The 56,022-nt window shown below is 55.7% G+C and carries 56 protein-coding genes and 1 pseudogene; 30 read left to right on the top strand and 27 right to left on the bottom strand.

Features of this window, described 5'->3' with window-relative positions:
• Window positions 1-618: 618 nt before the first annotated feature.
• From QBK88_RS02210 to QBK88_RS02190, 5 genes are all read right to left on the bottom strand, one after another.
• Window positions 619-2,058 carry an aldehyde dehydrogenase family protein gene (locus QBK88_RS02210; protein ID WP_277960742.1) on the bottom strand — a complete coding sequence of 480 codons (1,440 nt, stop codon included), beginning with the start codon at window positions 2,056-2,058 and terminating at the stop codon, window positions 619-621.
• Between the two features lie 103 nt (window positions 2,059-2,161).
• Window positions 2,162-3,292 carry a DUF3800 domain-containing protein gene (locus QBK88_RS02205; protein ID WP_277960741.1) on the bottom strand — a complete coding sequence of 377 codons (1,131 nt, stop codon included), beginning with the start codon at window positions 3,290-3,292 and terminating at the stop codon, window positions 2,162-2,164.
• A gap of 173 nt (window positions 3,293-3,465) precedes the next feature.
• Window positions 3,466-4,521: a reverse transcriptase family protein gene (locus tag QBK88_RS02200; protein WP_277960740.1), complete on the bottom strand. Its 1,056-nt coding sequence runs from the start codon at window positions 4,519-4,521 to the stop codon at window positions 3,466-3,468.
• Window positions 4,493-4,807, bottom strand: coding sequence for a helix-turn-helix domain-containing protein (locus tag QBK88_RS02195; protein WP_277960739.1), 315 nt, complete (start codon window positions 4,805-4,807; stop codon window positions 4,493-4,495). The genes QBK88_RS02200 and QBK88_RS02195 overlap by 29 nt, the downstream gene beginning before the upstream one ends.
• Window positions 4,808-4,846: 39 nt before the next feature.
• Window positions 4,847-5,011, bottom strand: coding sequence for a hypothetical protein (locus QBK88_RS02190; protein WP_277960738.1), 165 nt, complete (start codon window positions 5,009-5,011; stop codon window positions 4,847-4,849).
• Window positions 5,012-5,472: 461 nt separating this feature from the next.
• Here QBK88_RS02190 and QBK88_RS02185 point away from each other — a divergent pair, with 461 nt between their 5' ends.
• Complete coding sequence (locus QBK88_RS02185; protein WP_277960737.1) at window positions 5,473-6,321, top strand: hypothetical protein; 849 nt, start codon at window positions 5,473-5,475, stop codon at window positions 6,319-6,321.
• Window positions 6,322-6,443: 122 nt separating this feature from the next.
• Here QBK88_RS02185 and QBK88_RS02180 read toward each other — a convergent pair whose 3' ends face one another.
• Entirely contained in the window at window positions 6,444-6,749 is a 306-nt protein-coding gene (locus QBK88_RS02180) for a helix-turn-helix domain-containing protein (protein ID WP_277960736.1), read from the bottom strand.
• A 665-nt stretch (window positions 6,750-7,414) separates the two neighbouring features.
• On the opposite strand from QBK88_RS02180, the gene QBK88_RS02175 reads away from it, so the two are divergent.
• The 5 genes from QBK88_RS02175 (at window position 7,415) to QBK88_RS02155 (ending at window position 10,213) form a co-directional block, all read left to right on the top strand.
• Entirely contained in the window at window positions 7,415-8,038 is a 624-nt protein-coding gene (locus QBK88_RS02175; RefSeq protein ID WP_277960735.1) for a hypothetical protein, read from the top strand.
• A gap of 68 nt (window positions 8,039-8,106) precedes the next feature.
• Window positions 8,107-8,421, top strand: coding sequence for a hypothetical protein (locus QBK88_RS02170; protein ID WP_277960734.1), 315 nt, complete (start codon window positions 8,107-8,109; stop codon window positions 8,419-8,421).
• Between the two features lie 66 nt (window positions 8,422-8,487).
• Window positions 8,488-8,820 (top strand): hypothetical protein, encoded by a 333-nt coding sequence (locus tag QBK88_RS02165; protein ID WP_277960733.1) that lies wholly within the window; start codon window positions 8,488-8,490, stop codon window positions 8,818-8,820.
• A 174-nt stretch (window positions 8,821-8,994) separates the two neighbouring features.
• Window positions 8,995-9,192 carry an AbrB/MazE/SpoVT family DNA-binding domain-containing protein gene (locus QBK88_RS02160; RefSeq protein ID WP_277960732.1) on the top strand — a complete coding sequence of 66 codons (198 nt, stop codon included), beginning with the start codon at window positions 8,995-8,997 and terminating at the stop codon, window positions 9,190-9,192.
• Window positions 9,193-9,679: 487 nt separating this feature from the next.
• The gene (locus tag QBK88_RS02155; protein ID WP_277960731.1) at window positions 9,680-10,213 is read left to right on the top strand and encodes a hypothetical protein; all 534 of its coding nucleotides are present in this window, start codon (window positions 9,680-9,682) and stop codon (window positions 10,211-10,213) included.
• A 1,461-nt stretch (window positions 10,214-11,674) separates the two neighbouring features.
• Here QBK88_RS02155 and QBK88_RS02150 read toward each other — a convergent pair.
• Window positions 11,675-12,565, bottom strand: coding sequence for a helix-turn-helix domain-containing protein (locus QBK88_RS02150; protein WP_277960730.1), 891 nt, complete (start codon window positions 12,563-12,565; stop codon window positions 11,675-11,677).
• A 198-nt stretch (window positions 12,566-12,763) separates the two neighbouring features.
• On the opposite strand from QBK88_RS02150, the gene QBK88_RS02145 reads away from it, so the two are divergent.
• The 3 genes from QBK88_RS02145 to QBK88_RS02135 all read left to right on the top strand — a co-directional run bounded on the left by QBK88_RS02145 (window position 12,764) and on the right by QBK88_RS02135 (window position 14,949).
• Window positions 12,764-13,753: an aldo/keto reductase gene (locus tag QBK88_RS02145; protein ID WP_277960729.1), complete on the top strand. Its 990-nt coding sequence runs from the start codon at window positions 12,764-12,766 to the stop codon at window positions 13,751-13,753.
• A gap of 154 nt (window positions 13,754-13,907) precedes the next feature.
• Entirely contained in the window at window positions 13,908-14,300 is a 393-nt protein-coding gene (locus tag QBK88_RS02140; protein ID WP_277960728.1) for a nuclear transport factor 2 family protein, read from the top strand.
• Window positions 14,301-14,358: 58 nt separating this feature from the next.
• The gene (locus tag QBK88_RS02135; RefSeq protein WP_277960727.1) at window positions 14,359-14,949 is read left to right on the top strand and encodes an NAD(P)H-binding protein; all 591 of its coding nucleotides are present in this window, start codon (window positions 14,359-14,361) and stop codon (window positions 14,947-14,949) included.
• A gap of 69 nt (window positions 14,950-15,018) precedes the next feature.
• On the opposite strand, the gene QBK88_RS02130 is transcribed toward QBK88_RS02135, so the two are convergent.
• Window positions 15,019-15,924 (bottom strand): LysR family transcriptional regulator, encoded by a 906-nt coding sequence (locus QBK88_RS02130; protein WP_277960726.1) that lies wholly within the window; start codon window positions 15,922-15,924, stop codon window positions 15,019-15,021.
• A gap of 139 nt (window positions 15,925-16,063) precedes the next feature.
• Between QBK88_RS02130 and QBK88_RS02125 the strand changes: the two genes are divergently transcribed.
• The 5 genes from QBK88_RS02125 to QBK88_RS02105 all read left to right on the top strand — a co-directional run bounded on the left by QBK88_RS02125 (window position 16,064) and on the right by QBK88_RS02105 (window position 20,874).
• Window positions 16,064-16,459: a nuclear transport factor 2 family protein gene (locus tag QBK88_RS02125; RefSeq protein ID WP_277960725.1), complete on the top strand. Its 396-nt coding sequence runs from the start codon at window positions 16,064-16,066 to the stop codon at window positions 16,457-16,459.
• Window positions 16,460-16,490: 31 nt separating this feature from the next.
• Window positions 16,491-17,540 carry an NAD(P)-dependent alcohol dehydrogenase gene (locus QBK88_RS02120; protein WP_277960724.1) on the top strand — a complete coding sequence of 350 codons (1,050 nt, stop codon included), beginning with the start codon at window positions 16,491-16,493 and terminating at the stop codon, window positions 17,538-17,540.
• A 121-nt stretch (window positions 17,541-17,661) separates the two neighbouring features.
• Window positions 17,662-19,068, top strand: coding sequence for an MFS transporter (locus tag QBK88_RS02115; protein ID WP_277960723.1), 1,407 nt, complete (start codon window positions 17,662-17,664; stop codon window positions 19,066-19,068).
• A 387-nt stretch (window positions 19,069-19,455) separates the two neighbouring features.
• Window positions 19,456-19,884, top strand: a complete 429-nt coding sequence (locus tag QBK88_RS02110) for a (R)-mandelonitrile lyase (protein WP_277960722.1) — start codon at window positions 19,456-19,458, stop codon at window positions 19,882-19,884.
• A gap of 153 nt (window positions 19,885-20,037) precedes the next feature.
• Window positions 20,038-20,874 carry an SDR family oxidoreductase gene (locus tag QBK88_RS02105; RefSeq protein WP_277960905.1) on the top strand — a complete coding sequence of 279 codons (837 nt, stop codon included), beginning with the start codon at window positions 20,038-20,040 and terminating at the stop codon, window positions 20,872-20,874.
• 147 nt (window positions 20,875-21,021) lie between these two features.
• Here the strand turns inward: QBK88_RS02105 and QBK88_RS02100 are convergent, their stop codons facing one another.
• Complete coding sequence (locus QBK88_RS02100) at window positions 21,022-21,267, bottom strand: helix-turn-helix domain-containing protein (RefSeq protein WP_277960721.1); 246 nt, start codon at window positions 21,265-21,267, stop codon at window positions 21,022-21,024.
• Between the two features lie 135 nt (window positions 21,268-21,402).
• Here QBK88_RS02100 and QBK88_RS02095 point away from each other — a divergent pair, with 135 nt between their 5' ends.
• From QBK88_RS02095 to QBK88_RS02085, 3 genes are read left to right on the top strand one after another with little or no spacing between them, the layout of a single operon-like run.
• A complete protein-coding gene (locus QBK88_RS02095) occupies window positions 21,403-22,305 on the top strand; it encodes a hypothetical protein (protein WP_277960720.1) in 903 nt (300 codons plus the stop codon).
• Between the two features lie 44 nt (window positions 22,306-22,349).
• The gene (locus QBK88_RS02090; protein WP_277960719.1) at window positions 22,350-22,772 is read left to right on the top strand and encodes a hypothetical protein; all 423 of its coding nucleotides are present in this window, start codon (window positions 22,350-22,352) and stop codon (window positions 22,770-22,772) included.
• 25 nt (window positions 22,773-22,797) lie between these two features.
• Entirely contained in the window at window positions 22,798-23,415 is a 618-nt protein-coding gene (locus QBK88_RS02085) for a hypothetical protein (RefSeq protein ID WP_277960718.1), read from the top strand.
• A gap of 102 nt (window positions 23,416-23,517) precedes the next feature.
• Here QBK88_RS02085 and QBK88_RS02080 read toward each other — a convergent pair whose 3' ends face one another.
• From QBK88_RS02080 to QBK88_RS02055, 6 genes are all read right to left on the bottom strand, one after another.
• Entirely contained in the window at window positions 23,518-25,125 is a 1,608-nt protein-coding gene (locus tag QBK88_RS02080) for a hypothetical protein (RefSeq protein ID WP_277960717.1), read from the bottom strand.
• A gap of 410 nt (window positions 25,126-25,535) precedes the next feature.
• The gene (locus QBK88_RS02075; RefSeq protein ID WP_277960716.1) at window positions 25,536-25,871 is read right to left on the bottom strand and encodes a hypothetical protein; all 336 of its coding nucleotides are present in this window, start codon (window positions 25,869-25,871) and stop codon (window positions 25,536-25,538) included.
• Between the two features lie 117 nt (window positions 25,872-25,988).
• Entirely contained in the window at window positions 25,989-26,729 is a 741-nt protein-coding gene (locus QBK88_RS02070) for a DUF6602 domain-containing protein (protein WP_277960715.1), read from the bottom strand.
• A 51-nt stretch (window positions 26,730-26,780) separates the two neighbouring features.
• On the bottom strand, window positions 26,781-27,710 hold the full coding sequence (locus QBK88_RS02065; RefSeq protein ID WP_277960714.1) for an ATP-binding protein: 930 nt from the start codon (window positions 27,708-27,710) through the stop codon (window positions 26,781-26,783).
• Complete coding sequence (locus tag QBK88_RS02060) at window positions 27,710-28,225, bottom strand: HORMA-1 domain-containing protein (protein ID WP_277960713.1); 516 nt, start codon at window positions 28,223-28,225, stop codon at window positions 27,710-27,712. Before QBK88_RS02060 ends, QBK88_RS02065 begins: the two co-directional genes overlap by 1 nt.
• Window positions 28,226-28,234: 9 nt before the next feature.
• The gene (locus QBK88_RS02055; protein WP_277960712.1) at window positions 28,235-29,200 is read right to left on the bottom strand and encodes a CBASS oligonucleotide cyclase; all 966 of its coding nucleotides are present in this window, start codon (window positions 29,198-29,200) and stop codon (window positions 28,235-28,237) included.
• Between the two features lie 191 nt (window positions 29,201-29,391).
• Here QBK88_RS02055 and QBK88_RS02050 point away from each other — a divergent pair, with 191 nt between their 5' ends.
• From QBK88_RS02050 to QBK88_RS02030, 5 genes are all read left to right on the top strand, one after another.
• Window positions 29,392-29,715, top strand: a complete 324-nt coding sequence (locus tag QBK88_RS02050) for a helix-turn-helix domain-containing protein (RefSeq protein ID WP_191488564.1) — start codon at window positions 29,392-29,394, stop codon at window positions 29,713-29,715.
• Window positions 29,715-30,605 (top strand): ImmA/IrrE family metallo-endopeptidase, encoded by an 891-nt coding sequence (locus tag QBK88_RS02045; RefSeq protein WP_277960711.1) that lies wholly within the window; start codon window positions 29,715-29,717, stop codon window positions 30,603-30,605. The genes QBK88_RS02050 and QBK88_RS02045 overlap by 1 nt, the downstream gene beginning before the upstream one ends.
• Before the next feature lie 309 nt (window positions 30,606-30,914).
• Window positions 30,915-31,562 (top strand): DUF6088 family protein, encoded by a 648-nt coding sequence (locus tag QBK88_RS02040; protein ID WP_277960904.1) that lies wholly within the window; start codon window positions 30,915-30,917, stop codon window positions 31,560-31,562.
• Window positions 31,511-32,545 carry a nucleotidyl transferase AbiEii/AbiGii toxin family protein gene (locus QBK88_RS02035; protein ID WP_277960710.1) on the top strand — a complete coding sequence of 345 codons (1,035 nt, stop codon included), beginning with the start codon at window positions 31,511-31,513 and terminating at the stop codon, window positions 32,543-32,545. The genes QBK88_RS02040 and QBK88_RS02035 overlap by 52 nt, the downstream gene beginning before the upstream one ends.
• A 334-nt stretch (window positions 32,546-32,879) precedes the next feature.
• The gene (locus QBK88_RS02030; protein ID WP_277960709.1) at window positions 32,880-33,206 is read left to right on the top strand and encodes a hypothetical protein; all 327 of its coding nucleotides are present in this window, start codon (window positions 32,880-32,882) and stop codon (window positions 33,204-33,206) included.
• Between the two features lie 326 nt (window positions 33,207-33,532).
• Here QBK88_RS02030 and QBK88_RS02025 read toward each other — a convergent pair whose 3' ends face one another.
• From QBK88_RS02025 to QBK88_RS01990, 8 genes and pseudogenes are all read right to left on the bottom strand, one after another.
• Window positions 33,533-33,697, bottom strand: coding sequence for a hypothetical protein (locus tag QBK88_RS02025; RefSeq protein ID WP_277960708.1), 165 nt, complete (start codon window positions 33,695-33,697; stop codon window positions 33,533-33,535).
• Window positions 33,698-33,889: 192 nt separating this feature from the next.
• Entirely contained in the window at window positions 33,890-34,426 is a 537-nt protein-coding gene (locus QBK88_RS02020; protein ID WP_277960707.1) for a hypothetical protein, read from the bottom strand.
• A complete protein-coding gene (locus QBK88_RS02015; protein WP_277960903.1) occupies window positions 34,423-36,534 on the bottom strand; it encodes a site-specific integrase in 2,112 nt (703 codons plus the stop codon). Before QBK88_RS02015 ends, QBK88_RS02020 begins: the two co-directional genes overlap by 4 nt.
• On the bottom strand, window positions 36,534-38,990 hold the full coding sequence (locus QBK88_RS02010) for a tyrosine-type recombinase/integrase (protein WP_277960706.1): 2,457 nt from the start codon (window positions 38,988-38,990) through the stop codon (window positions 36,534-36,536). Before QBK88_RS02010 ends, QBK88_RS02015 begins: the two co-directional genes overlap by 1 nt.
• Complete coding sequence (locus tag QBK88_RS02005; RefSeq protein WP_277960705.1) at window positions 38,987-40,030, bottom strand: site-specific integrase; 1,044 nt, start codon at window positions 40,028-40,030, stop codon at window positions 38,987-38,989. The genes QBK88_RS02010 and QBK88_RS02005 overlap by 4 nt, the downstream gene beginning before the upstream one ends.
• A gap of 347 nt (window positions 40,031-40,377) precedes the next feature.
• A pseudogene (gene nadE / locus QBK88_RS02000) lies at window positions 40,378-40,902 on the bottom strand (NAD(+) synthase); the annotation flags it as partial.
• Between the two features lie 22 nt (window positions 40,903-40,924).
• Window positions 40,925-42,118 carry a nicotinate phosphoribosyltransferase gene (pncB, locus tag QBK88_RS01995; protein WP_277960704.1) on the bottom strand — a complete coding sequence of 398 codons (1,194 nt, stop codon included), beginning with the start codon at window positions 42,116-42,118 and terminating at the stop codon, window positions 40,925-40,927.
• Window positions 42,119-42,120: 2 nt separating this feature from the next.
• Window positions 42,121-42,759, bottom strand: coding sequence for an isochorismatase family protein (locus QBK88_RS01990; RefSeq protein ID WP_277960703.1), 639 nt, complete (start codon window positions 42,757-42,759; stop codon window positions 42,121-42,123).
• A gap of 94 nt (window positions 42,760-42,853) precedes the next feature.
• Between QBK88_RS01990 and QBK88_RS01985 the strand changes: the two genes are divergently transcribed.
• From QBK88_RS01985 to QBK88_RS01970, 4 genes are all read left to right on the top strand, one after another.
• The gene (locus QBK88_RS01985; RefSeq protein ID WP_277960702.1) at window positions 42,854-43,546 is read left to right on the top strand and encodes an NUDIX domain-containing protein; all 693 of its coding nucleotides are present in this window, start codon (window positions 42,854-42,856) and stop codon (window positions 43,544-43,546) included.
• Window positions 43,547-43,630: 84 nt separating this feature from the next.
• Window positions 43,631-44,776 (top strand): ABC transporter substrate-binding protein, encoded by a 1,146-nt coding sequence (locus tag QBK88_RS01980; protein ID WP_277960701.1) that lies wholly within the window; start codon window positions 43,631-43,633, stop codon window positions 44,774-44,776.
• On the top strand, window positions 44,773-45,828 hold the full coding sequence (locus tag QBK88_RS01975; RefSeq protein WP_277960700.1) for a FecCD family ABC transporter permease: 1,056 nt from the start codon (window positions 44,773-44,775) through the stop codon (window positions 45,826-45,828). The genes QBK88_RS01980 and QBK88_RS01975 overlap by 4 nt, the downstream gene beginning before the upstream one ends.
• Complete coding sequence (locus QBK88_RS01970; protein WP_277960699.1) at window positions 45,828-46,604, top strand: ABC transporter ATP-binding protein; 777 nt, start codon at window positions 45,828-45,830, stop codon at window positions 46,602-46,604. The genes QBK88_RS01975 and QBK88_RS01970 overlap by 1 nt, the downstream gene beginning before the upstream one ends.
• Before the next feature lie 30 nt (window positions 46,605-46,634).
• Here the strand turns inward: QBK88_RS01970 and cmoB are convergent, their stop codons facing one another.
• The 4 genes from cmoB to lon form a co-directional block, all read right to left on the bottom strand.
• Entirely contained in the window at window positions 46,635-47,591 is a 957-nt protein-coding gene (cmoB, locus tag QBK88_RS01965; protein ID WP_277960698.1) for a tRNA 5-methoxyuridine(34)/uridine 5-oxyacetic acid(34) synthase CmoB, read from the bottom strand.
• On the bottom strand, window positions 47,588-48,331 hold the full coding sequence (cmoA, locus tag QBK88_RS01960; RefSeq protein ID WP_277960697.1) for a carboxy-S-adenosyl-L-methionine synthase CmoA: 744 nt from the start codon (window positions 48,329-48,331) through the stop codon (window positions 47,588-47,590). Before cmoA ends, cmoB begins: the two co-directional genes overlap by 4 nt.
• A 174-nt stretch (window positions 48,332-48,505) precedes the next feature.
• Window positions 48,506-48,898 (bottom strand): protease inhibitor I42 family protein, encoded by a 393-nt coding sequence (locus QBK88_RS01955; protein ID WP_277960696.1) that lies wholly within the window; start codon window positions 48,896-48,898, stop codon window positions 48,506-48,508.
• Between the two features lie 156 nt (window positions 48,899-49,054).
• A complete protein-coding gene (gene lon / locus QBK88_RS01950) occupies window positions 49,055-51,472 on the bottom strand; it encodes an endopeptidase La (protein ID WP_277960695.1) in 2,418 nt (805 codons plus the stop codon).
• Window positions 51,473-51,778: 306 nt separating this feature from the next.
• Here lon and QBK88_RS01945 point away from each other — a divergent pair, with 306 nt between their 5' ends.
• The 4 genes from QBK88_RS01945 to QBK88_RS01930 all read left to right on the top strand — a co-directional run.
• A complete protein-coding gene (locus QBK88_RS01945) occupies window positions 51,779-52,459 on the top strand; it encodes a methylamine utilization protein (RefSeq protein ID WP_277960694.1) in 681 nt (226 codons plus the stop codon).
• Window positions 52,443-54,791, top strand: a complete 2,349-nt coding sequence (locus QBK88_RS01940) for an EAL domain-containing protein (protein WP_277960693.1) — start codon at window positions 52,443-52,445, stop codon at window positions 54,789-54,791. Before QBK88_RS01945 ends, QBK88_RS01940 begins: the two co-directional genes overlap by 17 nt.
• A gap of 2 nt (window positions 54,792-54,793) precedes the next feature.
• The gene (locus QBK88_RS01935; protein ID WP_277960692.1) at window positions 54,794-55,651 is read left to right on the top strand and encodes a DUF3034 family protein; all 858 of its coding nucleotides are present in this window, start codon (window positions 54,794-54,796) and stop codon (window positions 55,649-55,651) included.
• Window positions 55,651-56,022 (top strand): group I truncated hemoglobin (locus tag QBK88_RS01930; protein WP_445764880.1); only part of this gene is annotated, 372 nt, incomplete at its 3' end. The genes QBK88_RS01935 and QBK88_RS01930, both read left to right, overlap by 1 nt.

Genomic DNA, 56,022 nt, shown 5'->3' with positions numbered 1-56,022 from the left:
ATATTCATCAGCATTATATATTTTAAAACAACGACCTATAGAGCGGGTTTCCTAAATTAATTAATTTTGACGTATCGTAGAACCGTTGGATTTTGCCACCAAAATTGACCGGCAGAACCTCAGCTTACGGATTTTTCTAAGCCATCCTTAGGGGCGGCTTTGATCAATTTTCTGCGTGGCTTTGGCGTGTCAAAAAATCGCCGTGGCCGAGTGCCATTTGCTCAGGGTGACCGATGAATTGTGTGTGGAGGGCGTTTTCGCCTACCCTTTCCGACGTTTATCGCATTTTCACTGATCGCTCACGATCCGCCTAAGCCCTGTAATGGATTGACTGATCCCGGACTGCGTACGTTTTTTGCTCGGCTAGGCCAGCGCAGCTCGGCAGTTACTGCGCGTAGCTGAACCGTAGCCGTCGGGATGGAGGGGCGGCCCCTAGCTCAGCGTGTGTAACAGCGTGCTTGTAGGCGGCCTGACGCAGGGCGTGCAGTACTAAATTTGGCTGCTCAACTACATTGTAAGGCTGGCTTCGCCATAGCCTGTACGTCTCAACTACATTGGCGCTTCAGGATATGGTGAGGTGATATAAAAACGGCGCCATCACTGGCGCCGTCATCATTTTTACTTTTTGATCAGGATCGTTTTCGGGTTGGTGAAGAGCAACCGACCTTCATGGCCACCTTCCGTGCCCAAGCCGGATTGCTTCTGGCCACCGAATGGAATGTCGACACCCTGAGTGTGGATCTCGTTTACCCAAACCATGCCGCTCTCGATGCGATTTGCCACGGCTACAGCCGCCTGGGTATCACGTCCCCAAACAGAGCCGCCCAAGCCGTATGGACTTGCGTTGGTGCGCTCGATCACATCGTCAACGTCGTCATAAGCGAGGATCGGCACGATTGGGCCAAACTGCTCTTCCTGGACGATCATCGACTCCTCTGGCGGATTGTCGACCACGGTCACTGGGATGAAGTAACCAGGGCGGCTCTCATCGACTTCACCGCCCAGAGCGACTTTGTAGCCCTTTGCCTTGATGTCATCGAGGAAGCCGCGAAGCTTGTCGAACTGCATTTTGTTCTGAACAGGGCCGACCTTGGTTTCAGGGTCAAACCCGTCACCCAGCGTTTGAAGGCGTGCGTAATTTACAAAGGCCTCGACGAACGCAGCATGGAACGAGCTGTGTACGTAAAGGCGCTTCACGCCTACACACCATTGGCCAGAGTTGCCTACCGCACCCCAGAACAACTGAGGGATGATCGAGTCCCAATCAGCGTCTGGCAGCACGATGGCTGCGTCGTTGCCGCCCATTTCCAGGGTAAGGCGTTTCACGCTGGCTGCTGCTGAGCGAATCACATGCTTGCCGGTTTCGGTGGAGCCGGTGAAGCTGATCTTGGCGATATCCGGGTGCGCCGTCATCTGTGGGCCAAGCTCGTTGCCACCAGCCACTACCGAGACAACGCCAGCTGGGAAGATGGATTGTGCGATCTGGCCGAAGCGCAGAGACGTCAGCGGCGTGAATGGCGATGGTTTGATCACGATGGTATTGCCGGTCAGCAGGGCAGGGGCCACTTTCCACAAGGCCATCAGCACCGGGAAATTCCATGGTGTGATTGCCCCAACAACGCCGAGCGGGGTGTGGTGAAGTTCGACCACATGATTGTCGTTTTCCTCAACGATCTCTACCGGAATGCGCCGAACAGCAGTTTGGCGAATCCACTGGATTGCTAGATCGACTTCACGCTGGGCTCCAGTCTTCAGTGGCTTGCCTTGCTCCAAGGTGAGCAATCGAGCCAAGTCTTCGCGGTGCATCTCCAGCGCCGCTGCATATTCCAGCAGGTATTTCTCGCGCCCGTCATAGCCCAGAGCGGCCCAGGGCTTAAATGCAGCTTTTGCCGCAGCAATAGCCTGGTCCAGCTGGACGCCAGTCGCATTCGGCGCGTGGGCAAAAACTTCGCCGGTAGCTGGGTTAAAGACTGGTGTGAACTCCGTAGCCTCAATCAGCTCCCCGGCGATGGAGAGGTAATAGGGGCCGGTGAACAGCGGTGAAAATTGAGTCGACATAAAATAACTGGACCGCTTCGCGAAAGTTGCCAGGGGCTGGCTAGGTCGGGCCGGGGCGGCGGCGGCGGCGGGAGTTCATGCAGCTATATGAAAATTTGCCCTATTAGAAAATTCCTTCGTCGAATAGCTCAAGATGACTATCGATTAGATGATTTCGAGTATCACTGAGCTTGAACCTATGATGGCTAGCTTCCATCCCATCGCGTAAAGCAAAGCCCATGCATTTGCGTACTATTAGCCAGAATGTCTTTTCGTTTGCAGGAGTTTGGCGGGAGATCAACTCAATGTTGTCAAATAACTTTATGAAGCAGTCTGCCATCTTGGAGATGAATTCAGGGTTTTGCCTGGTGTGTCGATTCTTGAAAAGGAAATCTATGTCTGAATGGAAGTGATGTATGTGCGTCTTGTCAGGGCGAGAATGACTGGTGTTGATCACCTTTTGCACGTTGATCAATATCGAAGCAAGGGCGTTGTCTATGTCTAATAAGGAAGTTTCTCTTAGAGAATCCTCTACGTCATAGCGTTTTGAGACTTGGTCTTCTGGAGGAAGCCTGGTAATACTGTGCCCGTCCCATCCGCCATCAATGGTGGTTGTCCTGCTTTTAGCCCATCCCTCTATCCGGTCGAACCATTTTGAGTCGTTCGAGTACACTGCTCTCTGGGAAGCCCAAAGTATGAAATCCACAACTTGAGACCCAGGATTGCTTTTGTCGGAAGTTTCAAATTTTACATCGGGATAGTATTTGACGATGAATGGAGCTAAAAAGCAGTTTTGGCTCAATCCTCTCCATAGGTCCGGCCACCACTTCTCAAGAAGCTTTTGCACGTTTAACCCATTTCTGCCCTCAAAGATAAATGTCAGCTCTCGTGATTTTGAGAATAAGCCGACGACTGCAAGCTTTGATGCTAGGTCGTAAATTTCTTCAGTGTCAGAGAAGTTGTGTTTGTTTACGTGAAAAATATGCGATTTAAAATTGCCTTTTATGTGCTTGTTTATGGCGTTGCAGAGATGAGAGTGAGCGTTCTTGCTATCATCTGCGGCGTGAAAAAAACCTCTCTCCAGGGTCCTGTCGTCCATCGCTTTTTGAGGCTCCAAAAAACGATCAGGATCTTTCCTGAGGTTTTCGAGTGCCTCTTCTATAATTTCTCGGTCGATGCGCTTTTCAGTTATTAGGCTCGCATAACCGCTGAAAGCGCCTTCTCCAAACTCCGTCTCATCCAGATATACGAACATCTCGTGCTTCCTTAGCCTAAGGCAAAGAGATTGTGTCTGCTGTATTACTCAGGGGAGGCTATATTGCCGTACGTAAGCCCTCACCAGCCAACTGATGGCACCTTTCGTGCTATGCCGGTCTGGTTGGCGCAGTCCCAGGTCAGTGCTCACTGGTAGGTACCCCACGCGTAACACTACTCCCAAGGGAGGTCTACAGGGCTATCGAAAGATTGTCCGCTGCTCGTCTCCGCATGGCTAGATCTATACTCGGTAGCCGCTAGACTATTTCGTTGAATTGACTTGTTGAACTCAATGGCTGCTGGCAGGTGGCTAGGGTCGAGATAGGCCGCTTCACCAAGCAATCCTGCCAATTTGTACTCAAGTTCCTTTTTTGAAAACCCGTGAGTGCCTTTGCCGCTCGTAATCGCGGTCCTAATTAGCCTCATTTTCCTGTGTCGGGCGTTCGGTACTCGAATAACTCCATCATGGATAACGACCCCAGTGATATGAGCAGCTTTCCCATTTTCGAATACTTTAGTTTTGTTGCTGGCAACAACGTGTCCATACGCAGCGATAGTTTGTTCAATCTGCCACATAAAGCCATCGCTAATTTTGTCACCTGAGAACGTCAAGTCGTCAACGTAGCAGGTGAACGTTAAATTGTGGGCTTCTGCTATTTTGTTTATGACGTCAAAAAGGTTTCTGTTTGCGTAGAATGAAATTAATGGGCTGAGGGGACTGCCAGTAGGTAGGCAATTGTCAAACGTGATGAGGTCCGCGTATAAGTTGGCGACATCACCAGGTGCCTTCAGAGCTTCCTTGAAAAAATTGAATACCTTTGATTTTGAAGTGGAACCGAAGAAATTCCGAATGTCCAGCGTGGCTATGCTGTTTTTCCCAAGGTGCGACTCGGCGTTTACTTTATAAGACGTACCTTTCAGCGCAAATTGCATGTACTCAGGGACACGTACACACCTTAGAAGCTTCAAAATTCGCTCATGAATCACCATAAGGCGAGGCGATGGCTTCTGCACCTGTCGAGCTTTGGGTGGCTTGCCAGTCTTGAAGGGGTCTGGCTCTGGTATTAGCTGGAATTGGCGGTAATCGCCAATACACTCTCTTAACTCTGTGAGTTCAATTGAGAATAGCGAGGCTAACTTAAATTTGGTCGATGTGTTGTATAACGCGCTTTGGCAAATGTCGTAGGATTTACGTTCCCGCTTAAGTGTTTTTTTTCGTTTTTGCCTCATTTTTATTTTCCACCCATTCCAAGATGTTTATTACCTTTTTTGCAATGCTGGTTCGTAGCTTGGATGTTGGTTTAGGGGTGTCCATATTCTCAGAGAAAAAAAGTATGGAGGATAACGGTATCTCAAAGTGATCGCTGTACTTGGTGAGCAGCTCAATCGTAGGCTGCTTTTTTCCTGACTCAATCTCTGATAAATATGAGTTTGAGATGCCAAGCTCCTTACAAAGCTCGGTCTGAGACAAGTCATGGTAAGTGCGAATCAAGCGTAGCGCCTGGTTCAACATCATAGGGCTCCTTTACGGGTGACAACAGCGGGGGTAAGACAGTTAGAGCAGGTCACGTAAGCTTTCCGAGAGCTTGGGCCAGTGCTTGTCGACCAGGGATAACGCGAACCCGATCCAACGTACAGCACCGAGAATCACCTTTAGCCACTTCACCTTACGTCGTTTCTTCACTGTCGAGCGTCGCTTGGCGGGTTTATCAGTTTTCATTCTTTTATCCTCGTTGCCCTCCCAGAATTGAGAGGTCTCGCGTGCAACTGGACTGAAAACTGGAGCAAGCAATACTTTTCCCCCCTTCTGAGCACCTGCTTCCGTCTCGCGCGGAAGCAGTATCCCTTCGCTGCCCGGTGGCCAGTGGTGCTGAGGCCTCGGCGCGCGTGGGGAAGGGTTAGAGGCGAACCTCCACAGGGCCGAAGCCCCCACATCTGCGAGTAAATCTCCCTACCGCAGATGCAGGCTATGCTTGATCTTGCGAGAAGTCAAAAAATAAATTCGCTGTTAGCGAAAATATTTCGGCGGTGAGGGGCTCTAGCGCAGGTGAATAGGGCTAGCGTTCATCAGCAGTTCGGCGGATAAGGCCGCACGCCGATGAGTGGAGCGCGGTCAGATTCGATTGCGACGCGGGAAGGCCAGGCATTTTAATAGACGATCTTTGGGCAGGGAGGCTATCTATGTTCAATTTGCTGGTGATGGGGAACGGATGGAGCGGTCGGCGCGACGAACTGTCTCTCGGACGTGTCTACGTTGATGCTGCTTTGGGGGCAGAGTGGAAAACTGGAGATCTCCCCAATTTTGATCTCATGAGGCAATTGCCTGCCGTGTTTTCCCCGGAAAAATCAAGGTTTGAGCCTGATCGGGTCGCTCGTGTCGGAGAGATTACCAGCACGCGATTGCAGGGCGGCAATGTTGTTGTCGAGTATCGCTACGACCTTGATATCCCCCCGATTCCTCTGGATGATCTGATGGCACTTGCTCCCGCTTTAGGGATTCAGGTCCCGCGCCGGGGATTTGGCCCATTCGAACACAGCCATTGGGCTATCAAGGACGCTGATCTGTTCAGGATCTTGTTGACGGAGTGGCGACGACCCATTCGACAGCCTACGGTCTTCCAGCTGTCCACGCCTCAGCGCGTTCGCCCTGATTTACTCTCTGCCATGATGCCTTTCGCGGGTTTCGGGCTTGTCTGGGATGCCATTCAACGAGCGGCTACAGCGAATGGGATGGACAGTGGGCGGGCCGACAATAGATGGGACCACCCGGCGATTATCCAGGATGTCGTTGCTTTGATTGACGAAGCCGCGATAGTCGTTTGCGACTGCACTGGGAAGAATGCCAACGTCTTCTATGAGATGGGAATCGCTCATTCCTATGGCAAGGAAGTGATCATAATTACCCAAAACGCAGTTGACATCCCATTCGATATTGCACACCTACGCCACATTAGGTATCTCGGAAACGATCAAGGAATAGCGCAGCTTGAGGCGGATTTGACTGCAAGAATTCGGGCACTCAGGACGTGATTTGTAAATCCTGCCGCCGCTGAAATGGCGGCGCGTAGGCGGATGTCACTCAAGCTTGCTGTGCGAGAAATATGCAAATTGGGGGGATGGCTTTTAGGTCACGTGGCCGTCAGTGGTAATGCTCAATCCTTCTCTTTCAGCTCCAGCATCGCGGCCATGATTCGTCGCAAAGTCTGGCTGCCTTTCTCTCCGCTTGTCCCAGGCTCTTTACCCCTTGACCGGTCGAATGCCCACAAAATCAGGACCAAGGGGTCTATCTCCAAAACCTCAGCGATCTTAACGATGCGCTCCAGGGTCGGTGAATGCTCACCTCTCTCCAGGCGGCCGATGTAAGTGCGTGCTGCTGCTGCACCAAAAGCGTCCTGGTTGAGCTTGCTGTACTCGCGCATTTCACGCAGCACCAGGCCAAACGCCTCATCGATGTTCAAGCAGCTAGCTCCAGACTTCCCGAAAAGCTGGCATTTAAACGCAGACGACGCTACGATTAACGAAATGAACACTATTGTGATCATTTGTTGAAATTATGTCAGTGATGAAGCCTCTGGCTGGGCTCGCTATGCATGCCTGCTGCGCTTGGGGCTGGACAGCAGACTGGGGCAGGAAGATCAGTGATTTCACTCGCAGCATGGCTAAAGATTCGGGATCGCGTTGACCGCTATTTTCGTGCCCAGGCGCTTAAACCAGGTGGTGTACGAGTGGTCGGTAGAGGAGGGCTTCAAATCGATGTCGAAGATATCGAAGCCTCCGAGTCGGCGAAGCAAACCCGTCGAGCCGCGTATTTCGTGCTCGACCCTGCGTATCTGCCATACGTTTCTCCCACTGATGTGAGGGTGATGCGTGAGTCACTCGATGATCCACGCCCTCTGGCCACACTGGGGCATGTATGCCAGGCGATTGACGGTCGGTTTTTTCTGGACCTTGCTCCGGGCGCCTGTGAAGCGCTCGGATGGCGTGAAAGAGACCGCGTTGGCGCTCGAAGACTATTCAGCGGTGAGCTGCTGGTCTCAATCGACAGGAGGGCTCGGACGTAGAGTGCTTACGTTGCGGCCAATGCGCTGAATCCATCGAAATTATTTAGCGGGAAGTGCTTTTTATGAAAACGGGTGGGCAAATGACGCCGGGCGTTGAAAACGCAATCTCTCAATTGATCACCGACTCATGCGGTATTGAATTTACGGGGTTCATCACGATTGCCAGAGTGGCGCCGCCTCCATTGCTGGCAGGCGAGGTGTGGCGTCATGTAAGGGCAGAACCGTCTGGCCTATTTGCAGATGGCCACCGAATTCAAACGTCTCAGGTAGTTGAGGTCCACTTTGCAGGGGACAGTGTCTGGGTAGTGACTGAAACGGGTAGCCGATACGGCATCATCTCGTTCGCTGCTTCAGGATGGCAATGGTTCTTTAATTTGATGCGGGAGAGCGATAGACGTCCGACTTCGCCAGAATGTGTGATTCACCATGAAGAGGTATCTCCGGTGATCGGCAAAGGTTCTTTAAAGCCGCGATCTTTAAAGCTTCCTGCACGGCCCAAGGTTGTACCGGTCGATGTGGATTCGTCTCGGGAGGGCAAGCGCCACCCGTTCCGCCCTCCATCTGATGCAAAATATTTGCAGCAGATCGAAGCTAATTTCGACAGAACGATCGCTGAACTTCGTGAGCATGGCCTAGTTACATCGCATCGCAAGCTGTCTGGACCGTCAGAAGGGCCTGAGAATTGAGCACTTGGGGGCCAGACCTCCAGCTGCTTTTTGGCCAGCGATATCCGACTGTGTTTCGAGGCGAAGACGTGGTACTGATCGCCGCGTGCGGGCCTGGCTGGTTACCCATTCTGGAGTCGTTGTGCAGCCTGCTGCACGAACGAAATTTGCGCGGAGGTGAAGCTTCCGGCCATCTGCACGCCATTAAGGAAAAATTCGGCGGGATACGCATCCTGCTCAACGGTTCGTCCGAGGAGATGCAGGCGTGGGTCGATTTCGCGCTGACTCATTCAATGCGCACATGTGAATTATGTGGTGGCCCAGGCCGATTGGTTGTCACTGATGGATGGCAGCGCACTCGATGTGAGGTTCATCTCGATGCGCCAGCTCACCTGGCTGATTGACCATCGTATGGTTCAGCCGCTCCGGCGTGCGCATCTGGTAGAGTCGGGCACTGCTCTGGATGGCATATGGCCTTCAAGCAGCCTATTCACTATCAAGGCCTCAATCCATTCATGAACACCTTTTCTTTTAGGGCGGACACGATTCACCACGTGTTTGAACTGATGCTCTCGCCAGGCATGGGAGCTGTGTATCGACTCACAGTACTGCCAGATCAGATTTTTCCCGACGTCGAGGTTGAGCTGGTTACTGAAACGTCGGCAGATGATCTCGCACATTTGGTGGCGGCGATTGACGACGCACACGTCATCGCAGACACGCTTCGCCAGTGTGATCTGAAATCGAATTCACTCCATCGTGGTGAGGACCTCGATCCTCTGCCTGAATTGCCGGAGTTTTGAAGATTGGGAATAACCTGGTGAGCTAAGGCCGCAGCAGCTACCAGTGGCGCTTTTTATTTTCCATACGGCTCTTTACCCGAGGAAGCCGCTGCGCGGAAGTGGCCAGGGGGGGCGCTGGTCAGTTTAATTGGGCTCAGTTGCCACTGGCCAGACCACTGCTCAGGCAATTTCGTAATGCAACCAGTGGGGCAGATGATGAATGTGCAAGTGACTGTGGCGTGCATCGATCCCCGGGATGGCAGTGGCGACATTGTCATCGAACTGCCAGCTGAGGTTATGGCCGCGCTCAATCTTGAGTGCGAAGACGCGCTGAACGTCGAGCATATCGAATGCAGGCTGGTATTGACGGCGGTTCGCAGCGAATCTCTCTGATCTGGCGTAAGCGTTCCGACTCGCGTCGCGCGGTTGAGGCTGGAACCCTCTGGGGTTATCTACTTAGGTTTCCAAGGTTAGCGCGCCTGAGTGACTTCCGGATAGCGCAAGGAACTGACCTATGTAGCTGATGATCTGGTTCCAGTATTGGAAGAACCTCAAAGCAATTATTGGCCAGTCCAGGGAGCGTCCCGTGGTCCCGTTGCTGGGGCGTCAACGGCCATCCCTCTCAACATCCAGAAGCTGCTACTTGCCTATGTGAAGCAGCAACAAAAGATTGTGAATGGCAGCAAGGTGTCTGGATTGTCCGTAGCGGCGTTTTGTAAGACTGATGCTGGCGCATCCATACCTCCAGGGACGTTACGCTACTGGCCGGGCTCGTACACAGCCACAACAAGCGATTGAAAAGAAGCTCCGCCAGAGGTGGTGGGGTTTTTCTGTTTCTGGTGTTCAGGGATAATGGCTCATTGCGATTAAGGATGCGGGTATGCACAAGTCACTTAAAACACTTGGATGGTGGGCATTGGGCACTGTTGCAGCCGTACCGATAACCAAGGCTGTAGAAAGCCATTTTGACGTGTCCCTGTTCAGCCCTGCCATCTCTGGGCTGTGGGGCTGGCTTTTAAGTGTGGGCCATTGGTTTGCTAGGGACGTTACATTCCCTCTCTGGCTGATATTGCTCTTATGCCTCCTGATCCTGATTCTGCTGGTGCCTGCCAGTGCATTGATTTACGTGCGGTGGTTTGAGAAAGAGGAGACGCCGAAAGGCTCCCCCCTCACTGATGATCAACAGCGGGTGTTTGTGGTTGTGGGAAAATCCATTCAGGAGGGCCATCGCTTTAACCTTGATCACATCCGCGAACTCTCAGGATTGTCCAGAATCGCTACTCAGACAGCCCTAGACCACCTGCTGGGCGTGGGGCTAATTCGTCAGGCGTACGACAAATACGGGTTCCAATACGCTGACCTAACCCGACTTGGACGGGAGCACTACCTAGAGCTAGAAGGCCTGCTTGACTGACCATAAATAGTACTGAGAAAACTTGTGGCCTTGGCCTGATGTGCATTTAGGTAGGCGGCAAGCAAAAGCTGTTTGTGTCCGCTCACCTGGTTTGCGCGGAGTGCATAGTGCCCATGGCTGAACTGAGCCAGAGCGTTCCTGTTTTGACTGAGGGCTTTGACCTAAGATCGAGGGGGGGCTCCAAGCGGGAAATGCAGGTTGGGTGCCCCCAATGCAATGATTACACGGTCTCGATGCCGTCCTTCAAAGATGAATTCAATGACCAGCAGACCGCGCCTGTAGCTAGGCTATGTGATCAAGCGATTTGGCCATGGCGAAACAACTGTGATGGCTGATGAAGTTGCGTCCTACGTCAGGCGGGGCGAAGGCTTTCATTGTCGAATACGTCGGCTGGTTGATCGCGCTTGGAGTCCTGGTAGGGCTGGAATTTCTGGCTGCGGTAGCGCTTTATTTCAAGCGTCGCAGGGTCTAGCGACAGAGGATCCTTAGCTCAAATCGCCATCTTAGCTGCGCAGCTAAGATGGCGTTTAGGGCTAAGGATTCGGGAGCGTTAATCTGATGGCGGTCGGACCGTGCAGGTGCATCCTCCGCTGCTGCGATTTGCGGCGCTTGATGATAGAGGGCGTAACTAGAGGAGCAGCAGCTCTGGCATGCCTGGCTGGAGCCTTCGTGATGAACGAAGCCAGTGGCTCAGCATCTACTCGGATATGGTAAGGAATGCGAAGGGTTAGCAGTCATGACTGCAAACGAAGATTTGATTATGTGGAACACTCGCTGGCGACTTGCAAATGGGGTTGTGTCTTGCAGAACATGCCATTCCCAGCAGCCTGAGACGCATCGTGAAAAGGCTTTTGAACACCTTCCGGGTTGTGGCCATGCTGGTCAGCGTAGCGCGCCTTGGGATGACTTGGACGTGATCTGCGAGGCCTTCAAGCACGACAAATGAGCTGCACGCAGGATGTTGATTGTGGATGGAGTGCGGGACGGCTCACCTGTTGCTTTTCCGCTCAGGCTGGCATGGCTGATCCGATTGCTAGTCACACGAGTATCCGGATTTATCCTGGTACCAATGCAGGCGGTATCTCTACCATAGGGAAGCTAGCCCCCCTGGGAGGCTTCGGCGCAGCCGGTCGACATTCAATTTTCGCTAATACCTTCCCGCACCCAACGCATGGCAGTTTCGTTGCTCCTCTGTAGCTTTGCTGTGCTCGTCTCGCTCAATGGCAGTCACGGCCGGCCAGGTCGGTGAGTCCGCCCAACCGACTGATCTGAGCATGGACATCTTGTTTTTCGATGTCGTCAGTACCTGCCTTTTCACACGTGATCAGCTATTTCAGCTGCTCAAGCTCTTTCTTTACAACGGCGATCAACGCCTATTCCCAGTTGCTCGTCACAGTGCTGCACCTTGTGCCATTCGTGATGTGTTGTTCCGTCTGAATCGTTGCACGGACTATTTGTCACCTAACGTTGGCGCCGATATTCGCTAGGCGTGGAACCAGTTGCCTTGCGAAAGATACGCGCGAAGTGACTTGGGTTCGAATATCCCACCTCGTTTGCAACCGTAAGCACTGTCATTTCCGTCTCCCTCAGCAAACGGCTGGCTGCCTCCATCCTCAATTTGATCTGGTGCTGAGAAGGAGGAACGCCCATCGCGCGCTTGAACAACCGATTGAAATGGAATTCGCTTAGGCCTGCTTGCTCCGCGAGTACTGCCAGGCTGAACTCGTCAGCAAAATGCTTTGCCATCCACTCGGTGATGCGGCGTAGTTTAAACGCCGGAAGCGACGGTGCGGTTTTGCTGGATGCAACATTCAGGTCTGTGTAATTACGTGCAAGGTGAACGCAGATGGCTTGTGTGACGCTGCGGACGTATAGCTCGCTAGGCTCCTTGAGATCCGCTTCAGCCCGAAGGCACTGAAGAAACCCCACGAGGCGTTGATCTTCGAAGCCTGAAAGATCACGGAGCACTGCGTGCTCAGCTTGCTCACCATGCACATCCATGAGTGCCTCTTCGAAGGTAGGTAGGTCCAGCAATACCATCACGACCACGAGGGGCTCGGCGCTCAAGCGCTTCCAACTGAATTCATACGAGGCGCCTGCTGCGGTTAGAAACAACGATCCAGTGTGGATGTGATTCTTCAGCCAAGGACCATCAGGGTCTCGCTCTTGTGTTTCGGCCTCCCCAGCGGCGATCCAGGTGATAAAGGGCTCCGATACCGATGGCATGGTAAAGGTCTCAGAAATGGCAGTCAGCTCAAACACTGAAACCTTCACATTGCGCCATGCCGAACCGCTGGAACTGGCAATTTTCTTGCCTGCCGGGTACTCATCGAGGCTGTGGGCTGATGTCATCTGAGGGACCGGCCGGGTATTCATTTGTGTTGCTGCTCCGGAGAGTTCAGGGCGCCGCGATGACACGTTCTGGAGGGGCATCGTTGGCGTGAAGAGGAAAGCAAAATCACGACATGTCTCGCAAGAGTAAGGTGGAGGGGCTGGCCCCATCGGCCCAGACTAGCGCCATCGAATCAAACCGACAATTGGAGGTGATCCATGATTAAGCGCAAGTTGGGCAACAGCGGTCTGGAAGTTTCTGCCCTCGGCATGGGCGTTATGAATTTGAGCTTTGGCACTGGCAAAGCTGTGGATCAGAGCGAAGGCGTCAAGGTCATCCGCGCGGCTGTTGAGCGGGGCATCACCTTTTTTGACACGGCCCAGGCTTACGGCCCCTACGTCAACGAGATGCTGCTGGGGGAGGCCCTCATCCCTTTTCGTCATCAGGTGAAGGTGGCGACGAAATTCGGGTTCAAACTTGAGAATGGTGGGATTGTCGGGACGGATAGCCGTCCTGAAACTATTCGCGCCGTCGCTGAGGCATCACTGATCAGCCTGAAGACTGACTACATCGATTTGTTTTACCAACACCGCGTCGATCCAAACGTGCCGATTGAGGAGGTTGTGGGGACGCTAAAGGACCTGATCCAGGAAGGAAAGATTTTGCACTACGGCCTGTCTGAGGTTGGTGCCTCAACCATCCGCAAAGCACACGCAGTGCATCCTGTCACGGCGGTCCAGAACCAATACTCCATCTGGACGCGCGAGCCAGAAGCCGAAGTCATTCCCGTATGTGAAGAGTTGGGCATTGGTTTCGTACCTTGGGGCCCGCTGGGCACTGGCTTCCTGACGGGGACCATCGATGCCAATACTACGTTTGATGCTGCGACTGACCTTAGAGCGAATTTCCCTCGCTTCACCCCGCAGGCGATGAAGGCGAACATGCCAGTTGTCGACATGCTGCGCAGTATTGCAGCCAAGAAAAACGCAACCCCGGTTCAAATCGCCCTGGCATGGTTGCTGGCACAGAAACCGTGGATCGTGCCGATTCCAGGCATGGATAAAATTGAATACCTGGATGACAACATCAAGTCGATTCAAGTAAATCTGACAGCTAGCGAGCTACGAGAAATTGACGACCAGATGTCGGCTATCCAGATCCAAGGTGGGCGGTTGGACGAAGGCCTGCTGTCGATGTCCGAGCAGTAATCGATAAAGTTACGGCGCAGTTTAGGGGTAATGAATTTTAGTTTTCCTCTCTACTGCGTGCCGAAATACTGTATGAATGAGTCATTGCCTCTGTGGGCTATGGCTCTATGGAGATAAGGCAAATGAGCGCCCATAACTTACGGGTTTAATAATGATGTCTGCTGATGACCTTTCTGAAAAGCAGCTTCAAAGAGTTCTGACTGCGGTTGCTCGCTATCACGAAGCCATGGTGGCTGCTCATGTCGCTGATCTGAGTGACATGCTGGAGCCTGAGTATTTTCTGATTCATATTACCGGGTATCGGCAGCCTAAGCAGGAATGGCTCAGCGTTGTACGCTCCGGTGCTTATGACTATCACCGAATTGATGTCAACGCTAAAGAGCTTCAGGTCCATCTAGGCTCTGAGTCGGCGGTGGTGAGTGGAAGAGGCGTGTTTGACGCCACAATCCAAGGGATGCATGCTCCCTGGAGACTCAAGTTCAAGCTGGAATTAACCAAAGGGAGCAGTGGCTGGAAGCTGTCTCGTGCTCGATATGATGCATTCTGACGGTTTCTGATGAGTTCCTTTTCACTGACGATTGATCTGAATCATATGGGAATAAAATATGAAAGTGTTGATTCTGGGGGCGGCGGGGCAGATCGCTCGCCATGTGGTTGATTTATTGTCGACTATGCCCGCTGTTGAGCAAACGCTATATTTGCGCAATTCGAACCACATTCGGCTCTCCAGAACTGCGGCCTCGGCGCGTATCGTGGAGGGAGACGTAATGGATAGCAACCGGCTTGAGGCCGCGATGGTTGGGCAAGATGTCGTCTACGCGAACCTCTCTGGCGAGTTAGGGGAGCAGTCGCAGGCCATTATTGAGGCAATGCGGAAGACAAAAGTTTCGCGCCTGATCTTTGTCAGCTCAATGGGAATTTATGATGAAGTGCCAGGCGAGCGCTATGGGAAAATTCTTGATCCCTATCGAGAATCTGCAAGACATGTTGAGTCATCAGGTTTGAGTTACACGATTGTTCGGCCCGCGTGGCTTAACGATGATCAGGAAGTGAGTTATGGCACCACTACAAAAGGCGAGAACTTCAAGAATTCGTCCGACAGTGTTTCGCGGCGCAGTGTTGCAGATCTGATTGTGAAACTGATCACTGATCCCGGCGTGGGCATTCGCGAGAGCCTTGGCGTGCATAAGAAATAGCAATGTACGCCTGTGCGCTACAAATCGGCGAAGCTGAATGGGCGCGGAGTCCTCTGTGTGATATTGACCTTAAAGTAGCGCAGCCATATTGCCCTTCAGTTCGTCGAGCAAAGCCTGGAACGCTGCCGAATGTTCCCGGCGACTGGGGTAGTACAGGTGGTAACCCGTTATTTCCGGACTCCAGTCGTCCAGAACTTGGATTAGTTTTCCCTGCTCAATATACGGTCGTGCGACATCCTCAAAGACCATCCCTAAACCGTGTCCCTCCAGCGCAGCTTGTAGTACCAGGTGGGTGCTGTTGAATATCAGCGTTCCAGTGACGCGTACGCGGAGGTCTCGTCCATCCCCGTGGAACTCCCAGGCATAAAGGGCGCCGGATGTCGACAATCTAACGTTAATGCAGGTGTGCCTGGTTAATTCCTGAGGAGTGACGGGAGTGCTTCGAGTGCGCAGATATTCTGGTGTGCCTACCACGATTAGTCGCATATCAGCGCTGATCCGCATTGCGACCATGTCTCGCTCAACTTGTTGGCCCAAACGCACTCCTGCATCAAAACCTTCTTTCACGATGTCCGTCAGTGCCCCATCAGCACAAATTTCCACCTCTATATCTGGGTGACGTTTCACCAGCCGCGCGACTATGGGCCAAAGCACTTGCTGGGCGGCATGGGTGCTGGAAGTGATTCGTATGGTGCCTGCAACCGAATCGCGCATGTGATTCAGATCACCCAATGTCGCATTGATCATGCCAAAGGCCGGTCCCAAGGTATCGAGCAGACGTTGGCCTGCGGGGGTGATCGCCATGCTGCGCGTAGTGCGTGCGAGCAGGCGCACACCCAATCGTGCTTCCAGGCGCCGGATGGTTTGGCTGACTGCTGATTGGGAGGTTTCGAGCCGCGCCGCAGCGCGAGTGAAGCTCAGCTCCTTCGCAACCACGGTAAACGACAGCAAATCGCCAATTTCATTCCGATCCATTCATTAATCCAAAGTATAGGTTCGAGCTGATTCTACCCCTTAATCGGCGATATAGGTAGCGCATATACTAAGAGTAATTCCACTTGGAACTGCAATTACGCGGTCTATCTGCCGGAGGAACTGTAAGGCATGAGTTTATATGATCCGTAAGTCTTTGATGGTTCCTTCGCATGAAGCGATTCGCGCGACCTTTGATTTTTATCATCAGGCACTGATCAGTAGTGATTCCAACGCATTGTGTTCTCTTTTGCATGATGATTTTTCAATAGTGTTGGGCGGCGAGTGCACGCGGCGAAAGAAAGAGTTACTAGATCTGATCGAAAGTCATGCCGTGGAATGTCGTGAGATTGAAATTTCGGAAACTTTATCTGTCGACGTTGCTTCGGTCAAGGGAACAGTTTATGGGTATGGTGTATTTCACGCCACAGTAAATGGGCTGCATGCAGCATGGCGACTGAGGTTCAACCTAAAGTTCAGTCTTCACGGAGGTGAGTGGGGTATTTTGAAAGCCCGCTACATCGCCTCATCAGATTGAAAAATGTTTGGTTAATATTAATGGAGGATTTATGACTACTGTAATTAAAGCTATCGGCACCGCAGCAGCAGATCAGCCGTTAGGGGTAATGAAAATCCAGCGTCGGGATTTGCGTCCTGATGATGTGAAAATGGACATCTTGTATTGCGGCATTTGCCACTCGGATCTTCACCAAGCTAAAAATGACTTTGGCGGCACGACGTTCCCAGTCGTCCCTGGCCATGAAATTGTAGGCAAGGTGACATCCGTAGGCTCCGATGTAAACCGCTTCAAGGTAGGGGATATCGTAGCGGTCGGGTGCATTGTGGACTCGTGCCGTGAATGCAGCCCATGCCGCCACGACCTGGAGCAATTCTGCGAGAACGGCACCTCGCTGTCTTACAACACGCCAGATCCTCATCTCGGGGGTATGACTTACGGTGGTTTTTCCCAGACCTACGTCTGCCGTGAGCAATATGTCCTGCGGATGCCAGAATCACTGGACCCAGCTGCCGCCGCACCTTTGCTGTGCGCAGGTATTACCACCTACTCCCCGTTGAAGCACTGGAAAGCTGGTGCCGGTAAGGTCGTAGGTATTCTGGGTATCGGTGGTTTGGGCCATGTGGCAATCCGCATTGCCAAGGCCATGGGGGCACATGTGGTGGTCTTCACGACCTCTCCAGCTAAGGTCGCTGATGCAAAGCGTCTGGGTGCTCATGACGCAGTGTTGACTACTGACGCCGAACAGATGAAGGCATATACCTCCAAGGTCGACCTGATTCTCGATACGGTGTCGGCCCAGCATGATGTCAACGCGTATCTCAAGCTACTCCGCATCGACGGCACATTGGTGCTGGTTGGCCTTCCAGCCAAACCAATTGAGATTGGTGCTTTTAACGTGGTGAAGGGCCGGAGAAGCTTCGCTGGCTCCAACATCGGTGGCATTGCCGAAACGCAAGAGATGCTCGATTTCTGTGCCGAGAACGGCATCGTTGCCGACATCGAAATGGTCCGTCCTGATCAAATCAACGAAGCGTTTGAGCGCCTCGAATCAGGCGATGTGAAGTATCGCTTTGTTGTGGATATGAAAGGCTTCGACTGATTAGTGAAGCCACAATGTTTCTGCCCTACCTTTCTGCATGAAGGGTAGGGTATATCGACAAGTTTGTTTTATGTAGTTCAATATTTTTTAATCCGAGAAGAGAGTTTATACGAGCATCGATATGACGACAACGCTTCGCAAGCAACAAATGGTCGCTCTGGCGATTATTATTAGCAGTTATATGATGATTATTCTCGATACGTCGATTGTGATCACTGGGCTGCCCCACATCAAGGCCGATATCGGCCTGACTCCGTTGGAGCTTTCCTGGACCCAAAGTATTTATACCCTGTTCTTCGGTGGCTTTCTTCTATTCGGGGCTCGCAGCGGGGACATTATTGGTGGCCGAAAGGCTCTTTTTTTGGGCTTGTATATTTTCATGGTCACTTCACTAGCTATTGCCCTGGCCGAGTCACCGCTCTGGCGGTTGATCGCCCGAGCGGCTCAAGGCATCGGTGCAGCATTTGTGGCTCCGTCAGCCCTGATGCTAGTTTCAACGAATTTTGCAGAAGGCCAGGAGCGTAACAAGGCTTTATCTTGGTATGGATCTACAGCTGGGATCGGCGCGAGCCTCGGGCTGGTAGTTGGTGGTGTGCTAGCCGACACCATTTCTTGGCGTGCGGGCTTTGTCTTGAACCTGCCTGTCGGTGGTTTGATTCTTCTATTCGCCAAAAAATACCTGGAGGAAACCCCACGCACTCCGAACCGACTGGATGTTCCTGGAGCGATTTTGTCCACCTTGGGTGTGGGTACGATTATCTATGGGGTAATGGAGATGGCCTCGGTTGGTTGGGGAGCGGCGCAGGCCTTGGTGCCTATTGCGGCAGGGTTTGCAATTGTCGCCCTGTTTTTCATCCATGAAGGACGTGTTGACAATCCCCTGCTACCACTTCGCATTCTGATGCATCGCCGTAGGGCAGGCGCCTACATCATTCGTTTTCTCTTCTTGGGCGCCATGGTTGGTTTCTTCTTCTTTGGATCTCAGCTTTTGCAGGGAGTACGGGGCTTCAGTGCAGTCCAAGCCGCGTTTGGCTTTTTTCCAATGACCTTGTTTGCTTTTGTGGTCGCCCTGAAAGTACCTGGTTTGATTGGTCGTTTTGGGCCCAACGCGATAATTCTCTCGGGATTGGCCGCGTCGTCCTTGGGTTTGCTATGGCTGAGTCAAGTAACGCCAGAATCAAATTATTGGCTGTCGGTGGCTCTGCCAATGGTGCTTATCGGTTCCGGCCAAGGTCTAGCTTTTCCTCCGATGACGGCAGCTGGACTTGTCGAAACATCGCCAGATGAGCGAGGTGCGGCTTCAGGTGCTGTCAACGTTGCTCACCAATTAGGGGCATCTTCTGGTCTCGGAGTGTTGTCTTCTATCGCAGTGGTCGCGGAACAATCAGTTAACGGGCAACACGACACTCTTATTGTCGGCTGCCGTGCTGTGTTCCTTATGGGCGGCGGCACCCTAATTGCGGCGTTTCTGGTGACTTTGGCAATGTTGTGTACGTGGGGGATACAGAGTCATGTCCGCACCGTTTAAACCTAGTGCGGAAGGCTGTTCCCGTTATTGCGGACGTTATCAAACGTAGTATCTCTGGCCGGTATCCTGAGGAGTCATGAATGTTTCTGTATGACCTGACACAAGATCTCAGCCATCATGACTACCTCAAGGCAATTGAAAGATTTGATTACTTATGGGCGCAATCCCCGTCGACTCTCGTTTCTAACGAGATGGCGGTACTCATCCGCTTGATCGGGGCTCATGAGTCTAAATGCGATAACTGTGCAGAAACTTATAGCCCTCGTTCCTGAGGATTGCTTGAGGACCGCCTTTGGCGAAAGAGGCCAGGGGGCTTGAGTTGCGATGGGTTAGAAGTCCTATGCTTTTGAATAACTAGCTGGTTTTTCTACATATATAGGTACATAAATGAACAACACAGACCAAACAATCATCCGCGCGGGTAGTAAGCCATCGATCCAAGGCCCTGAAGCCTGGTTTACCGGCTCTGTGCGGATTGACAACATGTTCCAGGCGGCTGCTCCAGGAAGGGCTGTCGGTGCGATTGTCACATTTGAACCTTCTGCGCGCACCAATTGGCACGCGCATCCGATGGGGCAGACACTCGTTGTGCTGACAGGGGGCGGTTGGACTCAATGCGAGGGCGGTCCTCGCACTGAAATTCGAGCGGGTGACATGGTCTCCTGTGCCTGCGGAAAGCGGCATTGGCATGGTGCCTCCGCGACGACCGCGATGTCGCATTTTGCAGTTACAGAAACTGTTGATGGAATCAATACAGAGTGGATGGAGCCAGTCACCGACGAGCAATACCTGCAAGGTGAACTGGTCACAGAATGATGATCAGGCGTTGATCAGGAGGCGACGCTTTCTGCCTAAGCACTAGGCTCTGAGATCTCGGATACGGCTCTGCAAAGGTTAGCTCAGGGATTTCCGGCAGTAGGGCAGTGGTGTCTGTTGCAATCTATCGATTTGCTAGCTTATGAGGCGATTATGAAAAAGGTCGACGAGGTTATTGTTTTAGTAGGCACTGGCTCAATTGGCCAGGCAATTGTTCGGCGCGTTAGCGCAGGTAAGCATGTTTTGCTGGCCGATCTTCATAAAACAAACGCTGATGCCGCAGCGAAGCTTTTGTTGGATGCAGGCTTCGTTGTAACAACCGCAGAAGTTGATATTTCATCCCGTGAGTCTGTTTCGGCACTGGTCAAGCTTGCGACAGGGCTAGGGGCGGTTACAGGAGTCATTAACGCTGCTGGGGTCTCGCCCTCGCAAGCGCCAGTAGAAACGATACTCCGGGTGGATTTGTATGGCACTGCCCTCCTGTTGGAACTCTTTGGAGACGTTATCGCAGCCGGTGGCTCTGGCATCATCATTGCCTCCCAATCTGGCCATCGGTTACGGGCACTGACGCAAGAGGAAAACAAAGCCCTGGCCCTTACCCCTGCGGAGGATTTGCTAGAGTTGCCCATGCTTCAGTCCGACAAGATTACCGATCCACTGATGGCATACCAGGTATCCAAGCGCGGCAATTCTCTGCGGGTGATGGCCGAATCAGTGCGCTGGGGAAAACGAGGCGCCCGAATCAATACCATCAGCCCCGGCATCATCATTACGCCGTTGGCCCGTGATGAGTTGAGTGGCCCGAGAGGAGAGGGTTACAAGCGGATGATTGATCTAAGCCCTGCGGGGCGTGCTGGAACCCCTGATGAGGTTGGAGCGGTAGCTGCTCTACTCATGGGGCCAGAAGGAACTTTCATCACCGGGAGTGACTTTCTCATGGACGGGGGTGTTACCTCATCCTATTGGTTCGGAGAGCTTGCACCCCAGTAAACTCGTGAATTGAGGCCTTGGCCTGCTCCATTTGGATGTAGGCCAGTGGCTGCAAGGTCGCGGTCGCAGAAACAACCCAACCGGTGCAGCTCTTCATTCTTGATCAGCGCGGCTACTGAAGCACTCTAGCCGCATCTTGCCATGTTCTTACAGGTCTGCATCCAGCAATAGGTCAGACGGTTTGCATCCCAACGCAGCTGCGATTCTCATCACGTTCAACAGTGTGACATTCCGCTCGCCCCGTTCGATTTTCCCCATGTGAGACCGGTCGATTCCAGCCGCGTCAGCCATAGCTTCCTGCGATAGAACCATCGCCTTCCTGCGAGCACGCACAGCCGCACCCAATCGAGGGAGTGCGCCGTATGTGTCTGACTCTGCGGAGATTCTTGCCATCAGGCGAATGTGGCGGCATGATGGCTTTATGGCCACGGTATTTACGACCCATTAATTACCGCAGTGCATATGGCCTAACCCCCTCGGAGCAGGGAGGCCGTAGCCGTGGCCGAGCGGTGAATAAAGGAATGCAGTATGAAAACGGATGGCAAAGCCCGAAGACTCGCCATAGGGCTCACGGTCGCCTGCCTTGCCCTGGCTGGGTGTTCTGGCGGCGATGAAGCCCCGAAGAAGGCCGATAAAATTAGCCAGGCTCCTCAGGCTGACAAACAGCCGGTACTCAAAACAGACTCACCCGAAGCTCCGCAGAATCGCCCCTTGCGCGAAGACCTTCCTGCTGTCCCCATGGGAGACCTGTCGGCCTACAAAAACATCATCACTCCAGTTGCTCCGCTCCGCTATTACACTGCCTACAGGGGCTGGGATGAGTCCAACGAAGAGGTCCTTGAGGCTGTTACCGACAGCATCTCACCAGCCGTCAAGCGTGATAATCCCGCGCTGTATGCCGCAGGGTACGACTACATATCCGCTCAAGATGCGTTCAAAAAGCATGATGCGGCTAATGAGGTAATTAAGCTTGTTCAACAGGAAGGTGCAAGCGTTGCAGGCCGCCGATTGGTTCGTATCGACACGTTAGCGCAGTTGGATTCATATAATTTTTCTACTAAAGGCTTTGGTGTCAGTAGCTGCTTTTTCTCAGATAAAGAATATTATTCCGACAACGAAATGAAATCCCCGCAAGCTATGGCCAGGGCTGCCAAGCCTCGATGCCTGATGGCGACTGGGATGACTAATTATGCTGTTGGGATGATTGGTGGGTCTAAAGTTTCCTTCCCGGTTTCTGATGAAGGTCTTGCGCGAAAAATCGAAGCTGCGAAGGATAGTACACACCTTGTGGTGTACGGATATGTCGGCAGCGTGCAGCGCGAGCGACTGGGCGGGCGGTTGTTCAAAAAACGTTTCGTAATGGTAATCCCACAGCGCGTAGATCTCGTCGAGAATAAAACAGACGAAGTGTTGCTCTCGCAAATCCTCTAATTTTATTTCGTTGGATATTAGCGATGAAACCAATGGTGTTTTCAATGCGCAGCATTGCTTTGCCTGCTGTGATCGTTTTCGGATTGAACGGATGTGCCATGAACGGCAGCGTTCAGTCTGACTGTGAGTCAAATTTCTCCACGGAAGGTAGCATTCTTACAGGCAAACGGTTCACAACTGTATCTAGCTTGCCGGGTATAAAATCTGATGCGGCGTACAAGAGTCTTTACAAAATTTTAGTATCTGACGGGTACTACATTTCCAGCGCAGATGATCGCAAGAAAATGATCTCCGCTTATCAAAATGTCAATTTCAGTGACAAACGTGCGCCGCTGAATGCGATTGTCGAAGACGCCAGCGCTGGAGCGCAGGTCCGTCTTGTGTTCGTCGCGTCAGCGGGCATTTATACGCCCGAGGCGGGTGCTGAAAAAGAATTTTGTAAAATTATTTCCAGAATTCAACGGTAATCTAAATAAAGTATAGGAGAGCGCCATGACGCTATCTGTAGGCGTTTTTGAAGTGTTGAGTGCTGACCACACCAGCAGCGTGCGCGGTGATGCTGATCGCATAGAGACTACGCACAAGAAAGAGGGATGGATAAAGAACGTCGAAACACAGCAGGTGACGCAAGTTAAGCTAGAGGATAGCGAAGTCCCTCTGGTGGCCGGGACACGTATTGGACTTGCGTTTTTGTACGGTAAGCAAGTTATCGCGTTCAAGCGAAGCCGCGAAATTCCAGTAGAGATAGTCGGTAGGGACATCCGCTGGAGCCCAATCGTGCTGGCGCTTGGATTCAGCTTCCCCATCATCGGCTACTTGGCTGCTATGCTCGCCGGGTTAATCGCGTTGTTTATGGGGATGAGCCCCGTTGGGCGACGATTTAATAAAATATTTGCGAGTCGCCTGTATGGCGTAGTGATGATTGCGTATGGCGCCCTGGCATTTATTCAAGGTCAGACCATGACGCAGATGATAAATTATCATGTCACCTTGGCAATCGTTTTTGCTGTTTTACTCATGGTGATAAAGTTTTTTGTCGTTCGAACAGAAAATGGATTCGCGCTTGAAGCGTCCAAAAGACTTGAGCAAGCTTGGAGGAGGGTGGCCTAACTGCCTGTATTGAGTGCCAGCACCCAAGCGATCCGGCGAGGACCATCGTCCAAATCACGAGCAGATCTGGGGGGAAGGCTCTGCGCAAGCAGAGCCTTTTTGTCAATCCGCTTTTTTCAGTTGGGTTTGGCTGAACGGCCAAGTATCGCTGCCTTCAGCTTTTCTCATGAACTCACAGATCGATACGCATGAAAAATCCTTGATCTTGGTGGAAACGATAGTCGGATACAACGTGACCATCGCATAGCCGGCAAGCTCAAGCTTGGTCTCCAGATTGAATTTGCAGGCGAAGTGTTTTTCGACACTTTCCACGTTAGCCAGTACCCAGTTGTATTTCTTGATGAATTTGGCGCTGTAGCTGTTCGCCCCTTCGATGAACTTGGATTGATCATCTCGAAACATCCGAGGTTCGGTCGCATATCCGACCTGCTTGGCTTCAATGATCACCAGCAGTTTTTTCGCTTCATCAAATCCAAGGAAGTCAATCTCACCAACGTCAGATGGAATCCTCAGCGTTTGACCGTTACCGAGCGACAAGGTCTTGACCGACGATGATCCGATGATACCTATGGTTTTGAGGTTTCGCTCGACGACCTGCTCAAACCATCGTCCGGCTCTGAGTGACAGGACGTCGAGTGCTTTTTTTACGTTTGTAGAATGCCACTCGGGGGGCAATTTCTTGAACGGCACATCCGCGATCAGAATTTGCAGGCACTCTAAAGCCATACGATAGGAGAAAAATACCAAGTCAACGCCATCAACTGGATCTCTAAAGAAACCTCGCTTGTATGCGCGATACTCCTGTTTCGGACGGAACAGCTCCCGATCCTCCATGGTCTGCGCGCTAAGGCTAAAACCATTTAGGAGCAGCTCCGCCTGCTCCTGAGTGATGCGAAAATTTAGAGTGATCGTTTTGATCGCTTCTTTCCATTCGAACGCGACAAGTGCTTCGGGGTTACTTTTGTCGCTAAAGTAATCGATAATCCATGCAACAGTGCCCAGCGTATCCTTGTAGCTCAGGCCAAGAGTGTCCAGAAAGCTTGCATCCAGAATCTCAGCGTGCGCTTCCGTGTCTTGTAGGAACATGGGAGAAGGCACGTATTTTTCAAAGTCATGTACCGACTGACGAATGTCAAACTTGAGCTTGCTATCTTCTTCCACATGGAAGTACGTGAACCTATCCGGATCGAGTGTCAGCGTGGCTTCGTCCAAAAAGCCCCTGTAGTTGTCGCTCCTCATGTACAGGCTTACCAGTTCTTCAGCAGCGATGAAGACCATAGAGATCGCATCTTCCTGCTCTTCGTGCGTGCTGGCGACTTTGTCTGCTGCCATATTCGAGCGGCACAACAGCTCCAGCACATGCTTGATGCCCCTTCGGGAATTCAGCGCATATGCCTGCCAGAAATGGTCATCTTCTTCGGACAGCTCTTGGCGCTTATGGGCGTCGGAAACCTGACCATAGCGTTCGTACTCGGAAACCAAAAAGGTGACAAATTCTCGTGGTGGCACCATCGGCAGGAATTCATCCAGGATGGCGTAATACTCTTTGTACATCAGGTTCACGATTGTGACGATAACAGCCTTGTCTGTGTAACGACCCGGACTGAAACTCTTGAATACGGCGCTTTTGATCCTTTTGTAGACACGATCTTCGTGAGCAGGGCTAGCTCGAAAAATCTCAACACCGGCAATACTACGGCTTTTCAGCACAGCTATCTCCTTGAGCTGGTGACACGTTGGTGATGCAGCGCGGCGAATGGCTCAGCGCGTCGGTCGAGGTATTAGCTAGGAGCACAGTACTCTCATTTTTTTACGCTTCTGCGTCATTTTTACTATAGATCAATGTGGCTCACCCGCTGCCAGTCACCGTGAGACCCCCGCCTCATCAGCGAGGCGCTTGGGTGTAGGTTGCAAAGGTAAGCAGCTCTATTCCGCCAGATCCACGGCGTCACTGCGAATAACCTTAGCTATTTCCTGCTTCTTAGCTGTACAGCTAAGAAGCAGGAAATAGCTAAGGATCCTCCGAGCAAGTGTTTTTTGAGCTGTCCAGCCCCCGGTAAAAATGGGGGCTCCGATAGGCTATTCGAACGAAAAGCAGACTTGTTCGCCGTTTCTAAGCATTAGCCGTTAAGCCGAGCAGGGCGGCTAGCTTTTAGTTTGGAGTATTCTGCACCGATCCAATTTTGGACCTTTTTTCTGCCTTGTATGTCGGATGGCAACTTTTCATGGATCATCCATTCAATAGTCAAAAGGCCGTTAAGTGTATTCTTATTGTCCTTCCAGCCAATCGAGTTGATCATGTTCACGACCTCATATTTTTCTTTTCGACTGAACCTTTCGGCGTCCTCTTTGGTTTTAGTTGGATCATCTCCTGGCACGGCCTTGTCACTATAGTCAGTGTAAAACAATTCGGTCGGCTTGATTTTTCGCAGTTCAGGTTCGGTGCTGGTGCTCATGAGTTTTTCCCTTAGAGTGTTGAGTACACGATTTGTCTTTTGGTGATAATTGCTTTACCACCTGAAGCAATTTTTTACAATTGATTATCAGCCGGTAAACCAGTCCTGGCATTGGGCCTACCTATTTATAACCGCCGCATACGCTGCCCAGTCAATGGCAGGGACCGTGCCTAGCGACTGAAGGCGAGACAGAAGGCGGAACAGGAAATAAATGAGCGAGCCCTCCGATCCGACAACCTTTAGTTTTTCATCGAAGCTATCGAAAGCACCGTCATCCAATGCGCAACCACAATCCAAACGCTCCAGCTCCTCACCAGGCAAGTGCTTTAAGAAATGCTCCCCTAGACCATCGGCCCAGCTTGATTTAGGAGCGACTATGCCCGCAAGGATAGGGAAGAGGGGCTTAGGTGCGTAGGTTCCACCGGCATGAGCAATCGGTACGGAGGTACGATGCAGCTTGCGAACTGATGCCGCCTTGTTTCCTGCATACTCCAAATAGCTTTTGTCGAAATGTGGCTTGGACTCGAATATGGCGTATACCGCTTCGACGGGGATGTATCGGTGATTTTGCTGGTCGAGAAGTGTTGGAGTGAAATGACGGTCGAAGATGACGATGTCGATTTGGTCACTCCGGTTGCCTTGGCTGTCGATAACCAAGCCTGTAGCAACCTGATAGCGATTTGGAAGGTATGCCCTGAACACATCGATCCAATGATCTTCAACAACAGTACCGTGCGTCCCTGCGTGCGAGATGGATTGAGCAGCTCGCTTTAGCTTGAGAGCCAACTCTGCCTGGACATCTACGAAGGCATCCTTCATCCAGGCAGTGTCGGCAATGCGATCTTTTTTCGTGGCCATGGTTACTCACTCGCGGGGCACGGTTGAACGGCGCCTGACAGGCGTCCAGAATCAATGATCCTTAAATGCGGGGGTAGGTTGCATTTCTTGGGCAACTCGTACTGCTCTGGCAGGGACCACTGCCTGTGTTGGGTACGCGTCCAACACAATCGATGGAATTAGGCGCTGGGTCAGATCGGAGAAGGTAAATCCGGGAACATCCTTCGGGCGCGGGCCAGTTGCTTTCACGAGATCGTCCAGCGCGGCTGGAGAGATGCCCAGTGGTCCTAGGCGATGGGTGAGAACGCTGCGGCGTTGCTCTTCATTAGGTCGGCCAAAAGACAGAACTTCAGCTGCACGTCGCTTCACAGCCGGATCCAAGGCGCTGAGACGATTGGTGCACATGATGACTGCGGCTGGCAGTTGGGCATTTGCAATTCGATCAATGCCCCTGATGAAGGCGTTCACACCAGCCCGGTCCTCGTGATGCATCTGCGCATTTTCGCGAGATTGGGCCAATGCGTCTGCTTCATCGATCAGGAGGATCACAGCACCACGTGCGCGGCCACTGCCCGATTTGAGTTTTTGGGCTTCTTCAATGGTGTAATCGAAGGCTGCTGAAATCAGCTGAGTCATTTCACCGACTCGGCCTTGCCCGCGAGTTGACAGGCTCAATGGGAAGAGGGTGATGCCGATGTCTTCCTGACGGGCAACAGCATCCCCGATAGTCTCTGCCAGCTCGGTTTTACCACTGCCCACATCACCAGCAAGCACTACGAGAGGAGGGCGCCGTAGAACTGTATCGATCACAGATTCGGAACCGGGGTGGAATTTCTTGGCCCAGTTAGCGAGGCCGGATGAGTTAACCAGAAGGCCAAGGATTTTCGCTAAACGGACCTTCTGGTCGTCCAGGCCGACCAGCCTGGCCAACCGTTCTTGTGGTTCGAAGTCCGGGTAGCTGACGCGGTATTCGAAGAGTTCATCCAGCGCTGGCTTGTTCATCAGTAGCTCCTTACGGTCGAACGGTTGAGGGTGTGGCCCCCGGATGAATAGGCATTGTCTGAGGTCAGGTAGCCATTGACTTCCGGCTCATTGGCCTGGCCTCTGCTGACTGGCACTTGGCTCTTAACGGCATCTCGCTCGGTTTGGGATGCATTCCGCCAAGCATCGTTGTAGGTCATGTAGCTATAGAAGCTTGCCCCGGTGATGTCGGCATTCGGGCGAATCCGCCCTGGCGTATCGTCGACACCGCCGCTGGAAAGCTCAGACGCGGTGTATTTGAGAGTGGGTTCAATCCACTTCCCATCGCGTTTGAACCCATAGGTCACAGTGTCCAGGTAGCCCGCTTTCAGGAAGGCTGTCACCTCTTCCTCGTAATCCGAGATCCACTGAGTGCTTGGCTTGCCATAGAGGCGTTGAAGGCGCATCAGATCAGCGGCTACCTTGGCGGCCATGTGCTTGGCGTGCGTCAGGGTGAAAGTTTGAGATTCTGAAACCGAGTAGCTGGAAGACGACATGCTGCTACCTCACACCTGGAAGGTTGAACCGAAGACCTGTTGCCAGTAGCCAACAGTCAGTTGTTTGTTTGGCGCGTAGAGCGCTGCGTCGATGGCATCACCTGCGTCCAGGGCGGCCTTGATGAGCGCGTCGATGTTCTGCTGCGTGTAAAGCCGGGCCACGTTGTTAGTCGGGTTCACGGGATCGATAATCTGCAACGGGTCGGTGAAGGTGCCGACCTGCGATGCCGGGTAGTTGTCGGTGAAGAAGATCTTTTCGCGCAGTTCCGACCGGGCGATGTAGGTGAAGAAGGACTGAAGAGCCTCCGGATAATCTGAGAAGTCGACCCCGTCGTCACACAGCTTCGACAGGATCATCTCGATCATGAAGGACTTGAACCGGAAACCGTCGCGCTCACGCTTCATCAACGCTGCCCAGTATTTCACCAGCCTCACGACCTGGGCGTAATGCGTTGGCTGGGCACGTTTGCGTGCTTTCGCGAACTCCAGGTGGAGCGGGATACTCGTTTCCAGGAACGAGCCATCTTCCTGACTGATCAAGTTGCCCCGCCACTGGGGAAGCCCGTTGTAGAGTACGGGAACGATATCGACGTCGAGGCCTGACCCACGAAACGACACGGTAACCGAGTAAGTTTGCGGCACTACCTGATCAGGGCTGAAGTTGGCGAAGGCTTTTCGCAGCTTCTCGGCCAGGTAATCGATCAGCGCTTTGGTGTCATGCGGCGCATCGGAGCCGCTGATGTAGACGGCGACGTCGATGTCACTGAGAGAACGCAGAGCGGTCCCTTTTGCCAGGCTCCCAGAGACCAGCATTCGCTTGAGCGAGAAGTCTGGATGGTCGGAGAGGTAGCCTTCCAATTTTTCCTGCAAACGCCCGGCCTGCTCCCGATATGCGCTAGCCTTTTCCTTGGGCAGGTTCACTTTTTCTTCAGCGAACCGTGCGATGTCGCGGTGGTCTACGTGTTCTCTGGACATACCCTTCCCCCTAGGGATTTGCATTAAGTGAAGGCAGAACGACCACGCCACACAGCGCACATCGGCTAGCCAGGCAGAAAAGTTCGGTATAGCGAACTTTGTATTTACGCTACTCCGAATTTCGGTTTTGTCAAACACTTTGTTCGGAATAGTGGTACAATTTTTTGACCACAACAGAAAGGAGCGAGATCGTGACGACCCGTCTCGGTGAGAAGCTCCGCGAGCTTCGTAAGCAGCGCGGGCTTACCTTAGAGAAGCTGTCAGACATGGCTGGGCTGAGTAAAAGCTACCTCTGGGAGCTGGAAAACCGTGAATCCCAACGGCCATCAGCAGAGAAGCTCACGGCCTTGGCTGACGTGCTGGGCGTAGCGACCCAGTACTTTTTCGAGGAAGACGTAAGGGCCCCTGAAGAGCGCCATCTCGACGATGCGTTTTTTCGTGGGTACAAGAACTTGGAACCAGATGCCAAGGAGCATCTCCGGAAGATTCTGGAAACGTTCAAGAAGGGAAAATAATGGTCGACAAGCAGGTATGGACACCTCAGAAGGCAGCCAACCGGCTGTCCAAGATCATGGAGGCGTTCGATAACGCACACGGCGGTAGATTTCCAGTTGATGTGCCGATGCTGGCCATGGAAGCAGCCAGGATTTTTGGCTGGTCTGATCCGATCACAGAAGTCACTCCGGTCGACATCAAGAGCTTTGATGGCGCGTTATTTCCGGACGAAGAGCGAAAGAAATGGATGCTGCTGTACAACAGCGCAATGGCCTCCCCAGGTCGAATCCGTTTTACACAGGCGCATGAGCTAGGTCATTACATCCTGCATCGCCAGGACCGTCCGGCATTTCAATGCAGTGGCGATGACATGCTTGAGTGGGAGGAGAAGACCATTGAAGCCCAGGCAGATCTCTTCGCTTCCTACCTGCTCATGCCTCTGGATGACTTCAGGGCCCAGATCACTACTACCGTTGACCTTGACCTGCTCGGCCATTGTGCTGAGCGGTATGGTGTCTCCCTCACAGCCGCTGTTCTGAAGTGGCTTCAGTACACAGAAGAAAGTGCGGTTTTGATTCTGTCACGCGACGGCTTCATGCAGTGGGCATTTCCGAGCAGGCCAGCAAAGCGCGCAGGCGTCTTCTTCCCTACGCGTAAGCAAACCATCGAATTACCCGCAGGCTCTCTGGCAGTCGCCCCGGGCGTCAGGCACGAGCGTAAGGGAGTCGAACTGCCAGCAAAAATCTGGTTCGCGCATGCAGACGCTAACACTTGTGTGCGAGAAATGAAGGTTTCGTCCGACCAGTTTGACTACGTCCTGACTCTTCTTGTTTTGCCGCGCTCGGCCTCTGTTTGGCGCCCGAATGAAGACAGTTTTAGGCCCTGGGAGTTTAAGCGGCCACGTAGTTGACGCAGTTCGTTAGGTCGCTCACGTCCAGACGTATTCGAGCTGCTTGGCCAGGGAGGGGGCAACTGGTCTATCGTCTTCCCACATGCCTTCATAGGCGGTGATCGTACGGCCTCTCTGTGGGGCAACATGACACTTCCAGATCGCTGGCGAGCCCTATTGGTGGAGGGGCAATCGCATGCTGCAATGTGGTAGACTTAGCACGTTCGTCGGATGTCGGTTTACCTGCTGGAAGCCAGGGGCTGTAAGGGATATATTGGTTCTGCGGGTCAGAAAACGTCCATCAAGCTTCTGACACAATCGGAGTCACTCATGTCTGTCTCAGAGTCTATTTTCAACCGTATTAAGCACATGCCGAAGGGCAAGCCTTTTGCTGGCGCACTATTCGCGCAGGCAGGCACTCGCGCTTCGGTTGATAAAGCACTGTCGCGGATGGTGATCAGAGGCTCATTAGAGCGTGTCGCTCGCGGCGTCTACATGCGCCCTAAGCAGAGCGAGTACACAGGCAGGAAGGTCAGAGCCAATCCGATTCAGGTAATGGAAGCGGTTGCTAGGGCAAGAGGGGAGACTATCCAGGTGCATGGTGCTGAAGCTGTTCGCCGCCTCGGGCTCAGCACTCAGATGCAGGTGCTTCCGACCTACTATACCAGTGGATCAACTCGTGAAATTAGAGTTGGAAGCGCGGTTGTGCGGCTTCGGCATGTGTCAAGCCAGCGTCTACAGCAGGCAGGCACTAAAGTGGGCGTTGCGCTCACTGCGCTGCTGTACTTAGGACGAAATGAGTTGACTGAGTTGGTGGCCCAGAAGGTTGCTAACTCCCTCAACAGCGAAGAATTTAACAAACTCATGGCCTGCAAAATGCCTGAGTGGATACGCTTGGCACTCTTCAGTGCTGCTAAGGAATTTGAGTGTCAACGTCATACTTCGATCTCCCCAAGGCTGGTCAACGCGAAATCCTAGATGAAGCTTTCGCAGAAACTGGCCGCTCCCCAAGTGTGCTAGAAAAGGACATCTGGCTGACACTGGTTCTCCAGCTTCTGTTCGCGATGCCCGGCCGGAAAGCCATGGCTTTCAAGGGTGGCACTAGCCTTTCAAAAGTTCACGGCGTGATCAAGCGGTTCTCCGAGGACGTTGATATCACCGTGGACTACAGAGGATTGGGCTGTGAGCATACCGTTCCTGAGTTGTTAAAGATGTCTGGTGGTCAGCGTAAAAAAGTAAGCGCTGACCTTATTACAAACGTAGGGCGCTACACCCGTGAATCGGTCATGCCGTACTTGGTTGCTCAATTTCCAAGCTACGGGTGCGCTTCGGAATGCCAAGTTTCCGTGAGCGAGGATGGCGAATCGGTCCACATCTACTACCCAGCCGTCGCTGCCGACGCGAAAGGCTACCTGCGTGATCACGTCTTGGTTGAGTTTGGTGGTCGAAATATCATCGACCCCAATGAGGTTCATACGATCCAGCCTGACATTGCAGGGATGTTCGAGGGTATTGCTTTCCCGAAAGCTGAGGGAGTGGTTGTTCTGTCGCCGGCCAGGACCTTCTGGGAGAAGGTCACGCTGATTCATGCCCAGTGCAACAAGCCTATTCCCGAAGGCAAAGACCGAATCTCTCGGCATTGGTACGACCTTGCCATGCTTCTACAGCACAATGTCGGTGCCGAGGCTAAGAACGACCTCGATTTGCTCGCAGACGTGATTGCACTCAAGTCTGTCTTCTTCAACAGCGCCACGGCTCATTATGATCGGTGCATCGCTGGTGAAATGAACCTCATTCCTGGTGAAGAAAACTTCGCCCGCCTGGAAGGTGACTACTCTGCAATGGAGGGATCAGGTATGTTGAACGGCCATTTTTATCCCCTGAAGGGCATCATGGATGACCTGACATCGCTCCAGGAGCATGTAAATCAGCTTTCGTTAAGTCGGCAGGTGGAAGTGTAGTCGCTGTTGCCGGTCACCAGGCTGGAGGTGGGGCTCTCTCAGATGCCCCAGCTCGCGCCCCCGCTTGTCGAGGGCCAGATGAGTGTCGATACGCCATTTCGGGAACCACTAGATATTACCCTGCACCACTGCGGTAAAAGTCCTTTTCCCGCTGTCTAGTTCTGCCTGACGCATCGGCCAACGTCGCTATTTTCTTCCTAACTGACGCCGGGGGCAGCGGTATGACGAGTTCGATCTGGCCAAGGTCCCTTAGAGGCCTAGCTGCTGGCCTCTCACCTGAAGCCATGAACATGCAATCGGTCCAGGTTATCCAGTACATTCAGTGAGATGCACTATGCGTGAAGATTTAACGGAAGAGGAAATGCGCCAGGCGCTTTTCGGAGCGACCCAAGCGGCTGTGGCTGTTAACGCACGCGCTCCGGTAACCTCACCTGCCAGCGTTACGGCGCCGATCAAGGCCCCGGCTAAGCGGAAGGCCTCAAAACCGTTTACACCCCGGTTGAGAGTCGTCCTGGAGGTCAGCAATGAGTTCGAAGGGAAGACCTATGAATTTGTCCACGAAGCAGACACGCTCAGTACGCTGCTGGCACAGCAAGATGCCACGAAGGCCGCAAGAAAGAAGTACCGATACGTCGAAGTCGTGTCAGTGACGCCAATGTAGCCAGTGGGCTATAAGCCCCAACTGGCACTTGCCCGCACTCAGCCTTTGCAGCCATCGATAGCCGCCGGTCCAAACCGGCAGAAAATCGCCAGTGAAGGTACTCTGGTTCGGTCTACTGACGCCTAGTCAGAATCAGGACTCGGCACTATAAAAATTCAAATTCCGTCCTTACGAAATACTTCGGTAAGCTCATTGTAGTGATGGCTGTAGATTACTATGGTTCCGTTATTATATAGCTTGACAACGTGTTTGCTGTTTAGAGCTATGCTGGCAGGGTCTGAGTCTAAGTCTTTCCAATCGTCGAGAGAAAAGTTAAAGAAAAACATTCATCCAGACGATGAGCTGAAATCCAATGGTAGATTAGTTTCGCTATCTTCCACCTCGTTCACTATCTTGCAAATAAGTTTGTTTGCTTGCTCTCTATTGGCGACGGCAGGCTCAAGCTTTAGTTTTTCGAAAATAATTGCCAGCCTTTCTTTCTTGGTTTTCATCGAACCATAGTCCCTAATGTTCATTGTGATTGCTATCCATTCTGTGTGGGGCGGTGATATCTTAAAACCTTTGCTGGCCAGCAAGGCCTGAGCGAGCGGGGAGGGGGCATCACCCTTACGCCCCAACCCACCCCCACCTGGCATCGTTCGGCGCAGCCGGTTTCGTACTCAACACGATTGATACGAGGCCGTTTAGCCTCGCTCTCCAGTCGTCGCTGAGACGTCTTCGGCACTGAGCTTCGATTTCATCAGCTCATCCTCCAATATGGCCATTGCAGATTGAAGTTTCGAAATCTCGATGTTGAGCTTGCTGATCGTTTCCTGACTTTTCTTGTACTCAGCCATATAGTAGTCGCGTGCTTGGGCCGTCTGCTTGGTGGTTGCAGTAAGGGAACTCACACTCACGCGCGCCTCTTCAAGCTGGGTGAACCAGTAGACAATCTCCAGCCTACTCTGCTCCAGAAGCTGTTCAGGCGTTTTGGTATTGGCTTTCGCAATCGCCTGGTCCTTCTTCTGCTGCTCACGACCGGCCTTGATCCGCTTCAGCTCCGCTACAGGCCATTCGCGATGGTAAATGGTGTTGCGGTGCACGCTTGCCAGCTTTGCCAAGCTCGTGACGTTCACAGGCAATGAGAGGTCCCTCTCTAGCTTCTTGAGCGCTTCGTTCAGGCTGTACGTTACTGCGTCAAAACTGTCGGCATTCTTCGCGTCATACGGTGCTGCACTCATACTGAAACCTCCATGCCCAAGTTTCTCAGTACACCTTCTGCTTCAGCTATCGCCAGCTTCAGCTGTGCGACTGACGCTGCCGTCTCTTCAGATGCGCGAAGGTCAGCAAATGCTTCAGACGAGGCGCTCTCGATTTTCCTCAGTGCCAGGGTGTTCTGCACGTAGACCTCTTGCCATTTTGGCGCATTGGCAGGTGTCACTACCGCGTTTTTGCACCGGTTCGGGTTGCAGCGCAGAGAACCGATACAAGGTAGCGACGGATCTTGCGTATCGGTAGCGTTGCCGTAGCAGTAGCCCTGGCCGACGTTGATAACGGCAAAGCCCAACTCGGCCATGCGATCAAAAATCTCATCCTTCGAGTATCCAGCTTCGAGATAGCCCTTGAAATAGGCTTTCAAGCGACTGCGATGAGCGTCTGCATTATCGCCCGCGTATCCGCCTTCGGGGTCGCACGAGTTGACGATGAACTCTCGCTCAGCATCGTGGCGGGATGGGGCGTCTCTGCCGCCTCCAGACACCAGAGCGTCGCCGATGCCACCGTAGTCGATGGTCACCGTTTTGTGCCGACGTTGCTCGATTCTGCTCGCTAGGTGGCCGAAATGCTTCAGCTGGTACGAAATGAAAGGGAGCCCGACTGCTGCTCGGAACATCTGGTTGGCCAGGGAGTGCCTCAGGGTGTAAGGCGATACGGCCAGCGGCTCAAGCTCTTCCGGCGTCAGGACCTTCGTTAGAAATGCCAGGAGTTGATGGCCAAGCCCGCTACCGCTTACCGAGTTTGCGGAGTCTTGCATGCCAGGCTTGATGGTATTCATGTTCGTTATAAGAAACGGGTTTTGCTTGAAACGGTTCAGGATGCGCAGCACTTTCACAGCGTCAAGAACGGCGGGGATTGCCACCCATTTGTCCTCGAACAACTTTCCGTACGTTTCTCGACCTTTGAGCACGGTACTGACGATCAAGTCGTGACCGAAGTCATCTTTAACGAGGCAGTCATCAGCCAAGCACCCCGATAGCTCTGAGGGGCGCATCCCAGTGTACTGAGCGATGATATAGCCTGCACTATTGTTGACGTGCGTTATGTACTCATAAAAGTCATCGTCAAGCTGCGTGTCTGTCAGTTTTACAATCGCTGCCTTGTCTTTGAAAAGGCCTGGTCGTTGTGGGGACCAGTATTCTGTGTCCATCTTGTATAGGAACGGAGTAATCTGTTCGCCGGTATAACCACGTGAGTCCATGCGGATTGCGATGTAGATGTCATAAGCGCTTCGCGTGAGCTTAACTCCATTGGCTTCATCATAGCCGGAAAGTTTCAAGCGGCTTAAGGTATCAGTATCCCTAATCTCTTCATTTAAGGCTTTAAGGAAATCAACTACTGCAAATGATGCTGCGCGCGAGCATTTTTCAAAGATTTTATTAGGAAGCCATTTTTGTTTGGTTCTGACCTTTATCTCTTTTAGGCCATTTGTTTGCCAGCCTAAGCCCTCCAGGTCTACGTGGGCTAGTGGCTTTGCAAGCACGTTTTCGATCATAAAATTTGATCGTAAAATGTTAAAGCCTTGCAATGTTACACGGCGAAATGAACGATCAAATACCTTGGCCTCAGTCTGAAAGTCATCTTCGGTGAAGTCGGATAGGCTGAAGTGCGAATTCTCAAAGAAATCCTCACCGTGCTCCAGACGCTTGCGTTCAGACATCTGGTCGAAGAACGGAATGGTAGACTTGAAAATGTCGAGAATGGTGTGGGGCTTATAGAGCTTGGGTTTGTCTTGTATTCGCAACGCACCTGGAATCTCTAATGCACACAGCATCGCCATTTTAATCTCGAATAAAATGGTGGTGTTGATGCTGTCGTAGCTACTGAAATCGATTCGGGATTTGGCGCCTTGGATGTCCCTGGGCAGAATAGCTGTGCCGTCATTAAAGTCCCACACCGAGTCTTTTACCTGGCTTTTCTTACTGACGGGTAATTCCAGCAAGGCATTCATCAAGCTCAGAGCGTTAAATCCGCTCTCTGCATTCGCAGTTGTAGCTATGATTTGATTGCCTAGGTGCTGAAATAGCTGCTTTCGCACAGGCTTGAATTTACGTATCAACGTTTCAAAAATCATCACAGCGTTACTCCTTCGATCAGGGGACTTATGATGATGTGCTCTGACAAACGTTCTGCCTCTTCCAGTTGTTCGGCAGTGAACCCTTGCTCTGACGGTGTAAGGATGCTGTCCAATACCTCTACGTTCTCTAGTATGATCGCACCATACGGGGTTTGTGCAATATCGCTCGTTGCCAGCATGTCTTGGTATTCTCGGCGCATTGCGAACAACTCGGGCAGCTGCGATACGTTAATAATTGAATTGCTGCACGACAGGCATTTGTTCAGCAGTGAGCATGCATTGCCTTTCTTGTACGACGCCATTTTTTTGATGTCGTCGGGTGGATCGTACACATTTTTGCATTTAATCAAGCCGGTGTTAATTGCAACGGGTGCGTTCGCACCCTCTGTCGACGCGTCAGTTTCCGTAGCTGCATGCTCAGAATGGTCGGTAGCAACGGCTTCTTTGTGAATTTTTGCGAGTGCGCTCTCAAGAATATCGCGCGCAGTTTTACTGAACTCCATACGGTCCAGGTACTGAATCGTGGTAGACAGGGACTTGTGCCCCAGCATCACCTGTATCTCGCGCAGAGACACACCTTGCTCCACAAGCTCAGCCACCAGGCTGGGGCGGAGTCGAGATGCTGAGATGTTGATGTCTTCACCATCCTCACCTTTGAGTTGGTGATCACGTGCAAATTGAGTCATGACCCAGTTGATAGTCGTGGCGCTTTCAAAAGACTTAATTTTTCCCAACTCGCTCCAATGTCGAGAGTCAAAAATGAATAGTCGATCCCTCATGACCCCCTCTGCGCGTAGGCGAATATTACGGGTCAAGAACTCGACCTCAGCGAAAATCGCTTTGATTTCTTTGCTCTGGTTGATAGTCAGCCACGTTAAATCTGCGTCGATCAGATCCAAATGTAACTGTTTCTCCCCGTCTGAGCGCTCCTTCCAGTAACGCAGATATGGCCTTAGAGTGAGCGCATGAGATTCAACAAAGTCGTCAAGGTCTAATGTTTTAAGAGAGTCAGCGTTCAAGCCTGTTATCTGAGCAAGACGGGTGATGTAGGCTGCCATATGACGAGGCGTAATATGGTAAATGATACCCCAGGTCTCGTAAGTCTCGATCAGGCCCAGCCCCACGTAACTTAATATCCTTAAGAAGCATTTCTGATACTCATCGCCTTGGTCGGCAGACCCTGGCCCGATTACCTGGCAGTTCAGCTTGTTTTCGAAAATCCAACGAGCATTATCCAGTGATACAAACCCTCTCTTAAGCTCACCGTTCCCATCCACTGGGTCGCAGCCGCCCCCAAAAGGAACATAGTCCTTTGCAAGATTATTGAGTTTAAGGCGCTCTGCCTCACAAGCCTGTTTGATCTGAAGTCGAACCGATTTAGGGTAGGGGCGATACTCATCGCTATTCCGATGCTTTTTGAATCCTTCAATGTCAATAAAGGTTGTGAAGTCTAGTCCTTTTATCTTCGTCGCACGTTTGTACGTCGAACGAACAGCAGAGAGTATTGAGTCGGCTGTGTGTGTGGACAGCTTATCGCTCTGGACTTTCTCGACTAGAAATTTTCTAAAAACGGCCAGATAGTTGGCTTGAAAAAGATCGCGAACGTCCTGGGTCCCAGAAAAGCCAAGTACCTGGAGGTGCTCAATGGTAAATCTGAATCCTTCGCTATAGTTGATTTTGGTTGAGTCTGATCGTGCTCCCATCGAGGCTGCTGCGAACACATGGAGCAGCTTCCTGAACGGGATATTTGGGTCATCCTCCACTAGATCTTCGTAGCAGGTGACAGGAATCTCTCTCAACTCAAGAAGCAACATTCTGGGTGACGGTTTGCGAGGGGATTTAAGTTTCTGCTTCTTATCCTCAGTTTTACGCTCGGCCACCGTCTTGTAATCAGATTTGATAACGCCAAGGGCTATCAAGTCTCCAATGATCCAGTCGTAGGTCTCAGCAACTAAGGGGAACTTAGCGCGCGCCCACTTCAAGTTACCCATACCTTCCATGTCGTAGAGGCTGGCCCTAGAGCTAATAACCTTGGCGACAACCGGAATTTCTTTCCTCTCTGTTTCGGTGAGCCCCTCGTACCAGAGCAGAAGCTTGCGGCGCCATTCATTGGCGATTGAAGGATGACCGAGAACGACGATGTTTACTTCGACCATTCTCTGGAGAACTGAATCGAGTATTTCTCCACGTGAATAAAACACAGGTCCCCCACACCCCAACTCTCTTTTGAGGTACGTGAACGCCAAACAAGGCTCGCCTTTTTGGCCAAGCTGGACAGTAAGCAACGATTGTCGGCTACTTTTAACCTTTTCTGCCCAATCTCTGATCGACTGCGTAATCAATTCCTCATCACGCTTTTTCGGTTTGATTGCTTCTGGCTGCAAGGTTTGGCTGGGTTGGACGCTTGGCTCTTGGCCTTGTTCTTCTAGGGAGGGGGCGGTCGGCATCATCATTTCTTATCGCTTGTGTTTATGCGCTTGGTCGTTCTTTCTCGCAGCAGCCTCATCTCGCCTGCCTTGGTCTTCAGCTCGGTGCCGGGCTTGCGCAGCTTCTCGTAGATGTCGTGAGGGATCTTTGTGTACCCCTCCGACGTGGTGGCGCTGTTGTGGCCAAAAGCTTTGGCGAGAAGGGCTAGCCTTTCGTCATAGCCCTTCCCAAGGTCTGGGCTGCCGAGCATGAGATAGGCCCCGCCGTGTCGAAATTTATGCGGCGAGATCATCCGCTTGATTTGACCCCCTTTCAGAGCACGCTCGCACACCCGCTCAAGCAGCTTTTCTACGCTTTTGGTTTTGAATGGCGTGCCTTCAGCGTTGAAGAACGCGGGCGTTTTCTCTGGATCCTTGTAGCGGCGGGCCCTGGCGCGATACAGGGGTGTTTGATGGTATTTTTCGACACGCTCCAAAGAGGTACGGCTCACGATGGTTAGACGCGGCTTGATGGCGTTCTTCCTCGCTTTACTTCCTGCGATGTACAGCGGCGAGTAATCAGCATTGATCGGAATATTCGACTCGGATGAGACGATGTGCAGTGTCTGGTGGGCCAGGGCATTCCGAATGTCCTGGAGGGTAATCCGTGGGACCTCCGACACTCGGATCCCGGAGTCGTACATGATTTGCAGCAGGCACCGCTCACGCTCTGAGTGTGCTTTCAGGATTACAGCTTCAAGTTCCACCATGCTGCTGGGCTGGATGATGCCTCGCGTATGGGCAGCACCTCTCCGGATGGGGCCTCCCTCGTATGGGTTGTCTGCGCGGAGTGCAGGCTTGCCGCCAAACGACTTGCACAACTGATGCGTGAAGAAGTGGTTGTAGGTTGCATCGCGGGCTTGGACGGTCTTTGGGGCCAGTCCATCAGAATCTAGCTTGGAGAGGTACGCTTCAAGGTGACCCAGGCCGACCGTCAGCAACGCATCATCGCGATCACAGGTCTGGTACTCAGGTCTGGCATTCAGGTACGTCAGGAGGTAGGAGATTCGTCTGCCGTATGACAGCACGCTTGGATCTGCGAGGAGGATGTTTCGGTAGTGACGGTTAAGGTAGGACGTTACTAAGGGGAGGGCACGTTCATCATCGTCGAACAGGGCACTGCCAGTTACCTGGACTAGCGGATCGATGGACTCTGGCTGGGCTAGGAATCTCTCTCGGAATGGGCCATTGGCCAAGACTGACTCGCTGAGGTCTAGCTCCCGACCTCTTACTGCTACTACCTTCATTTTCTGTTACGTCCCACACATCAGTTTTACAGCTACTGATGTTCATTATCCTCTCATCGGTGAGGCTTGGGAAGCGTCTGGCTTGAGGGTTGTAGAGGGTGTTGTGCAGTTTAATGTAGGGGGGAGGAAATCACGGCCTCGGCAGCGTGGTCAGTACCGATCACCAGGCCGTTGTTGGCGTTCGCGATGGTGTACTGGGCCACCATGCGGATACGCGCCTTGGCGTTGCCGATGACGAAGTCGCGGCGGGCGTCGGTGAGGCCGTGCAAATGCGCGACCTGCTCGGACAGCCCCAGCACGGCGCCGGCGATATTGACGGTGTCTTCCACGTCCGCGCGGATGAACTGCATCGAGGCGGCGGCGTCGTGTTCGTCGTGCTGAATGTTGTAGGGCAAGCGCACGGCGATGAATTTATAGCCGTCGTCGCCGGTTTCGGCGCGCAGTTCTTCTACCGACAACTGCGCCAGGCGGCCTGCGGTGAGCGAGTCGACACCGCCGCTGATGCCCAGCACCAGCACTTTCACATGGGCGTTGCGCAGGCACTGCTTGATGAATGCCTTGCGCCGCTCCACTTCGGCCACCAGGGCGGCAGTGTCGGCGAAGCGCGGTACCACGTTGAGGGCCGCGGCGATTTCGATTTGACGGTTGCTCATGTCGAACTCCTGAGGGTGCGATTCAGACGCGAAATACATGTTTGAGGTAGGTGACGAAGTTCTCGTCCAGGCATTGGGTCTTGCCGGGCGTATCGGAGATTTTCGCCACCGGATGGCCGTTGCAGGCGGTCATCTTGATCACGATGTTCATGGGCTCGACCCCGGGTATGTCGCAGGTCAGGTTGGTGCCGATGCCAAAGCTTACATTGATCCGGCCGTGCAGCGCTCTATACAGTTCCAGCGCCTTGGGCAGGGTCAGGCCGTCGGAGAAGATCAGGGTCTTGCTCAATGGGTCGATGCCCAGGCTTTCATAGTGGCGTATGGCTTTTTGCGCCCAGGCCAGCGGGTCGCCGGAGTCATGGCGCAGGCCGTCGAAGAGCTTGGCGAAGTACAGGTCGAAGTCGTTGAGGAACGCGTCCATGGTGATGCAGTCGGTCAGCGCTATACCCAGCAGGCCGCGGTATTCGCGCACCCAGCAGTCCAGGGCGGCGATCTGGCTGTCGATCAGCCGCGGGCCCAGTTGCTGGTGGGCCATGAACCACTCGTGGGCCATGGTGCCGATGGGTTTCACCTCCAGCTCGCGGGCCAGGTGCACGTTGCTGGTGCCAACGAACCGACCGGGGAAGTCGCGCTTGAGGATGTGCACCACTTCTTCCTGCACCCGGTAGGAAAAGCGCCGGCGGGTGCCGAAGTCGGCCAACTGGAAACCGCTCAGTTCGCTGGGGCTGGCCTCGGCCTTGAGCCAGTCCAGCTTCTTGTACAACTGCTCGGTGGCCTGCTCCAGCACCACATCGCGGTAGCGGTAGCGGTTGCGCACTTCGCTGATGATCGCCAGCAACGGGATCTCGTAGAGGATCACGTGCAGCCACGGGCCGCGCAGGCGGATGCACAGTTGGCCGTCTTCGACGCTGGTGTGCACGTACCGCAGGTTGAAGCGGAACAGGCTCAGGAAGCGGATGAAATCCGCTTTCATGAACGGGATGCGTTCCAGGAACGCCAGCTGGTCGTGGGTGATGGAAATCTCGGCCAGGCGCTCGATCTGGTAGCGGATCTCCGCGAGGTAAGGCGTCAGGTCTTCGGCGTTGCGGCAGCGGAACTCCCATTCCACCTCGGCATTGGGGTAGTTGTGCAGCACCGCCTGCATCATGGTCAACTTGTAGAAGTCGGTGTCCAGCAGGTTCTGCACGATACGGTCGGCGAAAATACTCTCGGCCATGGTCAGGCTTCCTTGTTCAGGGCGGCGGCCAGTTCGGCGGCGCTGGCGTACAGTTCGATGCCTTCGGCCTGCATCTGTTCGCAGGCAGCCTGGGCGGTGGCCTGGGCGATGGCACGGCAGGCGGGCAAGTAAACACCTACCCGAAAGCCGGCGCGGCGCAGTTGCAGGGCGGTGGTCTTGACGCAGTAGTCCAGCGCCAGGCCGCCCACCAGCACGCAGCCCACGCCCTGCTGGCGCAGAAACTCGATGGCGCCGGTGCTGCGGGTGTCGGCCAGGTCGTGGTAGCAAGCCCCGTAGGGGTGCAGGTCCGGCTCGATGCCTTTCCACACGAAGAAGTCATACTCCAGCGGCGTGGGCAGCTCATCCAGCAGCTCGAAACCAGGCGTGCCGGGCACGCAGTGGCTGACCCAGGTGATGTCGGCGTTGGGCAGGCTCAGGGGTTGCAGCATCTGGGCGTGGCTGGGCACCACCCACGCGGCATGTGGCGTGTGGGCATCCTTGCTGCCCAGGCGCAGGTCGGCGTAGCGGGCCAGGTGGTTGAGCGCCGCGCCGATCAGGTGGCCTTCGGGCACCGGCAGCTCGGCCGGGCAGAGGGGGGTGAAGCCCTTTTGGGCGTCGATGTCGAAACTGGCGATCTTCATGGCGGCAACTCCTTGCTTCGCTGTGCGTGACTACATATTCCACCTGATGTAATATGTGGTCAAGCAAAATTATGCTGTGCAAGAGGGAGGCACCATGAGCAACGCCCAGATCCTGGCCAGTGTCGACATCGTCGCGCTGCGCCTCAACGAGCAACAGCGCCTGGAACTGCTGCTGATTCGCCGTGCTCGCGAGCCTTTCAGAGACCAGTGGGCGTTGCCAGGTGTGCTGGTCAATGGCCGCTGCGCCGACCCCAGCCTGGACGCCGCCGCCAGCCGCGCGCTGGAGGAAAAGGCGCGGGTGGCCCCCCGGTACCTGGAGCAGGTCGCCACGGTAGGCAGCGCCAGCCGTGACCCGCGTGGCTGGTCCATGAGCACCATTTACCTGGCGTTGCTGTGCCCCACCACCCGGCTGGAAGGCGAAGACCTGCGCTTCTTCGCCCTGGATGATGTTCTGCAAGGCCGCCGGGCGTTGCCGTTCGACCACACAGAGCTGGTGGCCCAGGCCCACGCGCGGCTCGCCGCCAAGGCGGTGTACACGGCGCTGCCGCTGCACCTGTTGCAGCCGCGGTTCACGGTCACCGAAGCCTTGGCGGCATTCGAAGCCTGCCTGGGCCAGGCAGTGCAGCACACCACTTTGCGCGGGCGTCTGGAGCGCATGAAGGACAAGGGCTGGATCGCCGACACCGGGGACAAGAACCGGCCGCCCATGGGCCGCCCGCAAACCCTCCTGGAGCACCGGCCGGAGCCGGGCCGGGTGTTCGTGTTCGACCGCAGCGTGTTGGTGTGACGGGCGTGCCTGAGGCAAGTTTCACGTTAGTGGGAATCATTGCCCGTTAAAATCGGCGCGTTTTTTTACCCGCCGAGGTTTCCGATGCGTCGCCGTGCAACCCGCTTCCCCCGCGCCACAGGCTGGTTCGCCGCCGTGGCATTCAGCCTGTTCAGCCCGTTGCTGCTGGCCCAGACGGTGACGGATATCGCCGGGCGCACGGTGCAGGTGCCCGACAACCCTCAACATGTGTTGCTGGGCGAAGGGCGGATGATCTATGCCTTGGCTCTGCTGGAAGGCCAGCAGCCCTTCAAGCGCGTGGTCGGTTGGCAGGGCGAGCTGAGTTCGGTGGACAAGCCCGGTTATGACGCCTTCAAGGCTATTTACCCGGCGATCGGCAAGGTGCCGACCATCGGCACCACCTCCGAAGCCAGCGTCAGCCCCGAGAAAGTACTGGCCCTGAACCCCGATGTGGCCATCTTCGGCGTCGCCGGCCACGGCCCGGGCCTGGACAACCCCATCGTCAAGCAATTGCAGGACGCCGGTGTGCCGGTGGTGTTCATCGACTTCCGCCAGCACCCCCTGCAGAACACCGTGCCCAGCATGCGCCTGCTGGGCAAGGTGCTGCACCGCGAGCCCCAGGCCCAGGCCTACATCGATTTCTACCAGCGCCACCTCAAGCGCGTACAGGACGTGGTCAACGCCGTACCGCGCGACCAGCGCCCCAGCGTGTTCATCGAGATGCTGGCCGGTGTCGGCAAGGGCGGGGTGCCCTGCTGCCACACCGCCGGCAATGGCAACATGGGCGACTTCATCGAGGCAGCCGGCGGCAATAACATCGCTGCTGGCCTGCTGCCAGGCGTGATCGGCGACATCAACCTGGAGAAACTCATCGCCGCTGACCCTCGTTTCTACCTGGTCAGCGGTACCCGCGACAACACCGCCACCGATGCCGGCTACAAGGCCGGCGGTGGCGTAACCGTCGCCAACGCCCGGGCCAGCCTGCAGACGCTGGTGGCTCGCGAGGGCATCAACAGCCTGACCGCCGTACGTGAAGGCCGGGTGCATGGCCTGTGGCACAACTTCTACAACTCGCCGTTGAACATTCTGGCGGTGGAAGCCATGGCGAAGTGGTTCTACCCGCAGCAGTTCGTCGACCTGGACCCGCAGCAGAGCAAGGCCGAACTGCAGAAGTTGCTGCCCGAGGACATCAGCGGCGCCTACTGGGCTGATCTCAAGGCCACCCCATGAATGCGCCGAGCGAGGCGACGCTCATCATGGATGACTACCAGCGCGTGCTGCGTCGCCGTGTACTGCTGCTGGGGCTGTTCCTGGCAGCCATCATTGCTTCCCTGGTGCTGGACTTTACCCTGGGGCCCTCCGGCCTGACCCTGCCCGACCTGTGGCAGACGCTGCTGCACAAGGCCTCGGTCAACCCCGGCCAGCAGGTGATCGTCTGGAGTATTCGCCTGCCCCAGGCGCTGATGGCAGTGCTGGTGGGCGCCGCCCTGGGCCTGGCCGGCGCGGAGATGCAGACCATCCTCAACAACCCGCTGGCCAGCCCCTTCACCCTGGGGGTATCCCATGCGGCGGCGTTTGGCGCGGCGCTGGCCATTGTACTGAACCTGGGCATACCCGGGGTGCCGGATGAATGGCTGGTGGCGATCAATGCCTTCATCTTTGCCCTGATCGCCACGTTGCTGCTGGACCTGCTCGCACGCTGGCGCAAGGCCGATACCAGCGTGGTGGTGCTGTTCGGTATTGCGCTGGGGTTTACGTTCGGCGCGCTGGTCTCGCTGATCCAGTTCGTGGCCACGGAAGACTCGTTGCAAGCCCTGGTGTTCTGGACCCTGGGCAGCCTGGCCCGGGCCAGTTGGCTGAAAGTGGGGCTGCTGGCGCTGGCCGTGGCCTGTGCCTTGCCCATGGCCCTGCGTCGTGCCTGGCAACTGACGGCCTTGCGCCTGGGCGAGGACCGGGCCGCCAGCTTCGGTATCGATGTGAAACGCTTGCGCCTGGGGACGTTGTTGCGGGTCAGTGTGCTCTCGGCACTGGCGGTGGCCTTCGTCGGCACTATCGGTTTCATTGGCCTGGTGGGCCCGCATATCGCCCGCCTGCTGTTTGGCGAAGACCACCGTTTCTATCTGCCGGGCAGTGCCCTGGCCGGGGCGCTGATTCTGTCGCTGGCGTCGGTGGCGTCCAAGAACATCATTCCCGGGGTGCTGATTCCGGTGGGCATCGTCACCTCGCTGGTGGGCATTCCGTTTTTCCTGTCCATCGTGCTGCGTCGCAACGGAGGCCACTGATGAGCGCCCATCAACTGCGTATCGAGCAACTGGATGTCAGCTATGGCAAGCGACGCATCATTGAACAGCTATCGCTGACGGGCGTGTGCCACGGTGAAGTGACGGCGTTGCTGGGGCCCAATGGCAGCGGCAAGTCGACCTTGCTCAAGGCCATCGCCGGACTCACCCCGGCCCGTGGCCAGGTGCTGCTGGACGGCGCCGACCTGCTCACCGCCAGCTACGCCAGCCGAGCCGAGCGGGTGGTGTACCTGCCGCAAAGCCTGCCAGCCAGCGTGCACCTGCGCGTGTTCGAGTCGCTGTTGGTGGCCCGCCGTGCCAGTGGCAATACCTCGCGCCAGCAAGACATCGATGAGGCGCGGGCGTTACTGGAGCGCCTGGGTATCGCACATCTGGCCATGAGTTTCCTGGACCAGCTGTCCGGCGGCCAGAAGCAACTGGTGGGGCTGGCCCAGGCGTTGATCCGCAAGCCGGTGCTGCTGTTGCTCGATGAACCGCTGAGTGCGCTGGACCTGAATTACCAGTACCACGTGATGGACGTGATCGGCCTGGAAACCCGCGAACGCAACATGGTGACGTTGATCGTGTTGCACGACATCAACATCAGCCTCCGCCAGACCGACCGGGTGCTGATGCTCAAGGGCGGCCAACTGATTGCCCATGGCGCGCCGGACCAGGTGATCGACCCGGCCAGCCTGGCCCGGGTCTACGGTGTGCGCGGCCGCGTGGAGCGCTGCTCGCAAGGCAGCGCCCAGGTGATGATCGACGGCCTGGTGTAAACCCCGCAGCCGCTGCCGCCAGGCTGCAGGCTACTTGCGAGCCTTGATCACGGCGCGCATCGGCGCTGGCAGGCCTTCGATGGTGCGGCTGTGGTCATTGGGGTCGAGGAAGTCGCCCAGTGACTGGTACTTCATCCATTCGGTGCTGCGCTGTTCCTGCACCGTGGTGACGCTCACGTCCACGCACTCGATGTCGCTGAACCCGGCGCGGCGCAGCCACAGTTCCAGGGCTGCCACCGAGGGCAGGAACCACACGTTGCGCATCTGCGCGTAGCGGTCTTCCGGTACCAGCACCTGGTGCTTGTCGCCGGGCACGACCAGGGTTTCCAGCACCAGTTCGCCGCCCTTGACCAGGCAGTCCTTCAGCGCCAGCAGGTGTTCGATGGGCGAACGGCGATGGTAGAACACGCCCATGGAAAATACCGTGTCAAAGCCTTCCAGGTTCGGCGGCAGGTCTTCCAGGGCGAAGGGCAGGTGCCAGGCAGGCAGCTCGGGCAGGTAGCGCTGCACGGCCTGGAACTGGCAGAAGAACAGCCAGTTGGGGTCCACGCCGATGACGCTGTCGGCACCGGCGCCGAGCATGCGCCACTGGTAGTAGCCGTTGCCGCAGCCCACGTCGAGCACGCGCTTGCCCTTGAGGTCCAGGTGCGGGGCTACCCGGGTCCATTTCCAGTCCGACCGCCACTCGGTGTCCACGTGCACGCCGAACAGGTTGAACGGGCCTTTGCGCCAGGGCGACAGCCCCATCAGGGCGTCGTGCAGCTGCTGGCGGGTGGCGTCGTCGCAGGGGCAGTCCAGCGTCAGGCTCTGGGCCAGCTCGATGTCACTGGGTTGCAGCGCCGGCAGGGCATCGAGTGCCGCCTGCCAGCGCTCCAGGTCACCGTGGCCTTTCTCCATCTTGGCGTCGAGCTGGGCCTGCAGGCCCTCGCTCCACGTGGCCAGGGGCGTGCCCGCCATGCGGCGGACCAGGGGGGCTAGATCAATCATGGCAGGGCAATCAACGAGGCAAAGTTAAGGCATTGGAACCATGGCACCACTTTGGAGAAACCGGCCGCCAGCAGGCGCTCGCGGTGTTCTTCCAGGCTGTCGGGCTTCATCACGTTTTCGATGGCGCTGCGCTTCTGGGCAATTTCCAGTTCGCTGTAGCCATTGGCGCGCTTGAAGGCGATGTGCAGGTCGGTGAGCAGGTCGTGTTCCTGGCTGTCGGCAAAGCGCAGCTTTTCCGAGAGAATCAGCGCGCCACCCGGCACCAGGGCCTGGCGGATGCGTTGCAGCAGGCCCAGGCGCTGGTCGCGGGTGATGAATTGCAGGGTGAAGTTCAGGGCGATGACCGACGCCGGCTGGAAGTCCAGGCTAAGAATGTCGCCGTCGATGACCTGCACCGGCAGCAATTCCTGGAACATCGAGTCCTGGGCATTGAGGTATTCACGGCAGCGCTCGACCATGGCGCTGGAGTTGTCCACCGCGATCACCCGGCAGTCGTCGGTGCGCACGTGCCGGCGCAGCGACTGGGTAACGGCGCCCAGTGAGCTGCCCAGGTCGTACAGCGCGGTGTGCGGCTGGGCGAACTGGGCGGCAAGCACGCCGAGGTTCTCGACGATGGTCGGGTAGCCGGGCACCGAACGCTTGATCATGTCCGGGAATACCCGCACCACGTCTTCGTTGAAAACGAAGTCGGGCACCTGGGCCAGGGGCTGGGCGAAAATGCGGTCGGGTTCTTTGCTCACGGCGGTTCCGGCGGGTCGGTAAAATCGAGGGGCGGCATTTTACCGGGAATGGCGGTTTATTGCAGGTATGCCTGATGAATCGCGTCGTCTGTTTCCCGAGCTACGCCTGGCCCCCCATTGGCAGGCGTTCTCATGTGGGACCGGGCGCGGCTCGGGAAGCAGGCGACGCTGATCTCACTTGACGGTGATGGCGCAGTCGAACACCTGCACCGGCTTCACCTCAGGCGCCCACGGCTGCTGCAGCACCAGCAGCAACTGCCCCTGCCCGGCGGCCTTGGCCTGGAAGCGCCATGTCGATTGCCCGGCAGCGCCTACCAGCCCGGCGTCCTCTGGGTTGCTGTACACCTCCGGGCTCAGTACCCGCAGCACGGCGGGCGCGGGGTTCTGCATCAGCCAGCGATAGCCGGTGGTGGGGTTGCTGGGCAGGGTGAGGGTGAGGGTTTGGCCATTGACCAGTTTCAGCGGGCATTCGCTCTGTCTGGCCAGCTCGACGTTGTGCGCCGGTTGCTGGGCGCAGGCGGCCAGCAGGGCAATGCTGGCGGGCAGGAGAAGGCGGGCGGCGGTCATGGGCGGCTCCATGGGTGGCAAGGATGGCCGCCAGCATAACCGAAAAAATGGGGCTCCGACCCTGTGGGACCGGGCGAAGCTCGGGAAGCAGGCGCCGCGAACCTTCAGGTATTTCGCGTTGCCTGCTTCCCGAGCTTCGCCCGGTCCCGCAACTAGTCAGAACAACACTTTCGCCACATCGGCAAAACGCTTGGCAAAGTGCACCGTCAGGCCTTGCTTGAGGTAGTCCGGCAGCTCTTCGAAATGCCCGCGGTTGGCTTCCGGCAAGATCAGTTCATTGATCTTCTGCCGCCGCGCCGCGATCACCTTCTCGCGCACACCGCCAATCGGCAGCACGTGCCCGGTCAGCGTCAACTCACCGGTCATGGCCACGCCTTTCTTCGGTGCCTGGTCACGGGCCAGGGACAGCAAGGCGCTGGCCATGGTCACGCCGGCGCTCGGGCCGTCCTTGGGCGTGGCGCCCTCGGGTACGTGCAGGTGCACGAACGCCTCGTCGAAGAAGCTCGGGTCGGCGCCGTACTGCTGCAGGTTGGAGCTGATGTAGCTGTGGGCGATTTCCGCCGACTCCTTCATCACCTCACCCAGTTGCCCGGTCAGCTTGAAGCCGCGGTTGTGGGTGTGAATGCGCGTGGCTTCGATGGGCAGGGTAGCGCCGCCCATGCTGGTCCAGGCCAGGCCCGTGATCACGCCCTTGCCCGACAGCACCTGTTCGCTGCGGAACACCGGCATGCCCAGCGAAGCTTCCAGGTCCTTGGGGCCGATCTTGATGACGCTGTCCGGCGCATCCAGCAGGCGCACCACGGCCTTGCGCACCAGTTTGCCCAGCTGTTTTTCCAGCTGCCGCACGCCGGCTTCGCGGGCATAGCCTTCGATCACCGCGCGCAGTGCGGTGTCGCTGATGCTCAGCTTGCTCTTGTCGACGCCGGCCTTCTCCAGTTGCTTGGGCCACAGGTGGCGCTTGGCGATGGCCAGTTTCTCTTCGGTGATGTAGCCGGACAGGCGAATCACTTCCATGCGGTCAAGCAGTGGCCCGGGGATCGAGTCCAGGGTGTTGGCGGTGCACACGAACAACACCTTGGACAGGTCCAGGCGCAGGTCCAGGTAGTGGTCGAGGAAGTCGACGTTCTGTTCCGGGTCCAGGGTCTCCAGCAGCGCCGAAGCCGGATCGCCCTGGTAGCTCTGGCCCATCTTGTCGATCTCGTCGAGCATGATCACCGGGTTCATCACTTCGACGTCTTTGAGCGCCTGCACCAGCTTGCCCGGCTGGGCACCGATGTAGGTGCGGCGGTGGCCCTTGATTTCGGCCTCGTCACGCATGCCGCCCACGCTGAAACGGTAGAAAGGCCGGCCCAGGGACTCGGCGATGGATTTGCCAACACTGGTCTTGCCCACGCCAGGCGGGCCCACCAGCAGTACGATGGAACCACTGATCTCGCCTTTGTAGGCGCCCACGGCGAGGAATTCCAGAATGCGGCTCTTGATGTCATCAAGGCCGGCATGATGCTGGTCCATGACCTTGCGGGCGAACTTGAGGTCCAGCTTGTCTTTGCCGTACACGCCCCAGGGCAGGGCGGTGGCCCATTCCAGGTAGTTGCGGGTCACCGCGTATTCCGGCGAGCCGGTTTCCAGGATCGCCAGTTTGCCCATTTCCTCGTCCACGCGCTTTTGCGCCTGGGGTGGCAGGGTCTTGCCTTCCAGGCGCTGCTGGAACTGCTCGAGGTCGGCGCTGCGGTCGTCCTTGGTCAGCCCCAGCTCCTGCTGGATGACCTTGAGCTGTTCCTTGAGGAAGAACTCACGCTGGTGCTCGCCGATCTGGCGGTTCACCTCGGCGGAAATCTCTTTCTGCAAGCGCGCTACTTCAACCTCTTTGCGCAGCATGGGCAGTACTTTTTCCATGCGCTTGAGCATGGGCACGCAGTCCAGCACCTGCTGCAGTTCGGCGCCGGTGGCGGAAGTCAGGGCGGCGGCGAAATCGGTGAGCGGCGAGGGGTCGTTGGGGCTGAAGCGGTTGAGGTAGTTCTTCAGCTCTTCGCTGTACAGCGGGTTGAGCGGCAGCAACTCCTTGATGGCGTTGATCAGCGCCATGCCGTAGGCCTTCACCTCGTCGGTGGGCTCGGCGGGTTGGTGCGGGTATTCCACTTCCACCAGGTAGGGCGGGCGGTGGTGCTTGAGCCAGTTGCGGATGCGAACACGCGACAGGCCCTGGGCCACGAACTGCAGCTTGCCGTTTTCGCGGCTGGCGTGGTGGATCTTCACCAGGGTGCCGTACAGCGGCAGGTTGGAAGTGTCCAGGTGGCGGGTGTCCTGGGGCGTTTCCATGAAGAACAGCGCCAGGGAGTGATGTGGCTCTTTGGCCACCAGGTCCAGGGTCTCGGCCCACGGCTCTTCGTTGACGATCACCGGCAGCACTTGCGCGGGGAAGAACGGGCGGTTGTGGATCGGGATGATATAGACCTTGTCCGGCAGGTTCTGGCCGGGCAATGCCAGCTCGGTGCTGGAATGGGTGGAATGCTCGATGTGTTCGTGGTCCAGGGGGGCGTTCGGGTGTTCGGGGAAATCCTGCTGGTCGCTCATGGGGCACCTGCGCAAATGGCTATGCCCGTTTAGATGGGGCGGCCGGGCAGTGGTTTCAATGGCGGCACTCCAGCTTTACCAAAACCTGACGATAACCTTCACATAGAGCGGCCCCGGGGTCGCGCGACTGCGTCACTGGCATAAAGTGCTACGCTCCTGACTGGGTTCGCCTCCTTTCGTCGGGAATTCAGGGATGATAGCAATAAGCCATAATCATGGCGTGATCTCTGGAGCCAGGGTGTTTATTCTGGCTCGGCTGCAACTGCCAGGGCTGGCGATATCTGTTTTCCGACCTTGGGTGCCAACATGGCAAGAATCCGTGTGCAACTTGCTGTATTGATACTAGCCCTGGGAGCATCGGCGTTCTGCGCCGCCGCCCCGCTCAAGGCACAGGTGCTCGACGCCCAGGGCAAGCCGCTGGCCGGGGCAGTGCTGAGCCTGTCCGGTGACAACACCGCGGGCAATGCCGTGCCCACCGCCAGCATGGACCAGGTCAAGCAGGAGTTCGTGCCCCACGTGCTGGCCGTGCACACCGGCACCCGGATCCGCTTCCCCAACAGCGACAACATTCGCCACCAGGTGTACTCGTTCTCGCCGGCCAAGCGCTTTGAACTGCGCTTGTACGAAGGCACCCCGACCGACCCGCTGCTGTTCGACAAACCCGGCGTGGTGGTGTTGGGTTGCAACATCCATGACTGGATGCTGGGTTACATCTACGTGACCGATGACCCCTGGTTCGCGGTCAGCGGGGCCGACGGCACACTGAGCCTCGATGTGCCCCCCGGCCGCTATCAGGCCACCCTGTGGCACCCGCAGTTGCCCGACCAGCGCGTGAGCCCTGGAGGCACCATCGACGTTGCCGCCAGTGGCCTGCAGCGCTCCTGGACCCTCACGGTAGAGCCGCTGACGGCTGATACCCCTCATGCTCCTGAAACGAGTGGCTTCGGCGATGCGTTCAATAAAGCTGTCCGTGAAACTGAGAAGTAGTTTCCAGGCACGCATTGCCTGCGTCCTGACGCTTTTGCTGCTGGTGGTGATCGCGGCCTTGACCCTGTCGGTCAAGCTGGCCACCACCGATGCGGTACGGGTTCAGGCCAGCGAGCAGTTGCAGGTGGGCTCGCGGGTGTTCGAGCGCCTGCTGGACGTGCGCGGCAAGCGCCTGAAAGATGCCGCGCAACTGCTGGCCGCCGACTTCGGTTTCCGCGACGCCGTGGCCAGCGGCGATTCGGCCACCATCCGCTCGGCCCTTGCCAACCATGGCGCGCGCATCGGCGCCAGTGACATGATCCTGCTGAGCATGGACGGCAAGGTCATGGCCAGCACCGTTGCCGAGCTCGAGGACGGCAGCCGTTTTCGCTATGACCAGGCTCTGCGTGACGCACGGCGGCAGAACCAGGCCATGCTCATCGTGCCACTGCGCGGTGAGCCACACTTGCTGGTGGAAGCACCGGTGATGGCGCCGTTGCCGATTGGTCGCGTGGTGATCGGCTTCGTCATGGACGATGCCCTGGCCCAGGAACTGCACAACCTCACCAACCTGGAGGTGTCGTTCCTGTCGCGCGACGATGGTCAGTTGGGCAAATTGGTCAGTACCCAGCCCGCCGGCTTGCAGCCGGCCATCACCAACTGGATGCTGGAGCACGCCAACAGCAACCATGTGTCCCAGGCCACCCATGATGACCGCACGTACCTCAGCCAGCCGCTGATGCTCGACAACAACGATGGCGGCCAGGTCATTGCCCTGTTGCAGAGCCCGCTGGACGAAGCGTTGCAGGCATTTTCGGCGCTCGACAACACCATCCTGTTCATTGCCATCGCCGCCCTGGCGGCATCGCTGATCGGTGCCCTGCTGCTGGCGCGCAGTGTCTCGCAACCCGTGCAGATGCTGGCGCAGGCCGCGCAGCGCATTGGTACCGGTGACTACCAGACCCCCGTGGACCTGGAGCGCCGGGACGAATTGGGCGTGCTGGCCAACGCCTTCAACCACATGCGCGTGGGCATCGCCGAACGCGAGCAGCAATTGGCCCACAATGCCCTGCATGATAGCCTCACCGGGTTACCCAACCGTACCCTGGCCATGGAGCGCTTGAGCAGCGCCATCGCCGCCCAGCGGCCGGTTGCCCTGGTGTACCTGGGTATCGATAACCTGCGGGCCCTCAGCGACGGCGCCGGCTCGGTGTTCATCGACGGTCTGCTGCACCAGGTGGGGCAGCGCCTGCAGGCCACCCTGACGCCGGGCGACACCCTGGCCCACCTGATCGCCGACGAATTCCTGCTGCTGCTCGAACATACCGACAGTGACAGCGCGGTGGCTCGTGCGGACAAGATTCAGCAACTGCTGCTCAAGCCGCACCGTTTCAAGGGGCATGACGTGGCCATCGATTGCCGTATCGGCATCGCGGCCTACCCGGCCGATGGCGACCACGCCGAAGCACTGATCAGCCGCGCCGCGGTAGCCCTCAAGGACGCCGCGATGATGCCTGGGCGCCTGCAGGTCTACGAACAGGGCCGCGACCTGGCCCACCAGCGCCAGATCCGCCTGATCCGCGACCTGCGCCGCGCCGCCGACAATGGTGAGCTGCTGCTCAATTACCAGCCCAAACTGGACATCCGCGACGGCAAGGTACGCCAAGCGGAGGCCCTGTTGCGCTGGCACCACCCGCAACTGGGCATTGTTTCGCCGGGGGAATTCATCGAGCTGGCCGAACGCACCGGCAGCATCCAATTGCTGACCCGTTGGGTGATCGAGGAGGGGATTCGGCAGGTGGGTGAGTGGAACCTTCGCGGCTTGCGGGTGCAGTTGTCGTTGAACATTTCGGCCGATGACCTGCTGGGCCAGGACCTGGCCGATCGCGTCAACACGCTGTTGGCGCTGTACAGCGTGCCGGCCAGCCAATTGATCTTCGAGATCACCGAAAGCGCGATCATGCGCGAGCCGGAGTCGGCCCTCAAAGTGCTCAACCGCTTGCGCGAATGCGGCATCAGCCTGTCGGTGGACGATTTCGGCACCGGGTATTCATCGTTGGCGCACCTCAAACGCCTGCCGGTGCAGGAACTGAAGATTGATCAGTCCTTCGTGCGCAACCTGGACGAAACCAGCGAAGACGCGGTGATCGTGCGCTCCACCATCGAAATGAGCCACAACCTGGGCCTCAAGGTGGTGGCCGAGGGCGTCGAATACGAACACAGCCTGCGCCTGCTGGAGCGCTGGCACTGCGATACCGCCCAGGGTTACCTGATCAGCCGGCCGCTCACGGCGTCGGCGTTCGAGGCCTGGATGAAGCTACCCCTGCCTACCCTGTCTGCGATGGTGCACTGAAGATGACGCGTCGATTGTCCCTGTTGCTGTGTTCCCTGTGCCTGTCCTCGGTGGCGATGGCCGACCAGGGCCGCCTGCTGGCCACCGGCGGCGCCTCCAGCCTGGACGGTCCCGCGGGCGGTGGCATCAACCCATGGGCGGTGCTGGCCGGCTACGGCGAGCAGGGCGAGTGGGGGGCGACGGCTTTCGGCACCCACGTAGATCTGCCGGACTACAACCTGGACGTGGTGGGCCTGGCCGCCAGTTACGACAACCGCGTGGAGGTGTCTTACGCTCACCAGCGGTTTGACCTGGGCAGCCTGGTGCACAAGTTCGGTTTGCCGCAGGACAGCCTGGGGCAAGACATTTTCGGCGTGAAAGTGCGGCTGTTCGGCGACCTGATCTACGACCAGTTGCCCCAGGTGTCCCTGGGCCTGGAGTACAAGCACGACAACAACTTCGAGATTCCACGGCTGGTGGGCGCCCAGCGCGACTCCGACGTGGAGGGCTACCTGGCCGCCAGCCGGCTGTTCCTCGGGGGCGCCTTCGGTTACGACGTGCTGCTCAACGGCAACCTGCGCTACAGCCGCGCCAACGAACTGGGCGTGCTGGGTTTTGGTGGCGACCGCCGCGATACCCGCAGCGTGCTGAAGGAAGCATCGGCGGCGGTGCTGTTCAACCCACGCTGGGCGCTGGGCGTTGAGTACAAGGAGAAGCCCGACAACCTGTCGTTCTCTGGCGAGAGCGACTGGGCCGACGTATTCGTGGGCTGGTTCCCCAACAAGCACATCGCGGTGGTGCTGGCGTACGCCCGCCTGGGCGAAATCGCCACGCTGGACAACCAGAATGGCACGTACCTGTCGATTCAGGGGAGTTACTGATGATCCGCCGCGTGTTGCTTGCCTCTGTGTTGCTGCTGGGCGCCTGCGCCGCCAACACCCAACCGCCCACGGATGACAGCCTGTACCGCGACCTGGGCGCCACGCCCGGGATTACCGCGATCGTCGAAGGCATGCTGCTGCACATCGCCCACGACGACCGCATCGTCGAGCATTTTCGCAACGTCAACATCTCGCGCCTGCGGGACAAATTGGTCGAGCAGTTCTGCGTGGAGGCGGGTGGGCCTTGCACTTACACCGGCGACACCATGGCTGAGTCGCACAAGGGGCAGAACCTGACGCGCAGTGATTTCAATGCCCTGGTGGAGGACCTGATCAAGGCCATGGAGGACAGGAATGTGCCGGTGCCGGCG

The organism is Pseudomonas sp. RIT-To-2, from assembly GCF_029623465.1.
GTDB classification, from domain to species: Bacteria; Pseudomonadota; Gammaproteobacteria; order Pseudomonadales; family Pseudomonadaceae; genus Aquipseudomonas; species Aquipseudomonas silvicola.
This window is presented reverse-complemented; position numbering and strand designations above follow the sequence as displayed.

What these genes read in the sequence shown, in the direction of transcription:
- QBK88_RS02210 (WP_277960742.1), bottom strand. Translation starts at nt 2,058, where the DNA reads ATGTCGACTCAATTTTCACCGCTGTTCACCGGCCCCTATTACCTCTCC.
- QBK88_RS02205 (WP_277960741.1), bottom strand. Translation starts at nt 3,292, where the DNA reads ATGTTCGTATATCTGGATGAGACGGAGTTTGGAGAAGGCGCTTTCAGC.
- QBK88_RS02200 (WP_277960740.1), bottom strand. Translation starts at nt 4,521, where the DNA reads ATGAGGCAAAAACGAAAAAAAACACTTAAGCGGGAACGTAAATCCTAC.
- QBK88_RS02195 (WP_277960739.1), bottom strand. Translation starts at nt 4,807, where the DNA reads ATGATGTTGAACCAGGCGCTACGCTTGATTCGCACTTACCATGACTTG.
- QBK88_RS02190 (WP_277960738.1), bottom strand. Translation starts at nt 5,011, where the DNA reads ATGAAAACTGATAAACCCGCCAAGCGACGCTCGACAGTGAAGAAACGA.
- QBK88_RS02185 (WP_277960737.1), top strand. Translation starts at nt 5,473, where the DNA reads ATGTTCAATTTGCTGGTGATGGGGAACGGATGGAGCGGTCGGCGCGAC.
- QBK88_RS02175 (WP_277960735.1), top strand. Translation starts at nt 7,415, where the DNA reads ATGAAAACGGGTGGGCAAATGACGCCGGGCGTTGAAAACGCAATCTCT.
- QBK88_RS02165 (WP_277960733.1), top strand. Translation starts at nt 8,488, where the DNA reads ATGGCCTTCAAGCAGCCTATTCACTATCAAGGCCTCAATCCATTCATG.
- QBK88_RS02160 (WP_277960732.1), top strand. Translation starts at nt 8,995, where the DNA reads ATGCAACCAGTGGGGCAGATGATGAATGTGCAAGTGACTGTGGCGTGC.
- QBK88_RS02155 (WP_277960731.1), top strand. Translation starts at nt 9,680, where the DNA reads ATGCACAAGTCACTTAAAACACTTGGATGGTGGGCATTGGGCACTGTT.
- QBK88_RS02150 (WP_277960730.1), bottom strand. Translation starts at nt 12,565, where the DNA reads ATGACATCAGCCCACAGCCTCGATGAGTACCCGGCAGGCAAGAAAATT.
- QBK88_RS02145 (WP_277960729.1), top strand. Translation starts at nt 12,764, where the DNA reads ATGATTAAGCGCAAGTTGGGCAACAGCGGTCTGGAAGTTTCTGCCCTC.
- QBK88_RS02140 (WP_277960728.1), top strand. Translation starts at nt 13,908, where the DNA reads ATGTCTGCTGATGACCTTTCTGAAAAGCAGCTTCAAAGAGTTCTGACT.
- QBK88_RS02135 (WP_277960727.1), top strand. Translation starts at nt 14,359, where the DNA reads ATGAAAGTGTTGATTCTGGGGGCGGCGGGGCAGATCGCTCGCCATGTG.
- QBK88_RS02130 (WP_277960726.1), bottom strand. Translation starts at nt 15,924, where the DNA reads ATGGATCGGAATGAAATTGGCGATTTGCTGTCGTTTACCGTGGTTGCG.
- QBK88_RS02125 (WP_277960725.1), top strand. Translation starts at nt 16,064, where the DNA reads ATGATCCGTAAGTCTTTGATGGTTCCTTCGCATGAAGCGATTCGCGCG.
- QBK88_RS02120 (WP_277960724.1), top strand. Translation starts at nt 16,491, where the DNA reads ATGACTACTGTAATTAAAGCTATCGGCACCGCAGCAGCAGATCAGCCG.
- QBK88_RS02115 (WP_277960723.1), top strand. Translation starts at nt 17,662, where the DNA reads ATGACGACAACGCTTCGCAAGCAACAAATGGTCGCTCTGGCGATTATT.
- QBK88_RS02110 (WP_277960722.1), top strand. Translation starts at nt 19,456, where the DNA reads ATGAACAACACAGACCAAACAATCATCCGCGCGGGTAGTAAGCCATCG.
- QBK88_RS02105 (WP_277960905.1), top strand. Translation starts at nt 20,038, where the DNA reads ATGAAAAAGGTCGACGAGGTTATTGTTTTAGTAGGCACTGGCTCAATT.
- QBK88_RS02100 (WP_277960721.1), bottom strand. Translation starts at nt 21,267, where the DNA reads ATGGCAAGAATCTCCGCAGAGTCAGACACATACGGCGCACTCCCTCGA.
- QBK88_RS02095 (WP_277960720.1), top strand. Translation starts at nt 21,403, where the DNA reads ATGAAAACGGATGGCAAAGCCCGAAGACTCGCCATAGGGCTCACGGTC.
- QBK88_RS02090 (WP_277960719.1), top strand. Translation starts at nt 22,350, where the DNA reads ATGCGCAGCATTGCTTTGCCTGCTGTGATCGTTTTCGGATTGAACGGA.
- QBK88_RS02085 (WP_277960718.1), top strand. Translation starts at nt 22,798, where the DNA reads ATGACGCTATCTGTAGGCGTTTTTGAAGTGTTGAGTGCTGACCACACC.
- QBK88_RS02075 (WP_277960716.1), bottom strand. Translation starts at nt 25,871, where the DNA reads ATGAGCACCAGCACCGAACCTGAACTGCGAAAAATCAAGCCGACCGAA.
- QBK88_RS02070 (WP_277960715.1), bottom strand. Translation starts at nt 26,729, where the DNA reads ATGGCCACGAAAAAAGATCGCATTGCCGACACTGCCTGGATGAAGGAT.
- QBK88_RS02065 (WP_277960714.1), bottom strand. Translation starts at nt 27,710, where the DNA reads ATGAACAAGCCAGCGCTGGATGAACTCTTCGAATACCGCGTCAGCTAC.
- QBK88_RS02060 (WP_277960713.1), bottom strand. Translation starts at nt 28,225, where the DNA reads ATGTCGTCTTCCAGCTACTCGGTTTCAGAATCTCAAACTTTCACCCTG.
- QBK88_RS02055 (WP_277960712.1), bottom strand. Translation starts at nt 29,200, where the DNA reads ATGTCCAGAGAACACGTAGACCACCGCGACATCGCACGGTTCGCTGAA.
- QBK88_RS02045 (WP_277960711.1), top strand. Translation starts at nt 29,715, where the DNA reads ATGGTCGACAAGCAGGTATGGACACCTCAGAAGGCAGCCAACCGGCTG.
- QBK88_RS02040 (WP_277960904.1), top strand. Translation starts at nt 30,915, where the DNA reads ATGTCTGTCTCAGAGTCTATTTTCAACCGTATTAAGCACATGCCGAAG.
- QBK88_RS02030 (WP_277960709.1), top strand. Translation starts at nt 32,880, where the DNA reads ATGCGTGAAGATTTAACGGAAGAGGAAATGCGCCAGGCGCTTTTCGGA.
- QBK88_RS02025 (WP_277960708.1), bottom strand. Translation starts at nt 33,697, where the DNA reads ATGAAAACCAAGAAAGAAAGGCTGGCAATTATTTTCGAAAAACTAAAG.
- QBK88_RS02020 (WP_277960707.1), bottom strand. Translation starts at nt 34,426, where the DNA reads ATGAGTGCAGCACCGTATGACGCGAAGAATGCCGACAGTTTTGACGCA.
- QBK88_RS02015 (WP_277960903.1), bottom strand. Translation starts at nt 36,534, where the DNA reads ATGATTTTTGAAACGTTGATACGTAAATTCAAGCCTGTGCGAAAGCAG.
- QBK88_RS02010 (WP_277960706.1), bottom strand. Translation starts at nt 38,990, where the DNA reads ATGATGATGCCGACCGCCCCCTCCCTAGAAGAACAAGGCCAAGAGCCA.
- pncB (WP_277960704.1), bottom strand. Translation starts at nt 42,118, where the DNA reads ATGGCCGAGAGTATTTTCGCCGACCGTATCGTGCAGAACCTGCTGGAC.
- QBK88_RS01990 (WP_277960703.1), bottom strand. Translation starts at nt 42,759, where the DNA reads ATGAAGATCGCCAGTTTCGACATCGACGCCCAAAAGGGCTTCACCCCC.
- QBK88_RS01985 (WP_277960702.1), top strand. Translation starts at nt 42,854, where the DNA reads ATGAGCAACGCCCAGATCCTGGCCAGTGTCGACATCGTCGCGCTGCGC.
- QBK88_RS01980 (WP_277960701.1), top strand. Translation starts at nt 43,631, where the DNA reads ATGCGTCGCCGTGCAACCCGCTTCCCCCGCGCCACAGGCTGGTTCGCC.
- QBK88_RS01975 (WP_277960700.1), top strand. Translation starts at nt 44,773, where the DNA reads ATGAATGCGCCGAGCGAGGCGACGCTCATCATGGATGACTACCAGCGC.
- QBK88_RS01970 (WP_277960699.1), top strand. Translation starts at nt 45,828, where the DNA reads ATGAGCGCCCATCAACTGCGTATCGAGCAACTGGATGTCAGCTATGGC.
- cmoB (WP_277960698.1), bottom strand. Translation starts at nt 47,591, where the DNA reads ATGATTGATCTAGCCCCCCTGGTCCGCCGCATGGCGGGCACGCCCCTG.
- QBK88_RS01955 (WP_277960696.1), bottom strand. Translation starts at nt 48,898, where the DNA reads ATGACCGCCGCCCGCCTTCTCCTGCCCGCCAGCATTGCCCTGCTGGCC.
- lon (WP_277960695.1), bottom strand. Translation starts at nt 51,472, where the DNA reads ATGAGCGACCAGCAGGATTTCCCCGAACACCCGAACGCCCCCCTGGAC.
- QBK88_RS01945 (WP_277960694.1), top strand. Translation starts at nt 51,779, where the DNA reads ATGGCAAGAATCCGTGTGCAACTTGCTGTATTGATACTAGCCCTGGGA.
- QBK88_RS01935 (WP_277960692.1), top strand. Translation starts at nt 54,794, where the DNA reads ATGACGCGTCGATTGTCCCTGTTGCTGTGTTCCCTGTGCCTGTCCTCG.